The sequence below is a fragment of the Roseateles sp. P5_E1 genome, assembly GCF_054049335.1.
The window spans coordinates 111,472-169,142 of record NZ_JBFUMN010000006.1; the positions used below are offsets into that span (position 1 = coordinate 111,472).

General features: G+C 67.8%; 42 protein-coding genes (2 of these 42 only partly in view). 18 read left to right on the forward strand and 24 right to left on the reverse strand.

The features are described from left to right. From ACXJKJ_RS08850 to ACXJKJ_RS08875, 6 genes are all read right to left on the reverse strand, one after another. On the reverse strand, nucleotides 1-457 hold the beginning of the coding sequence (locus ACXJKJ_RS08850; RefSeq protein WP_457389845.1) for an ABC transporter ATP-binding protein. Its footprint begins 599 nt before the window's first position; 457 of the gene's 1,056 nt are visible here — the first part of the coding sequence; its start codon is at nucleotides 455-457; the stop codon falls past the left edge of the window. Continuing rightward, complete coding sequence (locus ACXJKJ_RS08855; RefSeq protein WP_457389846.1) at nucleotides 454-1,308, reverse strand: carbohydrate ABC transporter permease; 855 nt, start codon at nucleotides 1,306-1,308, stop codon at nucleotides 454-456. The genes ACXJKJ_RS08850 and ACXJKJ_RS08855 overlap by 4 nt, the downstream gene beginning before the upstream one ends. Then, a complete protein-coding gene (locus ACXJKJ_RS08860) occupies nucleotides 1,305-2,183 on the reverse strand; it encodes a carbohydrate ABC transporter permease (RefSeq protein ID WP_457389847.1) in 879 nt (292 codons plus the stop codon). The genes ACXJKJ_RS08855 and ACXJKJ_RS08860 overlap by 4 nt, the downstream gene beginning before the upstream one ends. A gap of 2 nt (nucleotides 2,184-2,185) precedes the next feature. Then, nucleotides 2,186-3,418, reverse strand: coding sequence for an ABC transporter substrate-binding protein (locus ACXJKJ_RS08865; protein WP_457352260.1), 1,233 nt, complete (start codon nucleotides 3,416-3,418; stop codon nucleotides 2,186-2,188). 133 nt (nucleotides 3,419-3,551) lie between these two features. After that, nucleotides 3,552-4,916 (reverse strand): GH1 family beta-glucosidase, encoded by a 1,365-nt coding sequence (locus ACXJKJ_RS08870; protein ID WP_457352258.1) that lies wholly within the window; start codon nucleotides 4,914-4,916, stop codon nucleotides 3,552-3,554. Nucleotides 4,917-4,976: 60 nt separating this feature from the next. Then, nucleotides 4,977-7,724 (reverse strand): TonB-dependent receptor, encoded by a 2,748-nt coding sequence (locus tag ACXJKJ_RS08875; protein WP_157281853.1) that lies wholly within the window; start codon nucleotides 7,722-7,724, stop codon nucleotides 4,977-4,979. Nucleotides 7,725-7,942: 218 nt separating this feature from the next. On the opposite strand from ACXJKJ_RS08875, the gene ACXJKJ_RS08880 reads away from it, so the two are divergent. The 6 genes from ACXJKJ_RS08880 to ACXJKJ_RS08905 all read left to right on the forward strand — a co-directional run bounded on the left by ACXJKJ_RS08880 (nucleotide 7,943) and on the right by ACXJKJ_RS08905 (nucleotide 17,626). Then, nucleotides 7,943-9,871 carry a glycoside hydrolase family 3 protein gene (locus tag ACXJKJ_RS08880; RefSeq protein WP_457389848.1) on the forward strand — a complete coding sequence of 643 codons (1,929 nt, stop codon included), beginning with the start codon at nucleotides 7,943-7,945 and terminating at the stop codon, nucleotides 9,869-9,871. A 31-nt stretch (nucleotides 9,872-9,902) separates the two neighbouring features. Further along, the gene (locus ACXJKJ_RS08885; RefSeq protein ID WP_457389849.1) at nucleotides 9,903-10,922 is read left to right on the forward strand and encodes a LacI family DNA-binding transcriptional regulator; all 1,020 of its coding nucleotides are present in this window, start codon (nucleotides 9,903-9,905) and stop codon (nucleotides 10,920-10,922) included. A 198-nt stretch (nucleotides 10,923-11,120) separates the two neighbouring features. Then, nucleotides 11,121-12,407: a tryptophan--tRNA ligase gene (locus ACXJKJ_RS08890; protein ID WP_457389850.1), complete on the forward strand. Its 1,287-nt coding sequence runs from the start codon at nucleotides 11,121-11,123 to the stop codon at nucleotides 12,405-12,407. A gap of 1 nt (nucleotide 12,408) precedes the next feature. Continuing rightward, on the forward strand, nucleotides 12,409-12,993 hold the full coding sequence (locus ACXJKJ_RS08895; protein ID WP_056200637.1) for an ECF-type sigma factor: 585 nt from the start codon (nucleotides 12,409-12,411) through the stop codon (nucleotides 12,991-12,993). Continuing rightward, nucleotides 12,993-15,803, forward strand: a complete 2,811-nt coding sequence (locus tag ACXJKJ_RS08900) for a serine/threonine-protein kinase (RefSeq protein WP_457389852.1) — start codon at nucleotides 12,993-12,995, stop codon at nucleotides 15,801-15,803. Before ACXJKJ_RS08895 ends, ACXJKJ_RS08900 begins: the two co-directional genes overlap by 1 nt. Nucleotides 15,804-15,925: 122 nt before the next feature. Next, nucleotides 15,926-17,626, forward strand: a complete 1,701-nt coding sequence (locus tag ACXJKJ_RS08905) for an AMP-binding protein (RefSeq protein ID WP_457389853.1) — start codon at nucleotides 15,926-15,928, stop codon at nucleotides 17,624-17,626. Nucleotides 17,627-17,674: 48 nt separating this feature from the next. Here ACXJKJ_RS08905 and ACXJKJ_RS08910 read toward each other — a convergent pair whose 3' ends face one another. Then, on the reverse strand, nucleotides 17,675-19,285 hold the full coding sequence (locus ACXJKJ_RS08910; RefSeq protein ID WP_457389854.1) for an outer membrane protein assembly factor BamB family protein: 1,611 nt from the start codon (nucleotides 19,283-19,285) through the stop codon (nucleotides 17,675-17,677). Between the two features lie 185 nt (nucleotides 19,286-19,470). Beyond that, a complete protein-coding gene (locus tag ACXJKJ_RS08915; RefSeq protein WP_457389855.1) occupies nucleotides 19,471-20,376 on the reverse strand; it encodes a LysR family transcriptional regulator in 906 nt (301 codons plus the stop codon). A gap of 158 nt (nucleotides 20,377-20,534) precedes the next feature. On the opposite strand from ACXJKJ_RS08915, the gene ACXJKJ_RS08920 reads away from it, so the two are divergent. Together ACXJKJ_RS08920 and ACXJKJ_RS08925 are read left to right on the forward strand one after the other, a co-directional pair. Beyond that, nucleotides 20,535-22,715, forward strand: a complete 2,181-nt coding sequence (locus tag ACXJKJ_RS08920) for a malate synthase G (RefSeq protein WP_457389856.1) — start codon at nucleotides 20,535-20,537, stop codon at nucleotides 22,713-22,715. Between the two features lie 55 nt (nucleotides 22,716-22,770). After that, nucleotides 22,771-23,274, forward strand: coding sequence for a hypothetical protein (locus ACXJKJ_RS08925; protein ID WP_457389857.1), 504 nt, complete (start codon nucleotides 22,771-22,773; stop codon nucleotides 23,272-23,274). A gap of 4 nt (nucleotides 23,275-23,278) precedes the next feature. Here ACXJKJ_RS08925 and ACXJKJ_RS08930 read toward each other — a convergent pair whose 3' ends face one another. Further along, entirely contained in the window at nucleotides 23,279-25,105 is a 1,827-nt protein-coding gene (locus ACXJKJ_RS08930) for a putative 2OG-Fe(II) oxygenase (protein WP_457389858.1), read from the reverse strand. Nucleotides 25,106-25,203: 98 nt separating this feature from the next. Then, a complete protein-coding gene (locus tag ACXJKJ_RS08935; protein ID WP_457389859.1) occupies nucleotides 25,204-28,128 on the reverse strand; it encodes a TonB-dependent receptor domain-containing protein in 2,925 nt (974 codons plus the stop codon). A gap of 344 nt (nucleotides 28,129-28,472) precedes the next feature. Between ACXJKJ_RS08935 and ACXJKJ_RS08940 the strand changes: the two genes are divergently transcribed. Further along, nucleotides 28,473-29,705 (forward strand): NAD(P)/FAD-dependent oxidoreductase, encoded by a 1,233-nt coding sequence (locus ACXJKJ_RS08940; protein ID WP_457389860.1) that lies wholly within the window; start codon nucleotides 28,473-28,475, stop codon nucleotides 29,703-29,705. Nucleotides 29,706-29,764: 59 nt separating this feature from the next. Here ACXJKJ_RS08940 and pcaF read toward each other — a convergent pair whose 3' ends face one another. From pcaF to ACXJKJ_RS08955, 3 genes are read right to left on the reverse strand one after another with little or no spacing between them, the layout of a single operon-like run. Beyond that, a complete protein-coding gene (gene pcaF / locus ACXJKJ_RS08945; protein ID WP_457389861.1) occupies nucleotides 29,765-30,967 on the reverse strand; it encodes a 3-oxoadipyl-CoA thiolase in 1,203 nt (400 codons plus the stop codon). Then, nucleotides 30,964-32,376: an FAD-dependent oxidoreductase gene (locus ACXJKJ_RS08950; RefSeq protein ID WP_457389862.1), complete on the reverse strand. Its 1,413-nt coding sequence runs from the start codon at nucleotides 32,374-32,376 to the stop codon at nucleotides 30,964-30,966. The genes pcaF and ACXJKJ_RS08950 overlap by 4 nt, the downstream gene beginning before the upstream one ends. Beyond that, a complete protein-coding gene (locus ACXJKJ_RS08955) occupies nucleotides 32,373-33,170 on the reverse strand; it encodes an enoyl-CoA hydratase-related protein (protein WP_457389863.1) in 798 nt (265 codons plus the stop codon). Before ACXJKJ_RS08955 ends, ACXJKJ_RS08950 begins: the two co-directional genes overlap by 4 nt. A gap of 116 nt (nucleotides 33,171-33,286) precedes the next feature. Between ACXJKJ_RS08955 and ACXJKJ_RS08960 the strand changes: the two genes are divergently transcribed. After that, nucleotides 33,287-34,330: a sensor histidine kinase gene (locus ACXJKJ_RS08960; protein ID WP_457389864.1), complete on the forward strand. Its 1,044-nt coding sequence runs from the start codon at nucleotides 33,287-33,289 to the stop codon at nucleotides 34,328-34,330. Then, nucleotides 34,327-35,085 carry a LytR/AlgR family response regulator transcription factor gene (locus tag ACXJKJ_RS08965; protein WP_457389865.1) on the forward strand — a complete coding sequence of 253 codons (759 nt, stop codon included), beginning with the start codon at nucleotides 34,327-34,329 and terminating at the stop codon, nucleotides 35,083-35,085. Before ACXJKJ_RS08960 ends, ACXJKJ_RS08965 begins: the two co-directional genes overlap by 4 nt. 23 nt (nucleotides 35,086-35,108) lie before the next feature. Here the strand turns inward: ACXJKJ_RS08965 and ACXJKJ_RS08970 are convergent, their stop codons facing one another. The 5 genes from ACXJKJ_RS08970 to ACXJKJ_RS08990 all read right to left on the reverse strand — a co-directional run bounded on the left by ACXJKJ_RS08970 (nucleotide 35,109) and on the right by ACXJKJ_RS08990 (nucleotide 41,527). Continuing rightward, a complete protein-coding gene (locus ACXJKJ_RS08970) occupies nucleotides 35,109-37,805 on the reverse strand; it encodes a hypothetical protein (protein ID WP_457389866.1) in 2,697 nt (898 codons plus the stop codon). 24 nt (nucleotides 37,806-37,829) lie between these two features. After that, nucleotides 37,830-38,714 (reverse strand): HEAT repeat domain-containing protein, encoded by an 885-nt coding sequence (locus tag ACXJKJ_RS08975; protein WP_457389867.1) that lies wholly within the window; start codon nucleotides 38,712-38,714, stop codon nucleotides 37,830-37,832. Nucleotides 38,715-38,724: 10 nt separating this feature from the next. Further along, nucleotides 38,725-39,510: a hypothetical protein gene (locus tag ACXJKJ_RS08980; RefSeq protein WP_457389868.1), complete on the reverse strand. Its 786-nt coding sequence runs from the start codon at nucleotides 39,508-39,510 to the stop codon at nucleotides 38,725-38,727. A 61-nt stretch (nucleotides 39,511-39,571) separates the two neighbouring features. After that, nucleotides 39,572-41,200 (reverse strand): MutS-related protein, encoded by a 1,629-nt coding sequence (locus tag ACXJKJ_RS08985; RefSeq protein ID WP_457389869.1) that lies wholly within the window; start codon nucleotides 41,198-41,200, stop codon nucleotides 39,572-39,574. A 189-nt stretch (nucleotides 41,201-41,389) separates the two neighbouring features. Further along, complete coding sequence (locus ACXJKJ_RS08990) at nucleotides 41,390-41,527, reverse strand: hypothetical protein (RefSeq protein WP_457389870.1); 138 nt, start codon at nucleotides 41,525-41,527, stop codon at nucleotides 41,390-41,392. Between the two features lie 311 nt (nucleotides 41,528-41,838). Here ACXJKJ_RS08990 and ACXJKJ_RS08995 point away from each other — a divergent pair, with 311 nt between their 5' ends. After that, complete coding sequence (locus ACXJKJ_RS08995; RefSeq protein ID WP_457389871.1) at nucleotides 41,839-43,557, forward strand: M14 family metallopeptidase; 1,719 nt, start codon at nucleotides 41,839-41,841, stop codon at nucleotides 43,555-43,557. A 202-nt stretch (nucleotides 43,558-43,759) separates the two neighbouring features. Further along, nucleotides 43,760-44,857, forward strand: a complete 1,098-nt coding sequence (locus tag ACXJKJ_RS09000; protein WP_457389872.1) for a Fic family protein — start codon at nucleotides 43,760-43,762, stop codon at nucleotides 44,855-44,857. Here the strand turns inward: ACXJKJ_RS09000 and ACXJKJ_RS09005 are convergent. Both ACXJKJ_RS09005 and ACXJKJ_RS09010 read right to left on the reverse strand, forming a co-directional pair. Further along, nucleotides 44,854-45,852, reverse strand: a complete 999-nt coding sequence (locus ACXJKJ_RS09005) for a substrate-binding domain-containing protein (RefSeq protein WP_457389873.1) — start codon at nucleotides 45,850-45,852, stop codon at nucleotides 44,854-44,856. The genes ACXJKJ_RS09000 and ACXJKJ_RS09005 overlap by 4 nt on opposite strands. A gap of 73 nt (nucleotides 45,853-45,925) precedes the next feature. Beyond that, nucleotides 45,926-46,792, reverse strand: coding sequence for a 23S rRNA (adenine(2030)-N(6))-methyltransferase RlmJ (locus ACXJKJ_RS09010; protein ID WP_056200679.1), 867 nt, complete (start codon nucleotides 46,790-46,792; stop codon nucleotides 45,926-45,928). A 102-nt stretch (nucleotides 46,793-46,894) separates the two neighbouring features. On the opposite strand from ACXJKJ_RS09010, the gene ACXJKJ_RS09015 reads away from it, so the two are divergent. Further along, complete coding sequence (locus ACXJKJ_RS09015; protein ID WP_457389874.1) at nucleotides 46,895-47,977, forward strand: alkene reductase; 1,083 nt, start codon at nucleotides 46,895-46,897, stop codon at nucleotides 47,975-47,977. Between the two features lie 79 nt (nucleotides 47,978-48,056). Here ACXJKJ_RS09015 and ACXJKJ_RS09020 read toward each other — a convergent pair whose 3' ends face one another. Both ACXJKJ_RS09020 and ACXJKJ_RS09025 read right to left on the reverse strand, forming a co-directional pair. Further along, the gene (locus ACXJKJ_RS09020) at nucleotides 48,057-49,187 is read right to left on the reverse strand and encodes a hypothetical protein (RefSeq protein ID WP_457389875.1); all 1,131 of its coding nucleotides are present in this window, start codon (nucleotides 49,185-49,187) and stop codon (nucleotides 48,057-48,059) included. Continuing rightward, the gene (locus ACXJKJ_RS09025) at nucleotides 49,187-49,753 is read right to left on the reverse strand and encodes an MOSC domain-containing protein (RefSeq protein WP_457389876.1); all 567 of its coding nucleotides are present in this window, start codon (nucleotides 49,751-49,753) and stop codon (nucleotides 49,187-49,189) included. The genes ACXJKJ_RS09020 and ACXJKJ_RS09025 overlap by 1 nt, the downstream gene beginning before the upstream one ends. A 94-nt stretch (nucleotides 49,754-49,847) precedes the next feature. Here ACXJKJ_RS09025 and ACXJKJ_RS09030 point away from each other — a divergent pair, with 94 nt between their 5' ends. From ACXJKJ_RS09030 to ACXJKJ_RS09045, 4 genes are all read left to right on the forward strand, one after another. Continuing rightward, entirely contained in the window at nucleotides 49,848-51,098 is a 1,251-nt protein-coding gene (locus ACXJKJ_RS09030; RefSeq protein ID WP_082532833.1) for a cation:proton antiporter, read from the forward strand. Continuing rightward, nucleotides 51,095-52,210: a YbdK family carboxylate-amine ligase gene (locus tag ACXJKJ_RS09035; protein WP_457352220.1), complete on the forward strand. Its 1,116-nt coding sequence runs from the start codon at nucleotides 51,095-51,097 to the stop codon at nucleotides 52,208-52,210. The genes ACXJKJ_RS09030 and ACXJKJ_RS09035 overlap by 4 nt, the downstream gene beginning before the upstream one ends. 174 nt (nucleotides 52,211-52,384) lie before the next feature. Then, nucleotides 52,385-53,563, forward strand: a complete 1,179-nt coding sequence (locus tag ACXJKJ_RS09040; RefSeq protein WP_457389877.1) for an MFS transporter — start codon at nucleotides 52,385-52,387, stop codon at nucleotides 53,561-53,563. 242 nt (nucleotides 53,564-53,805) lie between these two features. Then, the gene (locus ACXJKJ_RS09045; protein WP_457389878.1) at nucleotides 53,806-55,692 is read left to right on the forward strand and encodes a phosphoenolpyruvate carboxykinase (GTP); all 1,887 of its coding nucleotides are present in this window, start codon (nucleotides 53,806-53,808) and stop codon (nucleotides 55,690-55,692) included. 49 nt (nucleotides 55,693-55,741) lie between these two features. On the opposite strand, the gene ACXJKJ_RS09050 is transcribed toward ACXJKJ_RS09045, so the two are convergent. Both ACXJKJ_RS09050 and ACXJKJ_RS09055 read right to left on the reverse strand, forming a co-directional pair. Beyond that, complete coding sequence (locus ACXJKJ_RS09050) at nucleotides 55,742-55,960, reverse strand: hypothetical protein (protein ID WP_056200702.1); 219 nt, start codon at nucleotides 55,958-55,960, stop codon at nucleotides 55,742-55,744. A 98-nt stretch (nucleotides 55,961-56,058) separates the two neighbouring features. Then, a protein-coding gene (locus ACXJKJ_RS09055) for a hypothetical protein (RefSeq protein ID WP_457389879.1) crosses the window boundary here: on the reverse strand, nucleotides 56,059-57,671 show its 3' portion. It continues 124 nt past the right edge of the window; the window shows 1,613 of its 1,737 coding nt (coding positions 125-1,737); its start codon lies off the right edge, out of view — the gene reads right to left on this strand; it ends in the stop codon at nucleotides 56,059-56,061.

The window sequence follows — 57,671 nt, forward strand, 5'->3', positions numbered from 1 at the left end:
CGGCCTCGCGCACCAGCGCCCGGCCGATGGCGACGCGCTGGCGCTGGCCGCCGGACAGCTGAGCCGGCTTGCGGCTAAGAAGCGGCGTCAGCTGCAGCATGTCGGCCGCCCGCGTCACGCGTCGCTCGATCTCGGCCTTGGGAATGCCGGCCACGCGCGGGCCGAAGGACATGTTGCGCTCCACCGTCATCGTCGGGTACAGCGCATAGCTCTGGAAGACCATGCCGATGCCGCGCTCGGAGGGCTCAGCGTCGGTCATGTCCTGGCCGCCGATGTGGATGCTGCCTGCGCTCACGTCGATGAGGCCGGCGATGCTGTGCAGCAGCGTCGACTTGCCGCAGCCCGAAGGGCCGAGCAGCACGAGGAATTCGCCCTCGACGACCTGGAGGTCCAGGTTCTTGATGACCTCGTTGTGGCCGAACTTGATGCTCAGACCTTGGATGTTCACGCCACTCATTTGACTGCGCCCGCTGCAATGCCGCGCACGAACCAGCGGCCGGAAATCAGATAGACCAACAGGGGCACGGCGGACGTCAGGATCGTCGCGGCCATGTTGAGGTTGTAGAGACGCTCACCCGTCGTCGTGTTGATGACGTTGTTGAGCTGCACCGTCATCGGCTGGTTCTCGCGGCCGGCGAAGGTCAGGCCGAGGATGTAGTCGTTCCACACGCCGGTGATCTGCATGATGGCCGCGACGATCAGCATCGGCGTGGACATCGGCAGCACCAGCTGCACGAAGATGCGCCAGAAGCCGCCGCCGTCAACGCGCGCCGCCTTGAACAGCTCGGTCGGCAGGCTGGCGTAGTAGTTGCGGAACAGCAGCGTCATGATGGGCATGGCGAACACCAGGTGCACGGCGACGATGCCGGGCAGGCTGCTGTAGATGCCGATGGCCGCCTCCAGCTTGACGAGCGGATAGATCATCACCTGGATGGGGATGAAGGCGCCCATCATCAGCACGCCGAACAGCCACTGGCCGCCCTTGGGCTTCCACCAGGAGAGCGCATAGCCGTTGATGGCCCCAAGCAGGATGGGCAGGATGACCGACGGCACCGTGATGGCCACCGAGCTCCAGAAGCCGCCGCGAATGCCTTCGCAGCTGACGCCCGTGCAGGCTTCGCTCCAGGCGGCACGCCAGGCGCCCAGCGAGGGCGCCGACGGCAGCGCGAAGATCTGGCCGAGGCGGATCTCCTCCATGCTTTTGAACGAGGTCGTCAGCATCACGTACAGCGGCAGCAGGAAGAAGGCCGCGGCGAAGAGCAGGAAGGCGTAGACGCCGATGCGGGCCCAATGCTTGGTGCGCTTCATGCGTGGCCTCCCTTCGCGGCCTGGCGGCTGCGGGCATAGGCGAGCGGCGCGACCAAGGCGAGGACCGTGAGCAGCAACACCACAGCGCCCGCCGAAGCCAGCGCCAGGTTGGCGCGGCCAAAGAGATGGTCCATGATGAACTTGGCCGGCACGTCGCTGGCCGTGCCGGGGCCTCCCTGGGTCATCGCGACGACGGTGTCGAAGACCTTGACGACGCCCGTGGCCAGCAGCGTGAAGACGGTCGCCAGCGTCGGGCCCATCATGGGCAACACGATGGACAGGTAGACGCGCCAGGTCGGGATGCCGTCCAGCTTCGAGGCCTTCCAGATCTCCTCGTCGATGCCGCGCAGGCCGGCCAGCATCAGCGCCATCACCAGCCCCGCACCCTGCCAGGTGCCGGCAATGACGACGGTGTAGATGACCATGTCCTGGTCAACGATCCAGTCGAAGCTGAAATCCTTCCAGCCCATCTGCTGCATCGCGTTCTGCAGGCCGCTGTCGGGGTTGAGCACCCATTGCCAGACCAGGCCGGTCGCGACGAAGGACATCGCATACGGGTACAGGAAGGCCGTGCGCAGCACGCCCTCGCCGCGCACCTTCTGGTCGATGAAGACGGCCAGCAGAAAGCCCAGCAGCATGGCCGCGACGATGTAGAGCACGCCGTAGACGGCGAGGTTGTGGATGGCGAGCTGCCAGCGATCGTTGTCGAGCAGGCGTTCAAACTGCTGCAGGCCGACGAAGTCGTCCTTGGGGAAGGTGCGCGAGCTGGACACGGAGGTGCGCAGCGTCCACAGCACCGTGCCGACATAGCCGACGAGAACGATGACGGCCAGGGGCAGCAGCGCGCCCCAGGCCGCGAGGGAACGGCGTTTCATCGTCAGGACTTCAGCGCGTTGACGATGTCCTTCTGGACCTTCTCGACCGGAATGTTGCGGTTCCAGTAGCTCGTCAGCACGTCCTGCAGGGCGCCGTTCTGGTCGGGCGTGATGTAGATCTCGCCGTTGCCGAGCTGGCGCGACTTGTCCTTCATCGCGGCCACGCCCATCTGGGCGCACATGTCCATCTGGCTGACGTCGACGTCGGTGCGGATGGGGATGGAGCCCTTCTTCATGCTGAAGGCGACTTGCGTGGCGGGCTGGGTGATGACGCTGGCCAGCAGCTGCTGGGCCTTGACCTGGTCGGGCTTGTCGGTCTTGGGGAAGACCATCACGTCGCCCTGGATGATGTAGGGCGCCTTGGGGCCGAAGCCTGGGGCGCAGCCGTAGTCCTTGCCGGCCTCCTGCTTGGCCTGGGCGAACTCGCCCTTGGCCCAGTCGCCCATGATCTGCACGCCGCCGCGGCCGCTGATGAGCATGGCGGTGGCGTCGTTCCAGTTGCGGCCGGGCGAGCCCTTGTCGGTGTAGCCCTGCAGCTTCTTGTAGGCCAGCAGCACCTTCTTGAAGTCCTCGCCCAGGATGGCCTTGGGGTCGCGGTCGCGGAAGATCTTGAGATACAGGTCGCGGCCGCCGTAGTGGGCCAGCACGGCCGTGAAGACGATGCCGTCCTGCCAGGGCTGGCCGCCATGGGCCAGCGGCACAAGGCCGGCGGCCTTGAGCTTGTCCAGCGCCCCAAACAGCTCATCGAAGTTCTTGGGCTCTTCCGCGATGCCGGCCTTCTTGAAGGCGGCCTTGGAGAACCAGAACCAGGTCATGTTGTGGATGTTGACCGGCGCGGCGTAGTAGTGGCCGTTGACGCGGATGGCGCTCAGCACGGTCTCGGGCAGGAACTTGTCCCAGCCGTCGCGCTGGGCCACCGCGTCGACGTTGTTCAGCAGGCCCTGGTCGACGATGTCGCGGAACTGCTGGGTGGTGTTGAACTGGGCGGCCGTGGGCGGGTTGCCGCCGGCGATGCGGTTGATGGCGACCGAGCGAGCCTGCTCGCCCAGGGCGACAGCCGTGTCGACCCAGATGCCGCCCTGGGCCTTGTAGGCCTCGGCCAGGGTCTTGGCGGCGGCGGATTCGCCGCCCGAGGTCCACCAATGGATGACCTCGGCTTTCAGGGGTTCAGCGGCGTTGGAAGCGGTTGCAGCCAGCAGCGCAACCGCGGCCAGGGCGTGGCGGGGGAACTTCATCTTGTCTCCGGATCTTTGAGGGCGGCGAGGCGCAGTTTGCCCCGGCGCGGCTTGGCGCGCCTGAGGGAGGACCCTGTAATATTTCATTTAGAAACCGCCTGTACCCTTTAAATAAGGGGCGACATGCCGTTAATTATTCGTTCAGGAACTGGCCGTACCAGAGGCCGCTGTCCTTCAGCGTGCGCTTCTGGGTGGCGTAGTCGACATAGGCGATGCCGAAGCGGCGCAGATAGCCCTCGGCCCATTCGAAGTTGTCCAGCAGGCTCCAGGCGAAGTAGCCCTTGACCGGCACGCCGGCGTCCAGCGCCTGCTTGACCGCACTCAGATGGCGCTGCAGATAGGACAGGCGTTCGGCATCGTGCACATGGCCGTCGGGCGTCAGCACATCTTCGAAAGTGGACCCGTTCTCGGTCAGCTGGATGACGGCCGGGTTGTAGTCGCGCTGGATGCGGGTCAACAGGTCCACCAGCCCCTGTGGCGAGATCTCCCAGCCGAAGCCGGTGCGTTCGACGCCCTCGCGCTCCACCAGGCTGGCACGCATCGGGCCACCGGCCGGATCGGCCTTGACCATCTCGGGGAAGTAGTAGTTGACGCCGAGGAAGTCGGTCGCGGTGGCTATTGCCGCCAGGTCGCCGGCCTCCACCTTGGGCGCGGCATTTCCGGATGACGCGAGCAGCGCCAGCGTGTCTTCGGGATAGCCGCGGCCGAACAGCGGGTCGAGGAACCAGCGGTTGCGCAGGCCATCGTGGCGTTTCAGCGCGGCGGCGTCCTCGGCGCTATCGGATGCGGCGGTGATGGGGTGCAGGCTGAGCGTGATGCCGACTTGGGCGCCGGCCGAGTTCTTGCGGATCAGCGGGATGGCCTGGCCATGCGACAACAGCACGTGGTGGCAGGCCTGCATCGCATCGGCCAGGCTCTTGCCGCCGGGCGCATGCACGCCCTCCCAGTAGCCCATCATGCAGGAGCACCAGGGTTCGTTGTGCGTGATCCAGTGCTTGACACGGTCGCCCAGGCGGCGCGTGACGATGTCGGTGTATTCGAGGAAGGCGCCGACCGTGTCGCGCGAGAGCCAGCCGCCTTGCTCCTGCAGCGGCTGCGGCAGGTCCCAGTGGTAGAGCGTGGCCCAGGGGTCCAGGCCGCGCTCCAGCATGCCGTCCACCAGCCGGTCGTAGAAGGCCAGGCCCGCTTCGTTCACGGCGCCCCGCCCTGCAGTTCCGTTTGGAAGAATGCGCGGCCAGGCGATGGAGAAGCGGTAGGCGTTGACGCCCAGAGCCTTCGCCATGTCCAGGTCCTGCGGGAACAGGTGGTAATGGTCGCAGGCCACCAGCGCGTTGGAGCCGTCGCGGATGCGGCCGGGCTCGCTGCAGAAGCGGTCCCAGATGGACTCGCCCTTGCCGTCCTCGCGGCCGGCGCCCTCGATCTGGAAGGATGAGGTGGACACGCCCCAGCGGAAGTCGGCGGGGAAGTCTTGGCGTTTCGGGGCGGTGTGGGAGCTCATGCTTCGAATGGGAGGCGCCGGCAGCGCGGCCGGCGCGGGTTCAGGGAACTGGGAAATCGATCAGAACTTGTACGTGCCGCCGATCAGGAACTGGCGGCCATAGGACGTGTATCGCTCAGGCAAGGTAGCGTTGGGATCGACGGAACCGGTGGAGACACCGACGCGGGTGCGATAGGGCTCGTCACGCAGATTGTTGACCTGCAGCGTCAGCGACAGACCCTTGAAGAGGCCCGATTCGAACGCGTAGCCGATCTGCGCGTCGATGATGGTTTCACTGGAGATCATGCTCGGCACGTTCTCGCCAAAGGTGCCGCGCACCGTCGTCACGAAGGGCGAGCGATGGCGGCTGCCGATGCGCGCCGAGATACCGTCGCGTTCGTAATAGACGGTGAAGTTGGTCGCCTTGCCCGACAGACCATCCAAAGGTTTGCTGACGTCATTGCCCTCGTGCAGCGAGCTGCGCGTGTCCGAGTAGCTCAGGCTCACACCGATGCCATCCAGCGCGGGGCTGATCAGGCCGCCGTCCAGCGAGCCACTCAGCTCGGTGCCGGCGATCATCCCGCCGCCGCCGTTGGACTGGGTAGTCAACGTGCCGATGTTGCTGTAGGGCGTGAAGGCCGTCGGGTTGGGAAAGCCGGTGAAGTCGAAGTCGATGGACTGCGAGTAGACGAAGTTCTTGATGTTCTTGTGGAAGACCGCGGCCGCCACATAGCTGCGCTTGCTGAAGTAGTGCTCCACGGACAGGTCCACCGCGTCGGCGCGCCAGGGCTCCAGCTTGGGGTTGCCGCCATTGGCCGACCACAGATGCGGCTCGGTCGTGCTGACGCTGATGCCCGCGAAGCCGGCGCGCATGTCCTCCATGTTCGGCCGCGCCAGCACCTTGGCYAGGCCGAAGCGCACGATGGTGTTGGCAGTCACGTCGGCAGCGATGTTGAGGCTGGGCAGCGTGTCGGTGTAGCTGGTGCCGCCGGTGGCAGGTTCGGTCGCGTTGGTCTTGCCGTTCCAGAACAGGCCGTCGCTCCACTGCTTGGCATGCACGACGCGCAGGCCCAAGCTGCCGTGGATGGGCACGCCCCAGTCGAACTCGAAGCCGAGCTTGGCGTGGGCGGCCGTGACCTTCTCGTGCACCTGCCAGATACGGCCCGGTGCCTGGTCGGCCGAGGTGGGCACCACGTCGTACAAGCTCAGCGCGCTCGGCAGGTCGAAATTGACCATGCGGATATTGCTGCCCGCGAAGCCCAGGTCGGTCGGCGAGCGCAGCAGCGCGGACGGAATCAGCATCGGCGCGCGGCCGTTCTTGAGGTTGTAGTTCACCTCGGTGCGGTTCATGTCCTTGTCGCGCTCGGAGTAGTCCAGCCCGCCCTCGATGTTGCTGAGCCAGCTGTCGAAGTTGCGGCCCGCCGTCAGCTTGAGCGCCTTGATCTGGTCGCGCACCTTGGGGAACTGGCTGCGGCCGTCGCGGCCCCAGTTGGCGGGGTCGGTCAGGTAGACGCTCTTGCCGTCGCCGAAGTCGAAGGTCGGCGCGAAGGTGGAGCGACCGTCGCCGGTGACGATGTTGGCCTGCCCCAGGCTGACACGGCTCAGCGAGCCCGCCTGCACTTCCGCGTTCTGCTCGTCGCGCTTGGCCTTGGACCAGCTCAGGTCCCCCACCAGCTTCCAGTCAGCCAGCTTCAGCTCGTTGTTCCAGCCGATGGCGCGGATGTCGTCCTGGCGCTTGTTGAAAGTCGTCAGCGCCACCGGCGTGGTGTTGTTGACGATGCCGCTGGTGACGATCTTGTCGCCGTTGACCACCGTCGTCTGCGCATTGCTCCAGGTCGCACCCGACCAGGTCGACATGTCGGACATCACCGTGCGGCGCGCCTCGGTCTGGTCGAACTTGGAGTAGTAGAGGTCCAGCGTGCTGTGGAAATCGGCGTTGGGCTTGTACTCGAGCACGCCCATCAGGCCGTCACGCTTCTGGCGCGACGAGGCGGCACCCAGCTCGAAGCCCTGCAGTGCGACGGCATCCGTGGGCACGCCGGGCAGTGGTGCGCCCCAGTTGTTGGTGTTGGCCCACCACCAGCTCTTGTAGTGCTTTTCCTGGTTGGGCGAGTCCAGGTGCGCGAAGCCGACGGCCGCGCCCCAGGTGCGGTCGGCCGACTGCGTCACATACGAGGCGCTCAGGCGGTTGCCGGTGCCGGAGATCTCGGGGTTCAGCGAGCCGTTGGAGTTGCGTTCCACGCGCGCGCCGACGACGCCGCGCGAGGTCGCGAAGTCCAGCGGGCGCAGCGTCTTCATGTTGACGGTGCCCGACAAGCCTTGCGCCGACAGGCTGGCGTCCGGCGTCTTGTAGACGGTGGCGGCGTTGATCAGCTCCGACGGGAACTGGTCGTACTCCACCGAGCGGTTGTCACCGGTGGAGACGATCTCGCGGCCGTTCAGCAGCGTCACGCCATAGCGCGGCGCCATGCCGCGGATGCTGATGACGGACGAGCGCCCGGCCACGCGCTGAGCCGTCAGGCCGGGCAGGCGCGAGATCGCGTCGGCGATGGACACGTCGGGCAGCTTGCCAATGTCCTCGGCCGAGACGGATTCGACGATGGCATCGGCGTTGCGCTTGGTGCTGATCGAGGATTCCAGGCTGGCGCGAAAGCCGGTGACCGTCACGGTGTCGAGCTTCTGCTCGCCCGCCGGCGCGGTCTGGGCCAGTGCCAGCGCCGATGCGCCCAGCAGGCCGACGCAGACGGCAATGGGCGTGAGGCGGTTGCGCCGCTGGGGCGAAGTTGGGGCGATGGTGCGCACTGCCGCACGCTGAGCTTGCTTGAGCATTTCTTTCGTCTCCTGGTTCGTCTTGTTCGCTGCTCGGCCGGCTTTTTGGGTGGCGATGCCTCCGCGCTCTTTGGCGTTGTCGGCATCAAAATTGGAACCGGTTCCAAACACGGCGCAAATCTAATGCGCCACAGTCGGGGCTGTCAATCTCGTCGGCCCGGGGGTTGACGTTTTTTTGCTTCACCCACTACCGTCGCGCTCCCAACGGACACCCCACGATGAATCGCTCAAGCCCACTTCTCGCTGCCCTGCTTGCCCTGGCGACCATGGCCGGCGCGGCCGAAACCGATGCCGTCGTGCAGGCCTGGCCGGCCCGCAAGCCCGTGCGGGATGCGGCACTCGAGGCCAAGGTCGAGGCCGCGCTGAAGAACTTGACCCTGCGCCAGAAGATCGGCCAGATGACCCAGCCCGAGATCCGCGCGATCACGCCGGAGCAGGTGCGCGAGTACGCCATCGGCACCATCCTGAACGGCGGTGGGGGCTGGCCGGGCCAGGACCGCGCGGCCACGCCGGCGCAGTGGCGCGAGCTGTCCGAAAAGTTCCAGGCCGCGGCCCTGCAGGCCACGCCGGGCATCCCGCTGATCTGGGGCACCGACGCCGTGCACGGCCACAACAACGTGCGCGGCGCGACGCTCTTCCCACACAACATCGCGCTCGGCGCGACGCGTGACGCCGACCTGGTGCGCGACATCGGCCGCGCCACGGCGCGCGCCATCCGCGCCTCGGGCCTGCACTGGGCCTTCTCGCCTACGCTGGCTGTCGTGCAGGACGTGCGCTGGGGCCGCACCTATGAGAGCTTCGGCGCCGACCCGGCCCTGGTGAAGCGCCTGGGTCAGGCCTCCGTCGAAGGCCTTCAAGACGGCATGAAGGAGGGCCGCGGCGTGCTGGCGACTGCCAAGCACTACGTCGGCGATGGCGGCACGCGCCGCGGCATCGACCAGGGCGTGACGCAGGCTTCGCCGGCCGATCTCGCCAATGTGCACGGCGCGGGCTACCTGGGTGCGCTGGACGCCGGCGTGCTGACCGTCATGACCTCCTTCAGCAGCTGGACCGACAGCGCTGGCTACGTCGAGCACGGCAAGATGCATGGCAACGCCGTGCTGATGACCGGCGTGCTGAAAGACCGCCTGGCCTTCGACGGCCTCATCGTCAGCGACTGGGACGGCGTCGGCCAGGTGCCAGGCTGCACCCCCGAAGATTGCCCTGCCGCCATCAACGCCGGCATCGACGTCGTCATGGTGCCCTTCCGCTGGAAGGCCTTCTTCGACAACACCCTGCGGGCTGCCGAGCAGGGCAGGATCCCGATGGCCCGCATCGACGACGCAGTGCGCCGCATCCTGCGCGTGAAGTTCAGCATCGGCATGCAGCCGGCCGTGCCCGCCACGGTCGAGGCGATGCAGGCGCCCGAGCTGGCGCGCCGCGCGGTGCGCGAGTCGCTGGTGCTGCTGAAGAACAAGCCCGGCCTGCTGCCGCTCAAGGGCACGGCCCGCGTGCTCGTTGTCGGTACCGCGGCCGACAGTCTGGCCCACCAGAGCGGCGGCTGGAGCGTGACCTGGCAGGGCCGCGACACGAGCAATGTCGACTACCCGCAAGGCACGTCGCTGCTGGCGGCATTGCGGCAGCGCCTGGGTGCCGCGCAGGTCACCTTCGACGCTGACGGCAGCAAGAGCGATCCGAAGAACTTCGACGCCGTCGTCGCCGTGCTCGCCGAGACACCCTATGCCGAGGGCGAGGGCGATGTGCGCATCACCGAAAACCTGCGCTTCAGCCGTCGCCATCCCAAGGACGCGGAAGTGCTGCAGCGGGTCGCCGGCCGCGGCAAACCCGTCGTCACGCTGCTGTACTCGGGCCGGCCGCTCTATGTGAATGACCTGGCCAACAAGAGCGATGCCTTCATTGCCGCCTGGCAGCCCGGCACCGAGGGCGCCGGCTTGGTCGACGTGCTGGTGGAACCGACCGCCGGCAAGGCCTGGCCGGGCTTCACCGGCCGCCTGTCCTTCCCCTGGCCGGCAGGCCCCTGCCAATTCAGCAGCCACGAAGCCAGGTCCTGGTGGCCGGTCGGGGGCGGCCTGAGTGGCAAGGAAACCCAGGCAAATACCAAGCCCCTGCCCGAGCCGGCAGACCCCGCCCCGATCTGCCCCCTGTGATTCAATCCGCCCCAACAAAAGCAGAGGGCGAATGGCAACGATCAAGGACGTAGCGCGGCTGGCCGGTGTGGGCGTGGGCACCGCCTCGCGCGTCATTAGCGGAAACGGTTCCGTCGCGCCAGCCACGGCCGAGCGCGTGCGCAAGGTCATTGCCCAGCTGAAGTTCCGGCCCTCGCACACCGCTCGTTCGCTGGGCGCGGGCACGTCCAAGCTGATCGGCGTCTACATCCCCTTCCTGCGCGGCACCTACTACACGCCCATCCTGCGCGCCATCGACCTGGTGTTGCGCGCGCAAGGACTGCACATGGTGGTGGCCTTCGGCGAGGGCATCGAGGACGAACGCGTCGAGACCAACGACGGCATGCGCTTTTTGCTGGACCGCGACTGCGACGGCCTCATCGTGCTGTCCAACGCGCTGCAGGACGAAGACCTCAAGGCCCTGGGCCCGGCGGCGCGCCAGGTCGTCGTGCTGAACCGCCATTTCGACCGCATCAAGGACCAATGCTTCACGGCCGACCACGTGCAGGGCGGCGTGCAGGCGGCCCGCGCGCTGCTGCAGCACAAGCACAAGGACATCGCCGTCGTCTCCGGCCCGACCACCTCGCCCGACAACGTGGCGCGCCTGAATGGCTTCATGGGCGAGCTGGCGCTGCGCGGGCTGGACACGTCCAAGATCCTGACCGTACCCGGCGACTTTTCCAATCAGGCCGGCTGGGATGCGGCAGAGGTGCTGCTCAAGCAAAAGCGCCTGCCCTCTGCCGTGTTCTGCGCCAATGATGAGATGGCCATCGGCCTGCTGGCGCATTTCCAGGAACGCGGCGTGTCGGTGCCACACGAGGTTTCGGTGCTGGGCTATGACGACTCTCCCAGCGCCGAATTCGCGGCGCCGCGCCTCACATCGGTGCACATCCCGAGCCACGAGGTCACGCTGGCCGGCCTGCACTGGCTGCTGAACCGCTGCTACGGGCAGGAGCTGCCCATCTCGCGGCAGTTCGACATCACCGTCACCTGGCGCGCCTCCGTGGCGGCCCCACCCTCCCGCAAGCGCTGAGCGACTGCGAACGAACCCTCCGCGCCCGCTCATCCCGCCGCAACGCCGCCACTCGGCGTTGCAAATGCTCGCCGTAGCAGCGGCTACGGCTGTGCTTTGCGCCTGGATTGGCAACGCTGTGGCGGTCTGCTCGAACGCGCAGGATTCATTCGCAGCCGCTGAGGCCACAATCCGGTTTGGTTACTTTTCACCAAACCCATGCTCGCCCAACGCGTCCTGACCGGCATCACCACCACCGGCACCCTGCATCTCGGCAATTACGTCGGCGCCATCCGCCCGGCCATTGAGGCCAGCCGCGCGCCCGGCGTGGAGAGCTTCTTCTTCATGGCCGACTTCCACGCGCTGATCAAGTGCGACGAGCCGGACCGCCTGGCCCATTCCAGCCGCGCCATTGCCGCGACCTGGCTGGCCGCCGGCCTCGACCCCGAACGCGTCACCTTCTACCGCCAGAGCGACGTGCCCGAGATCCCCGAGCTCACCTGGCTGCTGACCTGCGTGACGGCCAAGGGCCAGATGAACCGGGCCCATGCCTACAAGGCTGCCGTGGACGCGGCCGTGGCTGCCGGCGAGGAGCCCGATGCCAACGTCAGCATGGGCTTGTTCAGCTACCCGGTGCTGATGGCGGCCGACATCCTGATGTTCAACGCGCACAAAGTGCCTGTGGGCAAGGACCAGGTCCAGCACATCGAGATGGCGCGCGACGTGGCCCAGCGCTTCAATCACCTGTTTGGCCGGGGCAAGGAGCTGTTCACTGCCCCAGAGGCCGTGACCGATGCCGAGATGGAGCTGCTGCCGGGGCTGGACGGCCGCAAGATGAGCAAGAGCTATGACAACGTCATCCCTCTCTTCGAAGGCGGCAGCGCGGCGCTGAAGGAGGCCGTTGCGCGCATCGTCACCGACTCCAAGCTGCCCGGCGAGCCCAAGGACCCGCAGGGCCAGGCCCTGGTCACCATCTACGATGCCTTCGCGACGACCGAGCAGCGCGCCGCCTTCCGCGCGGCCCTGCGCGGCGGCCTGGGCTGGGGCGAGGCCAAGCAGCAGCTCGTGAACCTGATCGAAGGCCAGATCGGCCCGATGCGCGAGCGCTATGCCCACCTGATGGCCCACCCCGAGCAGCTCGAAGCCACGCTGCAGGCGGGCGCCGCCAAGGCCCGCGCCATCGCGGTTCCCTTCCTGAAGCAATTGCGCGAGGCCTGCGGCCTGCGGCCCTACACGTCCACCGCGACGACAGCAGCTGCCAAGATAGAGAAGGCTGCGCTGCCGGTCTTCAAGCAATACCGCGAGGCGGACGGCAAGTTCTACTTCAAGCTGCTGTCGGCGGGTGGCGAGCTGCTGCTGCAGAGCAGTGGCTTCGAGCAGGGCCGCGATGCCGGCCAATGGGTCGCCCGGCTGAAGCGCGAAGGTCTTGTGGCCGATGCGCCGGTGCAGCGCGAAGCCAGCGACGCCGCCATCACGGCCGCCCTCGCCGCCTTCCAGGAAGACTGACGTGGCCGACATCACCGAACTGCTGATCGGCACTTCGCGTGGTGACGCGGCGTCCCTGCAGCAGCTATACGCCCTGCTCTACCCCGAGATCAAGCGCGTCGCCCGCATCCGCCTGGCGCAGAGCGGCCCCAGCGGCAGGTCGGCCGGCCTGAACACCACCGCCCTGGTGCACGAGGGCTTTCTGCGCATGGCCGACCAGCAGGGCCTGCAGGGCGAGACGCGCGGCCAGTTCTTCGCCTACGTCGGCCGCGTGCTGCGCTCCGTCGTCATCGACCACCTGCGCACCGAAGGCCGCGACAAGCGCGGCGGCGACGCCGTCATGGTCACGCTGTCCGCGGCCGACGACGTGGCCGCCGTGCAGAGCACGGCCGTCGACATGCTGGGCCTGGACCAGGCCCTGGAGCGCATGAAGGCCCTGGACAACGGCCTGTACGAGCTGATCGAGATGGTCGGCTTCGCCGGTCTGTCCATCGCCGAGGTGGCGGCGGTGCGGGGCCTGTCCACGCGCAGCATCAACCGCGAATTGCTGAAGGCGCGCGCCCTGCTGCAGGAGCTGCTCGGCGACCCGCCCAACTCCGTCTACTGATGAACTCGGGCTTGCAGTCCTCGGACTGGCAGCAGCTGTCGGCGCTGTTCGACGAGCTCGCCGAGCTGCCCGCCGCGACACGGGCCGAGCGCCTGGCTGCGTTGCAGCCGCCCGAACTGGCCGCGCGGCTGTCGCGCATGCTGGCGTCCCTGCCCGAGGACGAAGACACGGACGCCACCGTCCTCGTCGACATGCCGGGCTACAACACCCGCCTGGTCGCCGCGCTGAGCGAGCCGACGCTCTCCACCACCACACCTGCCCGCCCCGGCGACCGCCTGGGCTCCTGGTGCCTGGCCGAACCCCTCGGCGAGGGCGGCATGGGCCAGGTCTGGCGGGCCGAGCGGGCCGATGGCCTCTACCAGGGCGAGGCCGCCATCAAGCTGCTGCGCGGCGACCGCGCCGGCCCCGGCCTGACGGCCCGTTTCGCCCGCGAGCGCGCCCTGCTCGGCCGGCTGACCCACCCGGGCATCGCCCGCATGCTGGACGCCGGCGAGCAGGACGGCCGCGCCTACCTCGTGCTGGAGTACGTGGTGGGCCGCACGCTGTCCGAGCACGTGCGCACACACAACCTTGGCCTGGTGGCGCGCGTGAAGCTGCTGCTGGAGGTGGCGCGCGCCGTCGAACATGCCCATGCCCAGCTCATCCTGCACCGCGACCTCAAGCCCGGCAACGTCATGGTGGACGAGCAGGGCAACGCCAAGCTGCTGGACTTCGGCATCGCCGGCCTGCTCGACGACTCCGGCCGTCAGTCCGACCATCAGCTGACACAGATCACCGGCCGGCGCCTGACGCCGGCCTACGCGGCGCCCGAGCAGATCACCGGCGAGGCCGTGGGCGTGGCCAGCGACATCTATTCGCTGGGCGTGATGCTCTACGAACTGGCCAGCGGCGACCTGCCTTTCGGTAAACGCGGCCTGGGCCGCACGGCCCTGGAGCATGCCGTGCTGCACGGCCAGGCCCAGCGCATCACCCGTTCCACACGCACGACCGGCTCGGCCGACAGCGCCGGCGACGAGGCAGGCCCCGGCCGCCCCCTCGATGCCGACCGGGCGGCGGGCGACCTGGAGGCCGTCGCCGCCAAGGCCTTGCGCAAGAACCCGGCCGAACGCTATACCAGCGTCGGCAACTTCATCGACGACCTCGAGCACTGGCTGGCCCAGCGCCCGGTCAGCGTGCGTGCCGAGGACTGGCAGCATCGCGCGTGCCTCTGGCTGCGCCGCAATGCCGCGCTGGCGGTCGGTGCCACGCTGGTGTTCGCGGCCCTCAGCCTGGGCCTGGCCGTCAGCCTCTGGCAGCGGCACGAGGCCCAGGCCGCAGCGCGCGAGTCCGAGCAGGTCACGGGCTATCTGGCAGAGCTGCTCGGCGCGGCCAGCCCCGACCAGAACGGCGGCCGCCAGCCCACCGTGGTGGAACTGCTGGACCGCAAGCGCCAGGAGCTGGCCACGCGCTTCAACGACCAGCCCGAGGTCAAGGACCGTGTCTTCGACACGCTGGTCAAGACCTATTTCGCGCTGCAGCGCTTCGACGTCGCGGCGCCGTTGGCTGAAGCGCGCCTGGCCCACGCCCGCCAGGCCTTCGGTGAGAACGACCCGCGCACCGAGGACGCCGCCGTCTCTCTGGCCGGCCTGCACACCGCCGTCGCCGGCGGCCAGCCTGTCATCGACTTGCTGGAACCGCTGCTGCCTCGCTGGGACAGCCGCTACGGGCCGCTGAGCGAGAAATCCCACAGCCTGCGCCTGCACCTGCTGACGGCCTACGGTCGCCTGGGCCGCTTCGCCGATGCCGAGCGCGAACTGGCGCTGGCCAAGCGCTCCAACGACGCGATCTATGCCAAGAACCCCTTCGAGCATGCGCGCTTCGCGACCTACGAGAACGTGCTCTATGTCTACGAGGGCCGGCTGCGCGAGGCCGAGCGCTCGCTCGAGGCGGCCAAGCCGTTCTGGAACCCGCAGGAGGCCGAGCGCATCCGCCCGGCCCTGGTGCTGGAGCGCAACCTGGCCTTCGTGCGCTGGCGGATGGCGCGCGAGAGCGCAACCGACGCCACGGCGCGCAGCGATGACCTGATCCGCCGCTGGGACGCCATCGCGCGCCCCGGCAACCACGCCAGCACGCTGATGCGCCAGTTGCTGGCCGTCTACCTGCAGCAGCTCGGCGAGTTCGGCCCGGCCCTGGCCCAGCTGGAGAAGGCCCAGGCCGAGACCGAGGCCGCCGGCGCCGACGACGCCGTGACCGGCCTGCTGCGCCGCACCCAGTTGCTGGAGGCCCGCGTGCTGGCCGCTGGCCGCGCCGACGCAGCCAGCCTGCGCGCCGCCGCCCAGGCCCTCGCGGGGCTGGATGCCGCGCCGCTGATCGGTGACGTGCGCCGCGCCGATGGCCTGCTGACGCTCTCGCGCATTGCCATCGCGCCCGGCGCCGGCGAGGCTGGCCAGGCGCTGGCGCGCGATGTCGAGCACCGCCTGAACACGCTGCGTCCGCTGCTCGCCGAGTCCCGCAATCTGGCCAGCCGCATCGATCTCTTCAAGAGCCGCCTGGCCGGCACGCCGGCGGCCTCGCTGGCGGGCACGCGCATCCGCGTGGCCTACTTCGACGGCCTGCCCGAACCTCAGGGCCTGCCCGAGTGGGCTGCCCGCCTGCAGCTGGCCTGCGCGCTGCGCGCGGCCGGCGAGCCCTGGCAGGAAGCGCTGACGCGCGCCGAGGCGGCACGCCCGCCCAATCTCGCCGAGCTGACGCCTGCGCCACATCCACTGACCGAGGTGGCCGCACAACTCGCGGCGGGCACGGCAGCCGCCGATTGCGACTGGCGTTTCTAGAGCCATGCCTCTAGGCACTGTGGGTAGCGCGTCACGCCGCAGGGTGTTTACCCGGGGGAAGGGCCGCTTTACAGGCGGTTAACTTTGCGGCTCCCGAAAAAGAAGTCTGAGGAGACACGCCCATGGCCACCATCGCCGCCGACCAGCTCGCCCTGCAACGCCTGTATCACTGGGAGCGCACCGCCGGCAGCACCGTCACGCTGACGCAGCCTATGGGTGGCCCAGAGGTCAAGGACTTCACCTGGGCCCAGGTCAGCGACCAGGTGCGCCGCATGGCCGCTTTCCTCAAGGCCAAGGGCGCCGCAGAGGGCTGGCCGGCCGATGCCAAGGTGGCGATGCTGTCCAAGAACTGCGCCTGGTGGTTGATGACCGACCTCGCCATCTGGATGGCCGGTTATGTCTCCGTGCCGCTGTACCCGACGCTGGCGGCCGACACCATCACGCAGATCCTCACGCACAGCGAGGCGCGCTTCATCTTCATCGGCAAGCTCGACGGCTGGGAAGGCATGAAGCCGGGCGTGCTGCCCAGCCTGCCCGGCGCCAGCTACGCGCTGTCGCCCGACGACGTGAAGAAGAACTATGAGGGCTGGGACGCCATCTGCGCCCGCACCGAGCCGCTCAAGGGTGAAGTCATGCGCGGCGCCGACGAGCTCTGCACCTTGATCTACACCTCGGGCACGACCGGCAACCCCAAGGGCGTCATGCACAACTTCGGCGCCTTCGCCTGGGCCATCGGCGCGGGCCTGGACCGCTTCCCGATGAGCGCCAGCGACCGCATGATGTCCTACCTGCCGCTGGCCCACGTGGCCGAGCGCGTGCTCGTCGAGCACAGCTGGCTGAAGGTCGGGCTCAAGGTGTTCTTCGCCGAATCGCTGGACACCTTCACCGCCGACCTGCAGCGCGCGCGGCCCACCATCTTCTTCAGCGTGCCGCGCCTTTGGGTCAAGTTCCAGCAGGGCGTGCAGGCCAAGATGCCGCCGCAGAAGATGAACAAGCTGCTGCGCCTGCCCATCATCGGCGGCCTGGTGCGCAAGAAGGTCCTCAAGGCCCTGGGCCTGGACCAATGCCGCATCGCCGTCGGCGGCGCCGCACCCATGCCGGTGGCGCTGCTGGAGTGGTATGGCACGCTGGGCCTGCACATCAACGAGGGCTATGGCATGACCGAGAACCTGGCGCTGTCGCACATGACGATGCCGGGCAAGAACCAGCGTGGCACCGTGGGCCCGGCCTATGGCGGCGTGCAGACCCGCATCGATCCCGCCAACGGCGAGCTGCAGATGCGCAGCCCGGCGCTGATGATGGGCTACTTCAAGGAGCCGGGCCTGACCGCCGACGCGCTGACCGCCGATGGCTGGCTGCACACCGGCGACAAGGTGACCCAGGACGGCGACGGCTGCGTGCGCATCACCGGCCGCGTGAAGGACCTGTTCAAGACCAGCAAGGGCAAGTACGTCGCCCCGGCGCCCATCGAGGACAGGCTGGGCATGAACCCCAACATCGAGGCCTGCTGCGTCGCGGGGGCCAACATGGGCCAGCCGCTGGGCATCGCGATGCTGTCGCCGCAGGGCCTGCAACGCGCCAGCTCCGAGGCCGAACGCACGGCGCTGATGGCCGAGCTGAGCAAGCACCTGGACGACGTCAACGCCCGTCTGGACCCGCACGAACAGCTCGACACCCTGGTGCTGATCAAGACGCCCTGGACGGTGGACAACGGCTTCATCACGCCGACCTTCAAGGTCAAGCGCAACCGCATCGAGGAGGCCTATGCGGGCAAGTTCGATGCGTGGGTGGGCAAGCGCGCCAAGGTGTCGTTCGGGGACTGAGCGCGCAGGCCCGCCGCTGAGGCAGCTGGCCTGCGCGAGTGCCGCGCCTCAATCCGGCAACGAGAACGCGTACAGCTTGCTGTTCGGCGTGCCGAAGCCGAAGTTGCTGTAGCCCGAGCCCCAGTAGAGCGTGCCGTCGGCGATGGCCGCGCCCGAAAGGCAGGAACCGCCGCTCGGGTAGCTCCACAGGATGGTGCCGTTCGCACCGTTGAGCGCGTACATGCGGCCGCTGGCGTCCAGCGAGCAGGCGTAGACAACGCCATTGGCCGTCGTCACCGGGCCCGAGGGGCCGCCGCCGATACCGCCCGGCGGCAGCGGGTCCAGCGTCTGCCATAGCGTCGCACCGGTGGCCGCGTCGAGGCCGAACCAGGCGCCTCGCGTCGTCGGCGCGCCGGCGCCCATCGGCATCCACGGCACCCCGTTGCTGTTGGCGTTGGCCGTGTAGATGCGCGTGCCGTCCGTCGCCGAACCCCACTGCAGGCCGCCCGCCGTGCCCCCTGGGCCGGCCTGGGTGACCCAGGCCACGGCGCCGGTGTCCGGGTTGAGCGCCCAGTACTGGCCGCTCTTCTGCCCGAGGCCCAGCAGCTCCATCGGCTTGCCCTTGCCGGCCTTGGACTTGAACAGCGCCGGCGCCTGGCCAAAGTCGTAGTCCGGGCCTGCCGGCGACGGGCAGTTGTCGCCGTCGCCGAAGAAGGGGATGCAATCCACCGTCCAGGCGTCATAGGGGATGGCACGGGTCGCCCAGCGCACGGCCCCCGTCTTCATGTCGAGGGCGAGGACGCTGTCGAAATAATCGTTCGCCGGCAGGCAGGCGGCCTTGGCCACCGGATCGGCACCTGCGGCCGACACGCAGGCCAGCACGGGCGGCGGCACCGAGTAGTTGTTGCCGGTGGCGATGTAGACCGCGCCGCGCGAGGTATCGACGGCAGGCGAGCTGCCCCAGACGGCGTTGCCGGTGTAGCCGGCCGGCGCGAGCGTCGTCCGCCAGCGGATGGCGCCGGTTTTCAGGTCCAGGGCCAGCATGCTGCCGCGAAAGGACAGCTGGTAGCCCGGCACGAAGGCGGCAAGGGCCTCCTCCTGCGACGCGACGCCAACGAAGACCTGGTCGCCATGGATGGTGGCCGACTGCGTGATGATGGCCGCGAAATGCGGATCGGCCTGGGTGCTCCAGGCCAGCGCCCCGGTGTCCTTGTCGAAGGCCAACACCCGGCCACCAGGGCCGCCGCCCGCCAGGATGGAACCCTGGGTGCCGATGACCACCTTGCCGCCGCCCAGGGCCGGCGTGGCGCGGGCCTTGTCGCGCGGGATGCCCGTTACCGAAGGCAGGTAGACGGCCCAGCGCACGCTGCCATTGCTGCGGTTGACCGCATAGAGATAGCCAGCCCAGTCGGGTACATAGACCGTATCGCCATCGACGGCCGGCGTGGCCGAAACGTCGCCCGCCGTCGTCAGCGCCCATTTGACGGCCAGCTGGTTGACATTGCCGACGCCCAGCTTGTGCTCCGACGCCTGGCTGCGTGTGTTCTCGCGGTCGCCCCCCGCACTGCTCCATTCACTGCCCTGCGCCGCTGCTGCCACCAGCGGCAGGGCCAGCGCCACTGCCGCAAGGAGGGTGCGCGTCGGCGCGGTCGGCTCTCGAAAACAGGTCGTCTTCTTCATGGAAGTTCTCCGTTCCTTGTTTGCGATGCCCGATGAACGGGCCGTGGAACGGGTGGGCATCGCGCAACCCGCCACAGCAGACGCTTGGCGCCACGCGGCGACAAGGCGAAAGGGCATCAGAGGACGCTGCAGCGGGGCAGGCATCAGGGCATACCCGTCGCCGTCCTCTGGGTTGAGGACGATCGCTAGCTGCGCCAGTAATCGGCCCGCCCGTAATGCGCGCGCAGATGCTCCACCCACAGCCTTGTCCTCAGCGGCAGGTGGCGTGACTGCGGGAACACGGCGTAGATGCCGTTGGGCGGCGCCGCAAAGGTATCCAGCACGCTGGCAAGGCGCCCTGCCGCGAGGTCGGCCTCGACCTCCCAGGTGCTGCGCCAGGCCAGGCCCATGCCGTCCACGCACCAGTCGTGCAACACCTGGCCATCGCTGCAATCGAGCCGGCCAACCGGCCGTAGGTGCTGAACGGCGCCGTCGATCTGGAAGGCCCAGCCGCGCACCTGGCTGGCCTCGGAGCTCAACGTCAGGCAGGCATGGCGGCCGAGTTCATCGGGGTGCTTCGGCGTGCCGGCGCGCTTCAGATAGCCGGGGGCGGCCACACACAGCCGCCGGTTGTCGGCCAGCCGCGTGCTGACCAGGCTGGAGTCCGGCAGGTCACCCACACGTACGGCACAGTCGAAGCCCTCGTGGACGATGTCGATGACGCGGTCGCTGAGGTTGAGCGACAGGCTGAGGTCGCCATGCTCGGCGAGAAAGCCCGGCACCAGCGGCGCAACATGCCTGCGGCCGAAGCCGGCAGGCGCCGTCACGCGCAGATGGCCACTGGCCTTGAGGCCGCCGGCACTGACGGTAGCTTCCGCATCGGCCAGCGAGGCGATCAGGCGCTGGCAGTCCTCCAGGAAGGCCTGGCCCTCGGACGTCAGCGTCAGCCGCCGCGTCGTACGCAGCATCAGCTTGACGCCCAGGCGCGCCTCCAGCGCGTCCAGCCGCCGGCCCATGACGGCAGGCGCGACGCCCTCGGCCTGGGCCGCCGCCGTCAAGCTGCCCTTGCCCGCGACGAGGACGAAGGACTCCATCTGCTTGAGCTTGTCCATGCCCCGGATTGTGCTGGGCGACAGACGCAAAGGCAGCGGTTTCATGAAGGATCTTTGCGTTTTTGTCACAGATGAATGGCGTGCTCCGCAGCGAATCCCGACACGCGACGCAGCTAGATTGGCGACATTCGTTGTTGCCTTCTCGCAGGAGTCCCGCCATGCCTCGCACCACCCTCCACCGCCTGCAGGTCGATGCCGACCTGGCCCGCTTCATCGACACCGAGGTGCTGCCCGGCACCGGCGTTTCGGCTGACGCCTTCTGGGCCGGCTTCAGCCGGATCGCCCATGAGCTGGCACCGATGAACCGCGCGCTGCTGGCCGAGCGCGACCGACTCCAGGCCGAACTGGATGCCTGGCACGAGGCCCATCCCGGCCCCATCACCGACATGCCGGCCTACCGCGGCTTCCTGCAGCGCATCGGCTACCTCGTCGAGCCGCCCGCCCAGGTGCAGGCGACCACCGCCAACGTCGATGCCGAGCTGGCCCTGCAAGCCGGCCCCCAGCTCGTCGTGCCCATCCTGAACGCCCGCTATGCGCTGAACGCGGCCAACGCGCGCTGGGGCTCGCTGTACGACGCGCTCTACGGCACCGACGCCATCTCCGAGGCCGACGGGGCCACGCGCGACGGTGGCTACAACCCGGTGCGCGGCGCCAGGGTCATTGCCTTCGCCCGCCAGGTGCTGGACCAGGCCGCACCGTTGGCCGAAGGCTCGCACAGCCAGGCGGTGGCCTACCGCATCGAGGGCGACCAGCTCTCCGTCACGCTGGCCTCGGGCGACGTGACCGGCCTGGCCAACGCGGCCACCTTCGCCGGCTACCAGGGCGCCCCTGATGCGCCCAGCAGCGTGCTGCTGGTGCACCATGGCCTGCACCTGGATGTGCGCATCGACCGCAGCACGCCCATCGGCAAGACCGACCCGGCCGGCATCGCCGACGTGGTGCTGGAGTCCGCGCTGTCCACCATCCTCGACCTGGAAGACTCGGTCGCCGCCGTCGACGCCGAGGACAAGCTGCTGGCCTATCGCAACTGGCTGGGCATCCAGCTGGGCACGCTGACCGAGGAAGTGGCCAAGGGCGGCAAGAGCTTCACGCGCCGCCTGAACGCCGACCGCGTCTACACGGCACCCGGCGGCGGCACGCTGACGCTGCATGGCCGCTCGCTGATGTTCGTGCGCAATGTCGGCCACCTGATGACCAACCCGGCCATCCTGCTGGGAGGTGACCAAGAGGGCAACGAGATCCCCGAGGGCATCATGGACGCTGTCGTCACGACGACCATCGCGATGCACGATCTGCGCCGCCGCGGCAACAGCCGCACGGGCAGCGTCTACATCGTCAAGCCCAAGATGCACGGCCCGGCCGAGGTGGCCTTCGCCGCCGAGCTGTTCAGCCGCGTCGAGCAGCTGCTCGGCCTGCCCGACAGCACCGTCAAGCTGGGCATCATGGACGAGGAGCGCCGCACCTCCGTCAACCTCAAGGCCTGCATCGCCGCAGCGGCCAGCCGCGTCGCCTTCATCAACACCGGCTTCCTGGACCGCACGGGCGACGAGATGCACACCGCCATGCGCGCCGGCCCGATGCTGCGCAAGGGCGACATGAAGACGTCCAGCTGGATCCAGGCCTATGAACGCAGCAATGTGTTGACCGGCCTGGCCTGCGGCTTGCGCGGCCGCGCCCAGATCGGCAAGGGCATGTGGGCCATGCCCGATCTGATGGCCGCCATGCTGGAGCAGAAGGTCGGCCACCCCAAGGCCGGCGCCAACACCGCCTGGGTGCCGTCCCCCACCGCCGCGACGCTACATGCGCTGCACTACCACCAGGTCAGCGTTAGCGCCGTGCAGCAGGAGCTGGAAAAGGTCGACTTGGCCGCCGAACGCGAGGGCATCCTGAACGCGCTGCTGACCATCCCCGTCGCCGCCAAGGCCGACTGGACGCCCGAGCAGCGACAGCAGGAGCTGGACAACAACGTGCAGGGCATCCTCGGCTATGTGGTGCGCTGGGTCGACCAGGGCGTGGGCTGCTCCAAGGTGCCCGACATCAACGGCATCGGCCTGATGGAAGACCGCGCGACGCTGCGCATCTCCAGCCAGCACATCGCCAACTGGCTGCGCCACGGCGTCGTGTCGGCCGAACAGGTGCGCGAGACCTTCGCCCGCATGGCCAAGGTGGTGGACGGCCAGAACGCCGGCGACCCGGCCTACCGGCCTCTGGCCGCCAACTCGCAGGGCGCGGCCATGCAGGCGGCGCAGGATCTGGTCTTCAAGGGCGAGGCCCAGCCCAGCGGCTACACCGAGCCGCTGCTGCATGCCTGGCGCTTGAAGGTGAAGGCGGCGCACTGAGCGCAACGGCAGTTGCCCGGTCCTGTTCCGCACGGGCAACTGCTAGGCTTGCCCCATGCGCACCATCACCTTGATTGCCCTTTCCCTCGCTGCCCTGCCGGCCCTGGCGCAGGACGGCCTGCAGCGCTGCCGCGCGATGACGGATAGCGCCGCCCGGCTGGCTTGCTATGACACGCTGGCCGACGCAGCCCGCGTGCCGGCACCACCGGCCAGGCCCGCCGCGCCGGCCGCGGTGGCGCAGACCGCAGCGCCGGTCACAGCCATGGCTACCACGGCGGCACCGGCCCGCACGGGCGAGACCACCTTCGGCCTGCCTGAATCCAAGCGCCCCGAGGCGGTGGAGTCGGTCGAGAGTTCGGTCGGCCCGCGCTTCGACGGCTGGGGCCCCAACTCGCGCATCCGCCTCGCCAACGGCCAGGTCTGGCAAGTCGTCGACGGCAGCTCCGTCGCGCTGCCGGAAGGCCCGCGCAAGGTCAGCGTGAAGCGCGGTGCGCTGTCGTCCTTCTACCTCGACATCGAAGGCCTGAAGACTTCGCCGCGCGTTCGTCGCGTCGAATGAGGCCCTAATCGGGCAGCACGTCGAAGGCCACCGTCAGCCGGTAGGCCTCGTCCTGGAAGGGCGTCGTGCCGTGCCACAGATAGGACGGAAAAAGCGCGAGACGCCCAGGTTGCGGCGCCTCCATGCGGCTCGCGGGCAGGCTTGAGCGCAGCGGCTCGGGCAGGTCGGGCTCACCGAACTTGATCCAGCCGTCGCGGCTGCCTTCGCGCAGGGCGCTCGGCGGCGTGGCCACGTAGTAGCAACTGCTCAGCCAGCCATGGCTGTGGATGTGGTTGGTGTGGAAACCGCTGCGACGCAGCCGCGAACTCCAGCTGTCGGTGAAATGCCAGGCTCCGGGTGAGGTGGGCCGGCGGCCGAGGAAGGGGTGTCCAGACTCGGCTGGCAGGTTCGCCAGCCAGGCGCTGATGGCCGTGGTGATCTGGCGTTTCAGCGCCTGCACCAACGGCAGGTCGAGGTCGAAGAGGTCGCCGCGCGTTTGCGTGCCGTAGCGCAGTGTCTGGTCGATGGGCGCCTGGGCATCGGTGTGCAGCCGCGTCAGCTCCTCGGCCAGCGCGGCATTGAAGCTGGCGATGTCGGCCCACCCGGCAGGCGGCTCGATGTCGATGACGGCCACGCAGCGATTCAGGTCGTTCAGCCAGTCGGCACGCGGGTCGCCCGTCAGCCGCCAGCCCGTGCCGACGAGGGCCAGTGCATGCTGGTTCTCCGGCGCCAGCGCGAAGGCGCGTTCGGCCAGCGCCAGGCCCTCGGCGGATTGGCCGGCGGCGTAGAGGCTGCGCGCTGCGTTGCTCAGCACCGTCACGCTGTCCGGCGCCAGCGAAACCGCCCGGCGGTGGGCGATGCAGGACTCCTCGTGCTGGCCGAGCAGGCACAGGGCCTGGCCGAGGCCGTCGGCGTACGCCGCCGTGGCAGGGGACAGCGCCGCAGCGCGGCGATAGGCGTCGGCCGCAGCTTCGCCACGTTCCGCGCGCAGCTGCAGCAGGCCCAGCAGGCCGGGCGGCACGTCGGACTCCGGCGCGGCGCGTTCGGCAGCGTCGAGCTCGGCGGTGAAATCGGCATGCCCGAGGGCCCAGCGCAGCTTGGCGAGGTCGTAGAGGCTGAGCGCATGCAGCGGCTGCAGCGCCAGCGCACGGCGGTAGGCGGCCAGCGCCGCATCCGAGCGGCCCAGCGCCTGCAGCGTGTTGCCGAAGTTGTAGTGTGCTTCGGCGACGTCCAGGCCCAGCCCCTGCGCGCGTTCGTGCGCGACGAGCGACTCGGCATGGCGGCCCAGGCGGTGCAGCAGTACGCCGCGGTTGTGGTGCAGCGCGGCGCGGTCGGGCGCGAGCCGCAGCGCGGCGTCCAGCGTCGGCAGCGCGGCGGCCAGCTCGCCGCTTTCCTCCTGAAGCATCGCCAGCAGCTGCAGCGCGTTCGCGTCCTGCGGGGCGAGCCGGGCCGCATCGCGGGCGGCCTGCAATGCGCGCTCGCGTTCGCCGAGATCGCGCCTGAGCCGGGCATGCTCGTAGTGGGCGACAGCCAGGTCGGGTTGATGCAGGACGGCCTGGGCAAAGGCTTCGGCCGCCGCCGCGGGACGTTGCAACATCTCCAGCATCTGGCCGCGCGCCAGCCACACGCGCGGCTGCCGCGCCTGCAATTGCAGCGAGCGCGAGAACCAAGCCTCGGCGTCGGCCCATTGCTGGCGCCGGGCGGCGAGCTGGCCCAGCGCGGCGGGTGCCTCGGGAGCGGCAGGCATCTCGCGCAGCGCGCGCTGCAGCAGGGCATCGGCGGCGTCGAGCTGGCCTGCGGCGAGTGCGCGCACGCCCTGGCCCAGCGAGGAAGCGGGGTGGATGGCTGCCATGGGACGGTGTGTGGATGAGCGCGAATTGTCCGCGCCAATAAAAACAGGCCCCGAAGGGCCCATTTGCAAAACACCCCGAGGGGCGAAACCAGACTTGCTTAGAAGTTGGCTTGGACGGTCGCGGTATAGCGGCGGCCAATGATGTCGTAGACGCTCGGGAACGTGTTGCCATAGTTGCTCGAACCCGGGCCGATGCCGGTGCCGATCAGCGGCGGCTGCTTGTCGAACAGGTTGTTGACCGTCATCGACAGCTTGATGTTCTTGCTGACTTGCCACGAACCATTCAGGTCGAAGTATTCGAAGGCCTTGATGGACTCGTTCGAAGGCAGGAACTTGCCCTTGTTGTTGGCCGCCGCACCGGTGGTCTGCACGTTGGCAGCGCCGATATGACGCCAGTTCAGGCCCAGCCCGTAGTCACCCAGCGTCCAGGACGCCCGCGCGTTGAACCGCGTCTTGGAGTAGGGCGTACCCACATCGACGCCGTAGTAGCCAGCTTGCTCCAGTGTCTGCACGTTCGGCAGCGACTTGAAATCAGCGCGCTTCAGATAGGCCAGCTGCATGCTCAGATCAAGGCGACCCCAGTTGGCCAGGCCCAGCTTCTTCAACGGCAGACGGTAGTTCGCGCCCAGGTCGATACCCGAGAAGTTGTAGAAGCCGAGGTTGGACGACTGGGTGCTCACGCCCTTGCTGCCGGTACCGTTCAGGCCGCCATTCAGCGGATCACGCTGGATCAGCTGGCAGAAGGAGTTGTACGTGAAGCCCGGATTTCCGACGTAGCAGCCATCGATGACCTGGGAAGCCGTCGCGCTCGACACGGCGCCGTTGATCTTGATCTTCCAGAAGTCCAGGGTGATCGACAGGTTGTCGATGAAGTCCGGCTCCCACACCACGCCCAGGGTGGTCGTGTCGGCCTTCTCAGGGCCGAGGTTGGGGTTGCCGCCGCCGGTGTTGTTGATCTGGTTGGACGAGGGGGACGCGACGTTGCCGATCTGGGCCGCCGGCACACCGGTCTGCTGGCACAGGTTGGTCAGCGTGCCGGCCTTGCCTGCGTCAGCAGCATTGATCAGGGCCAATTGGCAGGGGTCCACGCTCTGCGACGACAGGCCAGTCGTCACCGGAGCGTACAGCTCGTTCACGTTCGGCGCGCGGGTGGCGCGCTGGCTTTCGCCGCGCAGACGCAGGCCCTTCATGGGCGCGTAGTCAAATGACTTCTTCCAGCTGCCGTAGCTCTTGGTGCCGCCGATCGAGTCGAACTCGGTGTCACGATAGCCGTAGCCGACGTTCAGCGAGTAGACGAACGGCTTGTTCTGCACCAGCGGCAGGGTGGCTTCGCCATAGACCTCGCGGAACTTCAGCGTACCGCTGCGGTCAGGCGTCGGGGAGCCCGAACCCAGCAGTTCGCCCTGGGTCTGCACGACCGCGTCGGACGCATTACCGCCGAACACCGTGCGGTCTTCGTAGCCAATAGCAACGCCCAGCGGGTTCTTCGCCCACGGGCTCTTGGCGAAGGCGACTTCACCGTTGGCGGACCCGGCCACGACCTTCTGCTCGACGCGGGTGGTCTGGAAGGTCGGCGTGGCGATGAAGGCCAGCATCTCCGGGGTGATGCTGCCGGCAGCGCCGAACAAGTTGATCGGCACGCAACCACCGCTGGTCACGGTACAGGCCGTCGTGCTGAGGGCCTTCGTGGCCTGCTGCAGCTTGGTGGCCGAGAAGCCGTTGCCCGTGCGCTGGGTCTGGTCCGAGCGGCCGGTCTGGAAGTAGGCGTCATAGCTCCAGCCTTCGAACATCGGGATGTCGCCACGCACACCGGCGGTGTACTGGGTCGTTGCGTTGTCGTAGCTGTAGATGCGCGGACCGGCTTCGACGAAGCGGCGGGCAACGTTGGCGCGGAAGGTGGTGGCGCCGCCAGCCACGCACTTCGGATCGTTGGCACCGAGCGCGAACACGGTCGTGTACGCATTGCAGAGCTGCGACCGAACCGCCGGCGTGATGTAGGGGTTGCCGATTGGAATGTCGAGCCCCGCGCCGAAGGTACCCGACGGAGCCAGATTCAGCGTCACGTTGGACTTCGTGTGGAAGATTTCCGCGTAGACCTCGGCGTTGTCGTTGATCTGGTAGCGGCCCATGGCCGTGACCTGCGTGCGGGTCAGCGGTGTTTCGAAGTAGTTCGGCGGGTTGGTGTTGTAGCCATCCGGCGGGCCGGAGGTCACGGCAGAACGCAGCAGGCCGGTGGTGCCGTCGATGACGCGGTTGCCGGCGATGGGTACGGGCATGCCCGAGAACACGGCGGGCACGGCGGTTCCGGAGAAGCCGCCAGGGTTGCCGCTCGCCGAGGAGATCACGGTGCCGGCGTAGTCCCGCTCACCCAACTTCAGCGGGTTGGTGCGCGTGTTGCCGATGTGCAGCACGACGTTGCCCTTGCCGTCGGCCAGGTTGGCGCCCATCGTCAGGTCGTTCTTGTAGCGGTTCGCGTCACCCTTTTCGGAGGCGCTGTACAGCGTAGTGGCTTCGACGCCGGAGAAACTGCGCTTGGTGATGAAGTTCACCACGCCGGACACAGCGTCGGCACCGTAAACGGCGGAAGCGCCGCCAGTCACGAGGTCAACACGCTCGAGCAGCGAGACGGGGATAGTGTTGGTATCGACCACGCCGCCAAGGGTGGCGGGAACGATACGGCGGCCGTTGATCAGCACCAGCGTGCGGTTGGAGCCGATGCCGCGCAAGTCGATCGACGCGATACCCGTCGAACCGTTGTTCATGTTCGGGCCAATGGCCGGATAGGACGAAGGCAGGCCACGCACCAGCTCTTCAACCGCGACAGGCTGCTTGATGCTGATATCTTCCTTGCCAACCGAGGTGATCGGGCTGCTGGACTCGGCGCCCACGGACTTGATGCGCGAACCGGTGACTTCAATGCGTTCGAGCTTTTCGGTCGAGGCCTCTTGGGCCATTGCCGAGCCGGCGCTCAGCGCGCCGATCATCGCCAGCGCGGCTGCGCTTCGGGCGTTTCGTTTAAACATGACTACTCCTTCGTGAGGACGTTCTCAACGCTGTGTTGCAGGTGATTTGGAAATGCGAGTCCCTCGCGGAGAAACGCCTTTTCGCGGCGCGAGTCTGGCGACTGGCAGCATCCGGGCCGATCCGGGTAGCCCCCAATAGACTCTGCAAGCTGCTGTTCCTCGTGCTTTACACAACAGAAACCTAGGGGTTACACCGCCCCAAGCAGGGGGTGTAGGAGGGCATGGGCGTTGTCACATCGCTACACAAATTCCCTGCTCAGCTCACAGTCAGGACGGGAGTCGCAGTGATATGGAGGTCACGGCCGACTTCTAGAATCGCCGACCCCATCGAATTGCCAATCCAATTGACTGCTATTACGGAAGGCACCGGCCCTGCCGCCAGGCTGGCCTGCGACGTCCTCATCATCGGCGCCGGCCCCGCCGGCAGCGCCTGCGCCCGGGTGCTGGCTCGGTCGGGCGTGGATGTCCTGCTGGTCGACCAGCACCCGCCCGGCCGCGACAAGATCTGCGGCGACGGCCTGATCCCGGACGCCCACAAGGCCCTGGCCCGCCTGGGCCTGCTGGACGACGTCATGCGACGCGCCCAGGCCGTGGCCCATGTGGGCTGCATCGGCCCGCGGGGCGGCCGCATTGACGTGCCAGGCTCACTGGCGGTGCTGCCGCGCAAGGAGCTGGACGCGTTGCTGCTGAGCGCCGCCCGGGAGGCGGGCGCACGCTTCGAACAAGCACGCTTCGAGGCACCGTTGGAGACCGATGGCCGCGTCGTCGGCGCGCGGCTCAAGCGGGGCGATGAGATCGTCGAGGTCGCTGCGCGATGGGTCGTGCTCGCGACCGGCGCCGTGCCCAGGGCGTTGACCGCGGCCGGCATGTGCGAGCGCCACACGCCCAGCGGCGTGGCCCTGCGCGGTTATGTGAAGGCGCCGCAGATGGTCGGCAGGATCAAGGCGCTGGAAGTCGTCTGGGACAAGTCGGTGCGGCCCGGCTATGGCTGGATCTTCCCGGCGCCGGATGGCCACTTCAACATCGGCGTCGGCGTGACGGACAGCCACAAGGATCTCGGTGGCGGCAAGGGCCAGAAGAAGGACGTCAATCTGCGCGCCATCTTTGATGCCTTTGTCGCCAAGTACGCGCCGGCGGCCGAGCTGATGCGGGTCGGTGAGCTGGTCGGTGAGCTCAAGGGCGCACCGCTGCGTTGCACGCTGACCGGCGCCACATGGACGCGGCCGGGCCTGCTCGTCACCGGCGAGGCTGCCGGAAGCACCTATTCCTTCACCGGCGAGGGCATTGGCAAGGCCATGGAGACCGGCATGCTGGCGGCCGACGCCATCCTGGCGCACGCCGACGATGCCGCAGCCCGCGCCGCCTACGTGGCCGCGCTGACGGCCCTCAAGCCCAAGTTCGAGCTCTACGAGCGTGCCAACCGCGTCAACGCCCACCCCTGGCTGGCCGACCTGCTGATCTGGCGCGCCAAGAAGAGCCCGCGCCTGCTCAGGCGCATGAGCGGCGTGCTCAACGAGACCAGCAACCCGGGCAATCTCGTCAGCTTCAAGGGCATCAGCCGACTCTTTTTCGAGTAGTCCTGATCAGTTGGGGACAGAGCGTGGCGCTGCGCGCCAAGGTCCGTCCCGCAAGGTCATCAGACGCGCTCGACGATGAGCGCGATGCCCTGCCCGACGCCAATGCACATCGTGCACAGCGCATAGCGGCCGCCCGTCGCCTCGAGCTGGTTGATTGCCGTCGTCACGAGGCGTGCGCCACTGGCACCGAGCGGATGGCCCAGCGCGATGGCGCCGCCGTTGGGGTTCACGCGGGCATCGTCGTCCGCCAGGCCCAGGTCACGCAGCACGGCCAGGCCTTGCGCGGCAAACGCCTCGTTCAGCTCGATGACGTCCATCTGCGCCAGCGTCAGGCCCGTCAGCGCCATGACCTTGCGCGTCGCCGGTGCCGGGCCGATGCCCATGATGCGCGGCGCGACGCCGGCCGTGGCCATGCCGACGACGCGGGCGCGAGGCTTGAGGCCGTGGCGCGCAGCCTCTGCTTCACTCGCCAGCAACAGCGCGCAGGCACCGTCGTTGACGCCGCTCGCATTCCCAGCCGTCACCGATCCGTCGGGCTTGACCACGCCCTTGAGCTTGGCCAGCGCTTCGATGCTGGTCTCGCGCGGGTGCTCGTCCAGCACCACGCGCAGCGGGTCGCCCTTCTTCTGCGGCACCTCCACCGGCACGATCTCGCGCTCGAAGAAGCCGCGCTTCTGCGCCGCGATGGCTTTCATCTGCGAGGCCAGCGCCATGCGGTCCTGGGCCTCGCGCTCGATGCCGAAATCGGCGGCCACGTTCTCCGCCGTCTCGGGCATGGCGTCGACGCCGTACTGCGCCTTCATCTGCTTGTTGATGAAGCGCCAGCCGATCGTCGTGTCGTAGACGGCGTTGGCGCGGCTGAAGGCCGACTCGGCCTTGGGCATCACGAAGGGCGCGCGGCTCATGCTCTCGACGCCGCCGGCGATCATCAGCCCGGCCTCGCCGGCGCGGATGGCGCGCGCGGCGGTGCCGATGGCGTCCAGGCCCGAGCCGCACAGGCGGTTGACCGTGCTGCCAGGCACATCCACCGGCAAGCCGGCCAGCAGCGCGGCCATGCGGGCGACGTTGCGGTTGTCCTCGCCAGCCTGGTTGGCACAGCCGTAGATGACATCGGCCACTTGAGCCCAGTCGACATTCGCATTGCGCGCCATCAGCGCCTTGATCGGCAGCGCCCCGAGGTCATCGGTGCGAATGGAGGACAGCGCGCCGCCATAGCGGCCGAAGGGCGTGCGAATCGCGTCGCAGATGAAGGCTTGATTCATTTGAGATAGGGGCTCACGCGATAACGCTCGCCGCGATAGTGGTGATCGAGTCTGTTCAGCAGCGCGGCGACCGGTGCCGAGCCCCAGAAGGCCAGCCATTCGAAGGGCCCGGCCGGATAGTTGACGCCCAGCTTCATGGCCGCATCGGCGCCGGCCTCGTCGCAGACGCCCTGGGCGACGGCATCCGCCGCCTCGTTGATCAGCATGGCGATGGTGCGCGCGACGACGAGGCCTGGCAGGTCAGCCACGGCGCGCGGCACCAGGCCCAGGCGGGTCAGCCATTCGGCGGTCTGAGCGTCGCCGGCATAAGCGATGTCGCCGGTCGGCGCCAGTGGCAGATCGAAGATGGCCGTGCCCGGGCCGAAGTCGCGGGCGCGCCGGCCGTCGGTCAGGCGCAATTGGCGGCCGTCGACGGCCAGGCCGACCCAGTCGCTGTCCAATTCACGCACAGCCTCGGGCAGGTTGGCCACGAAGCGCTCGGCCAGGGCGCCACGGCCATGCACAACGAGACGGGCCGCCCGCGGCGGCGCAATGCTGACGGCCGGCAGAGCCGGCGCGCCCTCGGGGTAGCGGTAAAAGCCCCGCCCGCTCTTGCGGCCGAAGAAGCCGGCGTCGACCAACTCCTGCTGCACCAGCGACGGCGTGAAGCGGCGATCAAAGAAGTTGGCCGCGAAGACCGAGTTGGTCACGGCGAAGTTGGTGTCGTGGCCGATCAGGTCCATCAGCTCGCAGGGCCCCATGCGGAAGCCCGCGGCTCGGAGGACCGCGTCGATGAGCTCGGGCGCCGCAGCGCGATCCTGCAGCAGCATCAGTGTCTCGGCGTAATACGGCCGGGCGATGCGGTTGACGATGAAGCCCGGCGTGGAGCGCGTGTGCACCGCCGTCTTGCCCCAGCGGCCGGCGAGGTCGAAGACGGCCTGCGCGACCTCGGGCGACGTGCCCAGGCCCGACACGACCTCGACCAGCTTCATCAACGGCACCGGGTTGAAGAAGTGCATGCCGACGAGGCGCTCGGGCTTTTGCATGCCGCGCGCCAGCGCCGTCACCGAGATGGACGAGGTGTTGGTGGCGATGACGGCCTCGGGCGGCAGCAGCGCTTCCAGTTCAGCAAACAGCGCGCGCTTGACGTCGAGGTTCTCGACGATGGCCTCGATGACGAGATCGGCCGGTGCCAAGGCCTCGACCGGTGTGATGCGCGCCAGCGCCGCCTGCGCGGCATCGGCCGTCAGCCTGCCCTTGGTGACCAGGCCGTCCAGCATGGCCGAGAGCTTGCTCTTGGCGGCCTCGGCGGCACCGGGGCGGGCGTCGAAGAGCGCCACTTCATGGCCGGCCTGGGCGGCCACCTGGGCAATGCCGGCGCCCATCAGGCCAGCGCCGACGACGAGGATGCGCGAGTTGTTCAAGGTCATTCGGGGGCAGTCCAGTTGGGCTTGCGTTTGCCGAGGAAGGCTGCAAAGCCTTCACGGGCCTCGGCTGTCGTGCGCACACGGGCAATGGTTTGAGCGGTCAGCTCGCGCACCTCGGCCGTGACCGGGCCGGGCGCCAGGCGTGCATAGAGCTGCTTGATCTCGGCCTGCGCCTGCGGGCCGCAGGCGAGCAGGTCGGCCACGAGGGCATCGACGGCGGTGTCCAGGCCTTCTGCCGGCACGACGCGCTGCACAAGGCCAACGCGCAGCGCCTCGTCGGCGCCGATGCGGCAGGCCATCAGCGCCAGCCGCCGCGCCTCGCGCAGGCCGACGGCATTGACAAGATGCGGGCCGATGACCGCGGGCAGGATGCCCATGCGGGCCTCGCTGACCGCGAAGCTCGCGGCGTCGGACGCGACCGCCATGTCACAGGCACAGACGAGGCCGACGCCGCCGCCGAGTGCCGCACCCTGCACTCGGGCGATGGTCGGCTTCGGGGTCTCGGCAATACGCGCCAGCATGGCGGAGAAGCGGCGGGCATCGGCGAGGTTGTCGTCCTGCGACGCCGCGGCCGCGCGCTGCATCCACTGCAGGTCCGCGCCGGCGCTGAAATGCTTGCCGGCGCCGGCCAGCACGATGGCACGGACGCCAGCGTCGCCGCCCAGAAGCGCGAAGGCGGCATCCAGCTCGGCAATCAGCGTCTCGTCGAAGGCATTGAACACGGCTGAACGGTTCATCGTCAGCACGGCCACGCCGTCATCGCGGCGCTGCAGATCGAGGGAGGTCCAAGAAAGCATGGGCGGCATTCTGCTCTTTTCCCGACCGATCGGTCGACTGTGCAGTTCAAGCGCCTCGGCCTGCCGTTCGCCGCAAACCAGCGCACTGGTTCCCGCCCCCCCTAGACTCACCCACCATGCCTTCCCTGCTCAACGCCCGGCACCGTCACCAGTGGTTCGCCCTCAAGCCGAGGCGCGTCTTCACGCCCGAGGAAATGGCGCGCGCAGGCATGCAGCCTTGGCCAGCGGGCATCGACCAGTACGTCATCGTCAACGTCGTGCTGCTGCTGGCCGCGTTCACACACCAGATGTCCCAGGGCGCGCAGCCTCTGACCTGGTTCCTGTCTCTGGCGTCCGCAGCCATGGCGCTCTCCGTGGCGCGTTCACTCTGGCATGACCCGAGCCGCCGCCGGCTCAACATCGCCTGCTACGTCACGGCCACCGTGGTGTCGGTGGCCTTCGTCGGCCTGGCAAAGGCGGGCTATCACGATTTCTTCGTCCTGTATGCGCTGCTGGCCTTGGTGCTAATGACGGCCATCCTGTCGGCCTGGTGGGTGCTGACGGTCTACCGTGTCGATCAGATCGAGGCGCGGCTGCGTGAGCTGGCCGAACAGGACACCGCGCTGCGCTTACAGACCCGTCTGGCCGCCGCCCAGATCCAACCGCACTTCCTGTTCAATACGCTGGCTTCCCTGCAGCATTGGGTCGACACGGGCGACGCACGCGCCGCGCCGCTGTTGCGCGATTTCACGGCCTATCTGCGCTCGACGCTGCCGATGTTCGAGCGCGAGTTGCAGCCGCTGGCCGAAGAGATGGAGATGGTGCGCCGCTATCTGGCCGTCATGCAGGCCAGACTGGGCGCGCGCCTGAGCTTCAACATCGATGTGCAGACCGGTCTGGACACCGCCCTGCCGCCAGGCGTCTTGCTGACCCTGGTGGAGAACGCCATTGCGCACGGCATCGAACCGCAGCTGCGCGGCGGCCACCTCGAGGTCACCGCCCGCCAGGAGGCCGGTCGCCTCGTGCTGACGATCAGCGACGACGGCCCCGGCCTCGCGTCCGGCTGGACCGAGGGTGTCGGCCTGTCCAACACGCGCCGCCGCTTGGCCGACGCATTTCCCGACGCCTCGCTGACCCTGTCCGATGCGCATCCCGGCTGCACGACCACCCTGACCCTGTGACTCCCATCACCGCCCTGATCTCCGACGACGAGGAGGCCCCGCGCGAGCAACTGCGTGCCGCCCTGGCCCGCCTCTGGCCCGAATTGAAAATCGTCGCCGCCAGCACCAATGGCACCGAGGCCTGGGACGACTGCCTGGCCCATGAACCCGCCATCGGCTTCCTCGACATCCGCATGCCCGGCCTCACGGGCCTTGAAGTGGCGCGACGTCTGTCGGCACTCGCCGCGCCGCCGCTGATCGTCTTCGTGACGGCCTATGACGATCAGGCGCTGGCGGCCTTCGATGCCGGTGCTGTCGACTATGTGCTCAAGCCCGTCGACGACGAACGCCTGGCTCAGACCCTGACACGGTTGCGCGCGCGGCTGACCCAGCCCGCCTCCGACACGACGGCTTTGCAGCGCCTCTTGGCCAGCCTGCCCCAGGCCCGACCGGCCATGCGCCCCATCCAGGCCAGCGTCGGCCGCGAAGTGTTGCTGATCCCCCCGGACGAGATCATCTATTTCGAGGCCGACCAGCGCTATACCCGCGTTGTCCATCAGAGCGGCGACGCCCTCATCCGGACGCCGCTGCGCGAGCTGCTGGCGCAGTTCGACCCGGACCAGTTCTGGCAGATCCACCGCTCGGTGCTCGTCAACAGCCGCTGCATCGCACGCGCCATCCGCGTAGACGAAGGCAGCATGGTCCTGACCCTGCGCGGCCGCGACGAAAAGCTGCCGGTATCGCGTCAGTTCCAGGCCCTCTTCAAAGGCCAGTAGACGGCTGCCGACCCGTCACGGGGTCAGGATGGCATCAGTGCCAATGCGTTCACTGACCTGCCCGCCAGTGTGGAGGGCACTTTGTCCGGCGAATCGCAGGCCAATGAGATCACGGGCGTCGCCGAAGCGAAGAACACTGCGGCAATGGCTTGGGCGCGCTCCAGCGGCATCAGCCGGATTTGCGCGGCAATTGCCAGTTCGCGTTCGCTGCGTCCCAGGCACAGGTCGTAAGCCTCCAGCACCAGCCTGTTGAGGGCAGATTCGCCCAGGCCGAATCGCATCAGCGCCTTGATGCGCAATGTCTGATGGTCCAGCAGCGACAGGTCGAGACCCGCTGCGGCCTCGCCAAACCGAGACAGCTGCTCAACACATCGGTCGATGGATGGCGCCTGGTAGACGCCGAAGAAAAGCTGGTTGACGGTTGCGTCGCGCCCGAAGAAGCTGCCATAGGCGCCCAGATCGTCCCGGAAGACTGGTGTCATGCACGTGGCATCCAGGGCCTCGGCCATCAGACAGAGGGCCGCCAGTTCCTCACTGCCGAGCGCATCGGTGGGGTACTTCACGATGACCGATGGCATGCCGGGCGCGCCTGCGACGGCCGCCGCTTCGTTGCACTGCCGGACGGGCGCTTTCGTCAGCGTGCGGCGGACACGCCAGCGGGGCTGCGCGGTTTCCACGCGCAGCCTGTGCAAGGTCTCGGGACCGTCCGTGCCATCGCCGAGCAGAAAGGACACGCTGGGCGACGCAAGTATCTGGGCGAGCAACCGGGACACGCCGCTGGACAGGCCTGCAATGTCGGTGTGCGTGGCATGGCTCGAGAGGAGCTCCACCTGCGGGAAACCGCTCCACAGCGCCGTGATGCGAGCCGCTTCGGACAGGTGAGATCCCGCCTGCGCCAGCAGGACGCCCAGCGCGTTTTCGCAAATGGCAGCTCTCAGCCGAAGCACATGCGTCTGGGTCAGGGCCACATGCCTGGCGATCTTCTCCAGGGTATCCGTCAGCAAGGCCTCGGGATCAAGTTCCCAAGGCTCGGGGACGGGGCTGCGAAGCCACTTCATGCGGATCGACAGAAAGAGACCGGTAGCGTCTGGGCCGCTCCATTGCGAGAAAGGGGAACACTGTAAGGACACCTGCGGCGGCGTCTGTGCAGCGTTCTCGATGACCTGAAATGCCAGCAGCAACAGCGGCAGCAACTCCACATCGGCGGTCGAAATGTTGAACACGCGATGGAGGTAGGCGACACCATGGGTGGTGAGCTTGGCATGCGCGCGTTCGGGCGGGGCGGACCGGGACTGCGCGGCCCTGCGCGGGGTTGGCGCCCGCGTGTCGGGGCGGCTCGACGGGCCTCGATTCCACGCCGTCGCACGGCGGCTCAACCGCTCGACGACGCGGCGCTCCCGCGCCGCGACGTCAGCAAACGGGCGCCTGGCGGGCGCGACCACCACATTGCCGATCTCACAGGCTAGCGCTGCGGACGCCTCTGCCGCCAGCGCCACGGGGTCGCTCAACGCCTGACGCGCAAGCGCAAGCTCGTCGAGCAGGCGGTTGAACTTCGGCAGATCGGCGTAGAGCAGGTAGTCGCACAACATCAGCAGGCCGGCAGGCGTGCTGCGCTCGAAGGCGAGATAGTGCTCCCGGACATTGAGTTCTCCGGCCGCCAACTCTGATCGCATGGGCGTGGTGGCGAGGTAGTCGACCAGGTATTTCTGCATCACAGGCCGCAGCAGCGGCCGATGGTCGACGCCGACGCAGGTCGACTTGAAAGTCAACCACAGCGTCTGATCCGCACCCACGCGGGCGACCCCGCTCAGGTCCGGCAAGTACTCGCCGCCAAGCCGCTCCGCGACTTGCGCGAAAACAGGGGCAAACGCTTTCAGTGCGCCATCCACAGCCCAGGCCAGGCATGCAGCCTTGGCGTCGAGCGCGTTGCCGAGCTGCCAGCTGTAGCGGTGATAGTGAAGGCCCTCATTGCCAGGAAACAGATGGGTGCCGGGATCACGCCGCGTGCGGCGCGCCGCTGCTGGCGGGCGTGGCCCAAGGGGCCGCTTGGGCAGCGCGGCAATCAAGCGGTCGACCCCCGCCAGGGCCGCGTCGTCAGCCTGGATCAACAGGCAGGCATTGTCGTGGGTGACGAATTCGGCTGCGAATGCGCGGACGTGCTCCACCGTGACATGCCGCAGGAGTTCCGGGTCGCCTCCTGGCTCATGGCCGTGGGATCCATTGGCGACCTGTTCGGAAGTCGCCAGTCCGATCTGCCGCCGCTCCGTGTAGAAGGTCGACTTCATCTCGTTGTAGACCACGCCCGAGGCCATCGGTCCATCCGATCGTTCCCGCGCGACGAGGCGGAAGCATTCCTGCTCGACGAACTCCTGCGTGATCGGGACCTGAGGCAGGCTCACCAGCCAATCGACCGCAGCATGCAACGAAGCCTCCGTCACGCAGGTGGCGTAGAAGACGAGCCGATCGCACTCGGTGAGCGCGTTGAGGCTCAGATCCGGGAAGTCACTACCCAGGGCCCGCATCGACCGCCCCCGGGAATCCGGCGAGACCGAGAGCACATGTTCCAGCACATGCGCCACGCCGGAGTCGCAGCGCGTCTCGATCGGAAAGAGCATGACGGCCGAGTACTGGTGGGCTTCGCCAACGGCCTTGACCAGGCGGATCGGCCCGGAGGACTCGACCGCCACTGCGCGGCTGCCTGGCTTGCGAGAAGTGATCATCTGCGAGGCTCCCGCGCCGGCCGGTCAGATGTACTGTTGGACGTGATGCTTCACGATGGGCGCCGTGTCGTCGCGCAGCGCGAGCAGAACGTCGCGATGCGCCGTGGGCGAGGTTTCGGCGAGGACACGCGCGGCCTCGTACCGGGTGCGCGGGTCCAGATGGGTCTTGGCGATGTCGACGAAGATGCCCATCATCTCATCGTTGGCCAGATGCTTGGCCATGTCGAAAAGGCGGCGGCGCTGCTCCACGATGTTGGGTGCTCGGGAGCGGATGATGCCCCGCGTTCCCAGCTTCTGCGGGATCTCGAAGAAGTACTGGTCGCGCAAGCCATTCTGGTTCACCGTGGGGATCACATTCAACGTGATAGAGGGCGTCGCGGGGAAGTTCTGGACGTGAATGTCCTTGTTGCACAGATACATGAGAACGTCGCCTACCTCGTGCTTGTGCGTGCCAAGCGGCGTCAGCTCGACCTCTTCACCGATGTAGCCCACCGCCTTCTCATAGTCGTACTGGTAATCGTCGGAAAGGTAGCCATCACCGCAGTAGGCGAGCGACAGCAGGTCGAAGTTGTGATCGTGCGGCTGGTCGTAGGCGAACAGCTTGGCCTCCTCAGCGGTGCATTGGTCTTCCGGCAGCCAGAAGTTGGCGCGCACGTAGAAGGTGTCGCAGCGGTACATGACGATCGCCTGCGAGATGACGATGGCGTAGATGTCCTTGCGGGCGTTGCCCTTGATGTAGTCGATGTAGAAGTTCGACAGGAAGTCGCGATCATTGCCCAGCATCGCGAAGCAGTCGCTCAGCTCCCACAGGCCGTCCTGGGTGGTGACGTCGACGCCGTTCTTGGCGAACTCGATGAAGTCCTTGAACGTGATGGATTCGGTCGTGGAAGATTTCTTGACGATGGGCATGATCGGCTCCTCAGGCGCTTTGCATCAGGGTTTGGCGGGCTGCGTTGGACAGCGGCTTGTTCGCCGAACCGGCGAGTACCTTCATCGCGTCGATGCCGGCCTGGCGGTCAAGGCATGACAGCGCCACGGCAGCCTCCCACTTGATGTTGTCCAGCTGATGGCCGAGCAGCGACCTCAAGGGATCGATGCAGTTGGCATCGCCGTAGTAGCCGAGGAACTTGGCCACCAGTTGCATTGACGTCGACGGCGGGTAGGTGAAGAAGCTGGTGAAGGGCTTGCCCGTCTGCAGGTCGAACTTGTAGTGCACGCCTTCGAAAGTGAACTCAGCCAGCGAGACGAAGATGATGGGCTCGGGCGACTTCAGCGCGTACAGGTCGGCCCGACCGTCGATGGCCATGACATCCCCTGCGCCGAAATGCCCTTCCTCGTTGAGCGTCGCGCGCGCCTCGGGGTTGAACGCGTCCGGCTGGAAGCCCTGCAGGCGGTAGTGCCGAAAATCGCAGCCGGAATAGAAGTACTGCAGCACGTCCTGATGTGTGCAGACCACGGCTGGGTAGTCCTTCGCCTGGGTGATGGTCAGGTCGAGTGCCAGCGAATCCCACACCTGCAAGCGCAGCGTCGAGTCGGCCACGGTGGGCGGCGGGCGGCGGTAGTCGGCCAGCGCGGCCTTCAGCTCACGGGTCAGCAAGGCACGGATGTCGAGCTGGCTGACGAAGCGCTCGAAACTCTCCCGGTGGTCGATGACACGGCGCCGCGGTTCAGCGTTGAGAAGGGCGGAAAATTCTTCGGTATTCATGTGTGCTCCCTTTGAATTCGTGGCCCGCACGGCGGCGGTGCTCAGTTGCCGGAGATTGACGTCAGTCGATCTGCGGAAAAGTCGTGGGTTGGATCGTGTAGGCGGAAAACCAGCTAAAAACCCTCAGCGCCTCGTCGATGGCCGATTGCGGCAGGCCATACTGGCGCATCATGTCGATGCCATTGGTTTCCGTCATCACGCCGAGGCGTATTTCCAAACTGTTTTTTTCTGGCGCCGTGAACTGTAGATTCATGGGTATAAGTAGCCGACTCAGCAACGGCGCCAACACGAGATTGTGGGATGTGACAAATACGAGATGCCGGCGACCGAGTTCGGCGATGACGGCGGCGCCGGCCGACACGGATTCAATATTGTTCGTGCCACGGAATAACTCGTCGATCAGAAAGATCGTCGATGGATTGGTGCGTGAGTGGTCCAGCAGTTCCCGGGCGCGCCGCATTTCCGCCATGTACAGGCTTTCGGATGCGCTGATCGAATCGTCGTGACCGATGCTGGTGCGCACGACCGCAAAGGGCACGCACGCCGCCGCGGCGTAACAGCAACCGAAAGCGCGTGCGGTGAGTAAGCTGAGGCCCACGGCGCGCAGCAGCGTGCTTTTGCCGGCGCCGTTCTGCCCCGAGATGAATGCGCCCCGGCCATCCGGGATCGACAGCGTGAGCGGCAGGGGATGCTTCACGAGCGGGTGCACCAAGCGTTCGAGGGTGATCGCGCGGCCATCGGCAAATTCCGCGCCGCAATGCGTGCCGCCGGACTCGAGATGCGCCAGCAGCGCCAGCCCGCCTTCGAACCGCGCCACCGCCTCATAGACGCGCTGCAGGTCGGGAATCAGCGACTCCAGCGTGCCCACCGCCTTGCCAAAGCGGGCGTATTCATACAGGAACAGCAGGTTGGCGTATTCGGCAACCCCCGCCATGCGCTCGTACCAGGTGAGCTGGATCCTGCCCTGCAGCGCCTTGGCAATGGCGTCAACTTCAGCCAGCTCATGGAGCAGCCGATGGCCGTGCTGGCGCTGCAGGGCGGCGACGCCACGGCTGGCGTCGAGGATGCCCCACAGCGCCTGGCGCAGCGTCTGCCAGGCCTTGAGTGGCCGGTACAGGCGGATCTGGACGAACGCGACGACGCAAAGGTACAGCACCAGCAGCACGGCCAGATAGCCGCCGGGCGCCGTCCAGAGCAGCGCCAGCAGGGCGGTGAATGCCCATGGCATCAGCCACAGACGGGCAGACCAGGCGGGCAGCACGGGGCGCTGGCCGCGGTACAGGAAGGGCGTCAGGTCCTGGGATATGAGGCGCAGGTTCTGGATCCACGGGTCTGCCGCGGCCTTCAAAGAGGCCGTCTCGCCGGCGACGACGCCGCGGTCGTCGTAGATGGACTTGTCGCCTGCGGCAACGCGCCCCTGCCGCAGTTGCCGGTACAGGTATTGCCTGGCCAGGATGCTGTGTTCGCGGCAGGTGGCACGGATGAAGTCATCGACGTGCAGGTCGCTCCAGGTCTGGTCGTCAACGCGCTGCGCTGGCGTCGCAGGCCGCCCGGCGTCGTAGCCGGCAACCTCGTCCGGCGTGAACCAGTCGTAGTGGACAGGACTCGGGCGGGCATTACTGAACGACCAGCCAATCAGTGCAAGGAGACGACGAATCACGGTCAGCGCAGCCGACAAGAAAGCTTTCATACCTGGCGGGAAAGTCAAAACTGCGCGGATTATCGGCCTGCGGTATTGCACGCTGGAGTCCTGAAACGGGAATTTTGAAAAACGACCGGGGCGGGGCAATCGGGCCCCGGTCGCAGATGGGATATTGGCAGGCGGATCAATTGTCAAGAGCGAACTATTGACTATTGATTCTCATCTGCCAAAGCGCGTTCAGGACAGCGCAATAATCCACATGATGCCGACCAGCGCCGGCACCAGTTGCTGACCCTTTTCGGAACCGGCGGCTTCGGTCTTGGCCTCGAGCGGCACGACGTTGACCAGTGGCTTGTTCGATTCATTGCGCTTCATTGGAAGTTCCTTTGCTTAGGTTTTGAAATCCCCTCGCACATCTGTGCAGAAGGTCTTTTTATTATTTGGAGCGCGCCAGATACTTCAATGGCACTATTTACAGGCGCTCGCCAAATCCCCGTTTCGGATAACTACCTATGCGAATGTCGCATTCGATGTGTTCGCCTCGCCGACGCAGTCCGCAACAGCACCTGAGCCGGCGCGGGCAACCCCGCGGGCAAACCCTTGGGCGCCTGCACGGGTCGGCTTCAGACAATCCGCCGCATTCCAGAGCCCCTAGTTCTTGGGGTCACATAAAGACAGACGCCGCCATGCCCACTCCACTGCCCAACCCGCGCTTCGACCACTTCTACCGCTACGACGAGCTGACGGCCCTGCTGTTCGCCTACGCCGAAGCCCGCCCCAACCTGGTGTCGGTGCGCTCGATCGGCAAGAGCTACGAGGGCCGCGACATCTGGGTCATCGTCGTCACGAATCTCGCCAGCGGCATGGACATCGACAAGCCGGCGATGTGGATCGACGGCAATATCCACGCGGCCGAACTGACCGCGTCGACGACCTGCCTCTACTACGTGCACCACCTGCTGAAGGAGCACGGCGGCACGTCGGCCGAGGCCCAGCAGATCAACCGCCTGCTGGACACGCGCACCCTCTACATCGTGCCGCGCCTGAACCCCGACGGTGCCGAGCTGGCCCTGGCCGACCGGCCGCGCCATATTCGCAGCTCGACGCGGCCCTACCCCTACACCGAGGAAGCCGTCGACGGCCTGACCATCGAGGACGTCGATGGCGACGGCCGCATCCTGACCATGCGCGTGCCGGACCCCCATGGCGGCTACAAGAAGCACGCGGGCGACCCGCGGCTGATGGTGGCGCGCGAGCCCGGCGAGCAGGGCGGTGAGTACTACCGCCTCATCCCCGAGGGCTTCATCAAGAACCACGACGGGCTGACGGTCAAGGTCAACGCCGACCGCGAAGGCCTGGACCTGAACCGCAACTTCCCCGGCGAATGGCGCCAGGAGTTCCAACAGCTCGGTGCCGGCCCCTACCCGACCAGCGAGCCCGAGGTGCGGGCCATGGTGGACTTCATCACCCAGCATCCCAACATCGGCGCGGCCATCAGCTATCACACCCACAGCGGCGTCATCCTGCGCCCCTGCGGCACCCGCAGCGACAACGACATGACGCCCGAGGACCTGTGGTTGTTCCAGAACTTCTCGGCCCTGGGCGAGAAGCACACGGGCTACCCCGCCGTCAGCATCTACGAGGATTTCCGCTACCACCCCAAGGACGTCATCACCGGCACCCAGGACTGGGTCTACGAGCACCTGGGCGCGCTGTTCTGGGTCGTCGAGCTGTGGTCGCCAAGCAAGGAGGCCGGCCTCGAGGTCAAGAAGTTCATCGACTGGTACCGACAGCATCCGGTGGAGGACGACGTCAAGCTGCTGAAGTGGAGCGACGAGCAATGCGGCGGCAAGGCCCATGTCGAATGGACGCCCTTCCAGCATCCGCAGCTGGGTTCCGTGGAGATCGGCGGCTGGGACAAGATGAACTATTGGCGCAACCCGCCGCCGGCCCTGCGCGAGCGCGAGGCGGCGCGCTTTCCGGCCTGGATGACGCAGATCGCCATGAGCCTGCCCAAGCTGGAGCTGATCCGCACCGAGGTGCGAGCACTCGGTCCCGACATGTGGCGGGTGCGCATGGCCGTGGCCAACGCCGGCTATCTGCCGGCCTATGTGACGCAGCGGGCCCTGGAGCGCAAGGCGGTGCGCGGCGTCATGTTCGAGATCCACATGCCCAGCGGCGACCCGGCCATCAGCCTCGTCAACGGCAAGGAGCGCATGGAAGGCCCGCAGCTCGAAGGCCACGCGCCCAAGCAGAGCCAGTTGGCCTTCCTGTTCAACAAGCAGCCCACGGGCGACCGCGCAGTGGCGGAGTGGGTGGTGCGCGCGCCGGTGGGGACGCGGCTGGCRCTTTCGGCGAGTGCGGAGCGGGCAGGGGTGGTGAGGACGGAGGTGGTGCTGGATTGACTGGCAGTCAAGCTCGCAATAAACTGCGCGCAAGATATTAAATAGTGATGTAATTCAATGAATTACGTCGCCATTGAAGTGCGCAATTTTGCCCGCCACCCTCTACAGCTCCCCGCATCAGTTTGAGCCGCTGCTTCCCCGCCAGGCGCAGCTGGAACCTCTCCTTGCCCAGGCACATGACCTGAGCAGCGCAGCTCTTGCCATGGCCGGCCAGCCGGCGCCCGACGAACTTCGCGGCCTGCTGCGGGCCATGAATTCCTACTACTCGAACCGCATCGAGGGCCAGCACACCCGGCCGCTGGAGCTGGAGCAGGCACTCAAGCACGACTTCTCGGCCGACGCCAAGCTGGCCGCCCGGCAGCGTCTGGCACTTGCCCATATCGACGCCGAAGCCGCGCTGGAGCCGCGCTTCAAAGGTGATGACGGCTTGCGCTCGCTCTATGCGCCGGCCACGCTATGCGAGCTGCACCGCGAGCTGTTTGCCCGCCTGCCCGAGTCCGACCTGCACACCGACGAAGGCGAGGCCATCATCCCCGGCCAGTTGCGCAGCCGCGAGGTGCAGGTGGGCCGCCATGTGGCGCCGGCAGCCGCCAGCTTGACCGGCCTGATCGAGCGCTGGGGCGAGGTCTATGCCGGCGTGCGCCGCGGCGAAGCCACGCTGGTGGCGTTGGCGGCAGCGCATCAGAGGCTCGGCTGGATCCACCCTTTCATCGACGGCAATGGCCGTGTCATGCGTCTGCACACCCACCTGGCGCTGGGCGCCCTGGGCTACACGCGGGGCCTGTGGTCCCCGTTGCGGGGCTTCGCGCGCAGCGTGGACCGCTACTACGGCCTGATTGCCGCCGCTGACGAGCCGCGCCGGGGCGACCTGGATGGCCGAGGCAACCTCAGCGAGTCAGCCCTGGTGGACTGGATTGCCTATGTGCTGGACACCTGCCTGGATCAGGTGCGCTTCATGTCCGGGCTGCTGCAACTGTCGGCCATGGAGGGCCGCATGGCCGCCTGCCTCAACTTCGAGCAGACCTCGCTGAAGAGCGGCGTCCGCATCGAAGCGCTGCGGCCGCTGCACTATCTTTTCCTGAGCGGCACCGCGCTGGAGCGTGGCGAATTCAAGCGCATGACCGGCCTGGGCGACCGCACCGCCGTGAGCCTTCTCACCGCGCTGCTCAGGCGCGGTCTGCTGGCCAGCGACAGCCCGCAAGGCCGCGTGCGCTTCGGCCTGCCGCTGCACGCGCTGCGTTTTTATTTCCCGGCACTGTGGCCTGAGGCCGAGGCGGACGTGGCCCAGGCGGGCGGTTAGGTCGCTCTAACGACCAGTTCGGTCGGCATGATCTCGCTGGCGGCGGCCTGGCCGCCGATCAGGTCCAGCACCTTGCGCGCCAGCAGCACGCCGCCGTGATGCCAGTCCTGGCGCACGCTGGTCAGCGGCGGCGCAAAGCTCTGGGCGGCGGGCGAGTCGTCATAGCCGATCACCGAGACCGCATCAGGCACAGCCAGGCCGGCGTCGGTGAAGGCGCGCACAGCGCCCATGGCGAGCAGGTCGCTGGCGGCGAACAGACCGTCGGGCGCCTTGCCGCCTCGACCCAGGTTGGCGAGATGGGCCTGCACGGCCGTGAAGCCGGCGCCGAAGGTGAAGGCCGCCGGCGTCAACGTCTGGGTCTTGAGGCCGGCCTTCTTCAGCGCCTTGGCGAAGCCCTGCTGGCGGTCGCGGATCTCGGCATGGCGCACGTCACCGAGGAAGAGCAGCTCGCGCCGCTGCAGTGTGATGAGGCGCTCGGCCGCACAAGCGCCGCCATGGGCGTTGTCGCCGCCGACCACGACCGAGTCGCCGCGGCCATGCTCGGCGCCCCACACCACCATCGGCAGGCCCATCGCCGCAGCCGACTTCACCGCCGAGCCGTTGGCGCCCTGGCCCAGCAGGATGAGGCCGTCGGCGGACGCCGCCATGCCCTGGCCGGGGCTTTGCAGGGCCGACAGCAGCACGCTGTAGCCGCGCGAGGTCAGCTCCTGGGTGATGCCGCCGAGCAGCTGCAGCGGGTAGGCATCGGTCATCGGGCGGTCGGTGTCGGGCTGCATCTCCAGCATGACGGCGACCATGTGGCTGCGGCGCAGCCGCAGGTTGCGCGCATGGTGGTTGAAGCGGTAGCCGGCGGCTTCCGCCAGCGTCTTGATGCGCTCGCGCGTGGCCGGCGTGACCGAGGGGCTGTCGCGCAGCGCGCGCGAAACCGTGATCGTGGAGACGCCGGCCAGAGCGGCGATCTGCTCCATCGTGACGGGTTTTGACTCCGTCGTCATTGGTGCACCCTTCGGCCTACGGCCTGTCCCGCCAGGCGGGAGCGAGCTTGCTTGGGGCGGCCCGGCGCGGCGCTCATGCCACTTTCTGTTCCAGCACGTAGTTCGCGCCGTCGTACTGGCCCAGTCGCTCGACGAGCACCGGCAGGCATTCGGCCAGTTCGTCGTGCAGCGTGAACGGCGGGTTGGCGATGAACATGCCGCTGCCCAGCATGCCCAGGCCTTTGCCGTCCGGGCGGTCGGCGGGTTCGGCCACGGTCAGCCGCACATGCAGCCAACCCTTCTTGGCGGCGGCGTCGGCGCTGCCCTTCAGGCGCGCCGCGAGCTGGCTCGATTCGAGCAGCTGCAGCTGCGGGTACCAGATCATGATGACCGTGTCGGCGGCCCGCTCCAGCGCCTCGCGCAACGCCGAAAGCACCTTGCCGTAGTCGCTCTTGATCTCGTAGGACGGGTCCATCAGCAACGCGGCGCGGCGGGTGGGCGAGGGCAGCTCGGCCTTGATGGCGGCAAAGCCGTCGGTGTCGCGCACCTGCGTCTGCGCGCGGCCGTCGAGGTAGCTGGCCAGGATGCGGTGGTCGGTCGAGTGCAGCTCGTAGACGCGCAGCCGGTCGGTCTCGCGCATCAGCATGTTGGCGATGGCCGGCGAGCCCGGGTACTGGCGCAGCTGGCCGCCGGGGTTGAAGGCGCGCACCAGGTCGAGGTAGTCGGCCAGCGGTGCGGGCAGGTCCTTGCGGTCGTAGAGCTTGACGACGCCTTCGGCGTACTCACCCTTCTTCTGCGCATAGCGGCCTTCGACCGAGTAGCCACCGGCGCCTGCATGGGTGTCGATCAGCGTGTAGGGCTTGTCTTTCTCAGCCATGTAGCGCAGCACGCGCGTCAGCACGAGGTGCTTGAGGACGTCGGCATGGTTGCCGGCATGGAAGGCGTGGCGGTAGGCGAGCATGGCGCGATTGTCGCTAACACATCCGCCATCAACCCCACCGGGACGGGGAAAGTCGGCCCCGGCCAGACTTGCAACCATCCTTACCGGCCCTATTTCACCGCCATGCCTACCCTTTTCGACCCCATCCGCTTCGGCGACATCCAGCTTGCAAACCGCGTCGTCATGGCGCCGCTGACGCGCAACCGCGCCACCCGCCAGACCCCGCACGACCTGCATGTCGAGTACTACCGCCAGCGCGCCGGCGCCGGCCTGCTGATCACCGAGGCGACCCAGATCCGCCCCGATGGCCAGGGCTATTTCGACACGCCGGGCATCCACACGCCCGAGCAGATCGCCGCCTGGAAGCAGGTGACGGACGCGGTGCATGCCGAAGGCGGCAAGATCGTCGTGCAGCTCTGGCATGTGGGCCGCATCTCGGTGAACAGCCTGCAGCCTGGCGGCCAGCAGCCGGTGTCGTCCACCAACCGCGCCGCCAAGACCAAGACCTATGCGGCCTATGGCGAACTGGTGCCCACCGACGCGCCGCGAGCCCTGGCCACGCATGAGATCCCGCAGCTGATCGCTGACTATGTGCAGGCCGCCAAGAACGCCATCGCCGCCGGCTTTGACGGCGTCGAGGTCCACGGCGCCAACGGCTATCTGCTCGACCAGTTCCTGCGTGACAGCGCCAACGACCGCAACGATGAATACGGCGGCTCCATCGAGAACCGCGCCCGCCTGCTGATCGAGGTCATGACGGCGGTGGCCGGCACCATCGGCGCCGGCCGCACGGCGCTGCGCCTGAGCCCGGTCACGCCGAGCAACGACATCGGCCAGGACAGCAATCCGCAGGCTCTCTTCAACTACGTGGCCAACCAGCTCGCGCCGCTGAAGCTGGCCTTCCTGGAGGTGGTGGAAGGCGCCACCGGCGGCGCACGCGACGTCGCACCTTTCGATTACGCCGAGCTGCGCCGCCGCTTCAACGGCCCCTATATCGCCAACAACGGCTACGACCGCACCATGGCCCTGGACGCCGTCGCCAGCGGCAAGGCGGACGCGGTGGCCATTGGCCGGCCCTTCATCGCCAACCCCGACCTCGTCGAGCGCATCCGCGGCGACCTGCCCTGGGCCGCGCCGCAGAAGGAGACTTTCTACGGCGGCGGTGCCGAGGGCTACACGGACTACCCGGTGCTGAAGCGCGCCTGACCCATACGCCGCCGATATGGCGGCGCGCCGGTGCCGAGCTGCGACGACGCCAATGACCTGACGGCCGGCTTCAACGCCCTCAGGACTGGAAAGCGCCGGGGTGGCGCGCCGGCCCGTTGAGGGCCTGGCTGGTGTGAGGATGGCGGTACTCGCGCGAAGGCGCGAGCTTCATGCCGCCCCCCTCGCCCGCGTCGGCAGCCTTGCCGCGCAGTGACGAATCGGGCTTGAGCCGGTAGTCGTCGCGCGCCGCGCGCACGAACTCATCCCAGTCGGCGTGGAAGTTGGCGCGCCGCGTCCAATGCCCCTCGGCCGCGAGCTGGGGGCCGCCGACGAGCAGGTTGTTGGCCAGCACGACCTCGGCCTGCGGCGGCGTCACGCGCAACCAGATGCCGCCGCTGGGCAGTTGGTCCACCAGCGTGTTGTTGACGAGGTAGAGGGCCTGCTTCTCCCATTTCGCACCCTCGACGCCGAAGGAAATGACGTGCGGGTTCTCCGTCATCGAGCTCTGCATGATGAGGTTGCCCATGACGACGGCAACGCCGCCATTGGGGAACTCCAGCTCATAGCTCGCGCGGCCACCGATCTCGTCGGACAGGCGGTTGTAGAGGATGTGGTTGAGGGCCGCGCGGCTCTTCAGCAGATGGCCGTGCAGGCCGTGGTGGAAGTAGCTGCCGGTCACGGCCAGGCGCTTGATGGCGCCGACGTAGAGGTTGTGCGTCTTGCCCTCGCGCGGCAGGATGGGGCCGAAGTCGCAGTCGGCGATGTCGAGCTCGATGGCCTCATCGTTGGCGGTCAGCACGCCGTTCTCGTTGTCGCTGAAGGTGCAGTCCACCAGCGTCAGTGAACCGGCCTCGACGCGGATGCCGGCGCCGTTGCGATCGGGCACCGCGGCGCCGGTGAAATCGAAGCCTTCGATGCGCTGGCGCCGGCCGGTCGTCACGAACAGGCCCTTGCCCTGCGCGTGGGCGCCGGCCGCGACCAGCTTCACGCGGCCGCCGACGGCACGCAGCGTCAGCCCGTGCTGGGGCCAAGTGGCSACATCGGCCACGTACTCGCCCGCATCGACCTCGACGAGTATGCCGTCACGCGCTTGGCGGGCCGCGGCGGCCAGCGACTTGACGGCGCGCCTGGGTCCGACCTGCAGCACCGGGCCGGCATAGGCGGCAACGGGCGCCAACCCTGCCACGGCCAACAGCAGCCGGCGCCGCATTAGCCCTTCTTCTTCATTTTTGCCTTGAAGAGTTCGACGATGCCGACCTCGCGTGGCCCTGCTATCAACTCGAAGGCCTGGCCGGCCGCAATCGATCCCTCGCGCTTCACGGCAAGATAGAAGCCGCAGTAGCCGCTCTGCGCCATCAGCTTGGCGGCCTGGTTGAAGCCCATGTGCGCGTTGAACTTGAAGCAGGGGTAGCGCGGCTCGGACACGACGAGCTCGCAGTCCGGGAAGCGCAGCACATCGCCGATCCAGACCCTGCTTTCCAGCAGGCCCGTCAACGTCAGGTTCTCGCCGCAATCCCCCGGCTGCAGCGCGCCTTCCACCTTGGCCTGGCCGCGCACCGTCTGCCAGAAAGCGTAGTGCTCCTGGGGGTAGGCATAGACGGCCTTGCTCAAGCCGCCGTGCACGCTCAGGTCGGCCTGCTCGTCGCCGTCCAGGCCCAGGGGCCGGACATCGACGGGCCCCTGGCAGTGGCGCTTGCGAATGGCCGAATCCAGTACCTGGCCCGAGGTCGCAACAAAGTGTTCGACGCGGGCGGTGTTCACGCTGACGACTTGCATGGCGGCCATTGTCCAGGAGGCTTTCGGCATGTCGGCCTACAAGGGCGCGCCGACCGTGCGTCTAGGCTTCGGCCAAAACTTTTAGGGAGAGCCTATGAATGCACTAGACACCGGCGCGCGGGTCTGGGCCGGCTTGGCCGTTCCTCCGTCCAGCGCGCTGATGTTCGTCGTTGGCGTGCTGCTGGCCGGCGCTCTGGCCGGCGAATTCATCGCCGCGACGACGCGGCTGCCGCGCGTGGTCGGCTACACATTGGCAGGCTGCGTGGCCGCTGCCTTCGGCCACGGCGTTGCGATGCCGCTGGCCGGCGCGGCCCAGACTGTGACCGACCTGGCCCTGGGCCTGCTGTTGTTCGAGATCGGCAGCCGCGTGCACCTGCGCTGGCTGGTCCGCAACCCTGGCCTGGCGCTGACCAGCCTGGCCGAAGCCCTGCTCAGTGCACTGGCGGTGGCTTTCGTACTGCGCCTGTTTGATCTCAGTTGGCAGACGGCCATCGCCTGCGCCATCCTGGCCATGCCGGCACCCGCCGCCGTGTCCGGCCGCGTCGCGATGGAATTGGGGGCTGCGGGTCAAGTCACGCAGCGGGCTTCGTTGCTGACGGCCTTGAACACGCTGTACGCCGTTGTCGCGCTGATCCTGATGCGCACCTGGTGGGCGGCCGACGACGGCGGCAGCCTGTCGCAGGCGCTCGCTGGCCTGGCGATCTCGCTGCTGACGACACTGGGGCTGGCCGCGCTGCTGGCGGGCGCCGTCTACCTCGTCGCGCGGCGACTGGACCTGCGCAACGAGAGCGCCGTGCTGCTGCTGTTCGGCCTGGTCGCCTTCGCCATCGTCGCCGCGCGCGCCATCGGCGTGTCGACGCTGCTGATGCCGCTGCTGGCGGGCCTGCTGCTGCGCAACACCAGCGACCGGCCCTGGGTCTGGCCGCGTCACTTCGGCACCTCGGGCGGGGCGCTGGTGCTGATGCTCTTCGTCATCGTCGGCTCGGCCTGGTCGCCCAAGATCCTCGTCGCCGGCGGCTTCGCCGCGCTGGCGCTGCTGGCAGCCCGCTTCATCGCCAAGACCGTGGCCATCGTGGCGCTGGCGCCCATGGCCAAGGCCAGTTGGCGCCAGGGCCTGGCGCTATCGATCACGATGACGCCGCTGTCCGCGACCGCCCTGGTCATGCTCAGCGAGCTGATGCGCGCCGAGCCTGAACTGGCCGCTGGCGCCGTGCCCATCATCCTGGCCAGCATCGCCGTGCTGGAGCTGATCGGCCCCATCGCCGTGCAGTTCGCGCTGCGCCTGGCCGGGGAACTGCCGCCCGCGCCCAAGCGCGTCCCACGCAACAAGGAGGCCGTTGAATGAGCCTGGGTGATTTCTCCAAATCGCAGCCGCTCACCCTCGGTGTCGAGCTCGAACTGCAGATCGTCAACAGCGACGACTACGACCTCGCGCCTGTCTCGGGTGACCTGATGCGGCTGATGGAAAAGCGCAGCATCCCGGGCGACGTGAAGCCCGAGATCACCAGCAGCATGATCGAGCTGGCCACCGGCGTCTGCACGGGCTTCGGCCAGGTGCTGTCGGAGCTGGGCCAGATCCGCGACGCGCTGGTGGACTGTGCCGAAAAGCTGGACGTGAGTCTGTGCGGCGGCGGCACCCACCCCTTCCAGCACTGGAAGCGCCAGCGCATCTTCGAGACGCCGCGCTTTCACGAGCTGTCGTCGCTGTACGGCTACCTGTCCAAGCAGTTCACCATCTTCGGCCAGCACGTGCATATCGGCTGCCCGAGCGCCGACGAAGCCCTGGTGCTGCTGCACGGCATGAGCCGCTTCATCCCCCACCTGATCGCGCTGGCGGCATCGTCTCCGTTTGTGCAGGGCGAGGACACCGGCTTCGATTCGGCACGCCTGAACTCGGTCTTCGCCTTCCCGCTGTCGGGCCGTGCGCCGTTCGTGCAAACCTGGACCGACTTCGAGGCCTACTTCGCCAAGATGACCCGCACCGGCGTTGTCTCGGGCATGAAGGACTTCTACTGGGACATCCGCCCCAAGCCCGAGTTCGGCACCATCGAAGTCCGCGTGCTTGACACGCCGCTGACCATCGAGAAGGCGGCGGCCCTGGCCGGCTTCATCCAGTGCCTGGCGCGCTGGATCACGGTGGAGAAACCGTTCAAGCTCAGCGAAGACGATTACCTGCCCTACACCTTCAACCGCTTCCAGGCCTGCCGCTTCGGCCTGGACGGCACCTTCGTCGATCCCGAGACCGGTGACCACCGCGTGCTGCGCGACGACCTGATCCATGTGCTGACCAAACTGGACACCCACGCCGGTGACCTGCACGCGGAAGCCGCGCTGCAATACATGCGCCGCGAGATCAACGGCATTGGCAACGACGCATCCTGGCTGCGGCGCGTCGAGGCCGAGAACCACCTGTTGCCCGAAGTGGTGAGGCGGGCGGCCAAACGCTGGCACGGCTGAGCGCCGGCGCTCGCAGCGAGCGGCGGCTCGCCATTGCAGACCGAACAGCGGACGCGCGGTGCCGTAGCGGATCTGCGCTGGCCGGGCGAACGCTGCCGCTCAATTGGTGCGGCCGGCCAAGGTGCTTCTCATGACAGCTGGCAACATCGCAGCTGCTCTTCGCAACCACCCCTCATGACCGACACCCCCGCCCGCACCCGCTGGGCCATCGTGCTGCTGCTGTGCACCTGCGGCGTGCTGGCCGGCGGCCAGTTCGCCAAGATTTCCATCGAGTTCACGCGGCTGCAGGCGGTCTACAACGCCTCGCCCGCCGGCATGGGCTTGCTGCTGTCGACCGTCGGCGTGGTGGGCCTGCTGTGCGGCGTCATGGCGGGTTGGCTCGCGCCGCGGGTGGGCTATCGCCGCCTGCTGCTGATCGGCCTGGGCGGCGGCGCCTTGCTGTCGGCTCTGCAAGCGTTGCTGCCGCCTTTCGGCCTGTTCTGGGCCAGCCGTGTGCCCGAGGGCGCGGCCCATCTGGCCATCATGGTAGCCACGCCGACGCTGCTGATCCACGCCTGTGCGCCTGCCCACCGTACGGCCGTGATGGGCCTGTGGGCCACGGTGGTGGGCCTGGCCTTCGCCGTGCTGGCCGGGCTGGATCGCCTGCTGCCCCAGGGCCTGGCGCCGCGCGAGACCCTCGCCGGGCATGCAATGTTGCTGGCCCTGGCGGCGCTGGCGGTGCGGCTGTGGGTGGCCGACGTCCGTGCGGCGCCCGCGCCGGTCATGGCGGGCGCGCGCGCCGGTGTGCTGGCCCTGCACCGCGAGGTCTATGCCGACCTGCGCACCGCGCTGCCCGGCCTGGCGTTCTTCTTCTATGCCTTCCCGACGATCGCGCTGATCACCTTCGTGCCGCGCTTCAGCGGCCAGGGTCAGGGCGGTTTTCACACGGTGCTGCCGCTGATGGCCACGGCGGGCACGCTGGCGGCAGGATGGGCCGCGCGGCGCTTCGAGGGCGGCTTGAAGCTGGTGCGCCTGGCGTACCTGGCTTTTGGCGCTGCGGCACTGGCGCTGGCCGGAGCGGCGCTCATGGGCGCACCCACCGAGGCGCTGGCACTGCTGGCACTGACCTGCGCCGGCCTGGGCGGCGGCGCGGCGTCCACATTGATCCCGCAGCTCAACCCCACCCCGGCCCACCAGGCTCGCGCTTCCGGCGTGCTGGTGCAACTGGGCAACCTGGGCTCGGTCAGTGGCCCGCCGCTGTTCGCGGCGCTGGCGGATCGCTTCGGCCTGGTCGGCTTGGCCGGTCTTGCTGCTTTGACGGCCACCGTGGCGTTGCTGGTGCTGAGGCGGCTGGGTACGCGACTCGAGGGCTGACGACCCAGGAAGTTGCGTCAAGTTTCACGCACTCTTCGCGCAAACCCTAGCCCCGCTTCGCCACCGCCGTGAGCTGCGCGGCCGCGTTGGCATGGTGTTATTCCTGTTTTGCATGACCCCCACCGATCCCGGTGGTTACGGCGTGATTACATTGGATTCGACAATCCACCTCCTCAGGTTCGGTGTGCTTGGGCCAGCTCGCCAGCTGCCCCAAACACATTCCCATGATTGGAGCTTTCGCCATGAACCAACCCGCCATGCAGGGGCTGCGGCTGAACCTGCCCGCCTATGTCAAAAACGCCCGGCTGATTGCCTGGGTGGCCGAGATCGCGGCGCTCACGGAGGCCGCCGACGTCTATTGGTGCGACGGCAGCGCCGACGAATACCAGCGGCTGTGCGATCAGCTCGTCGCCGCCGGTACCTTCAAGAAACTCAACCCCGAGCTGCGCCCTGGCAGCTACCTGGCCAACTCCGACCCGAGCGACGTCGCCCGCGTCGAGGACCGCACCTTCATCTGCTCCCCGAAGAAGGAAGACGCCGGCCCGACCAACAACTGGATGGCCCCGGCCGAGATGCGGGAGTTGCTGCAGACCGGCGACAAGGCGCTGTTCAAAGGCTGCATGCGTGGCCGCACCCTTTACGTCGTGCCCTTCAGCATGGGGCCGCTGGGCAGTCCGATCGCCCACATCGGCGTGGAACTGAGCGACAGCCCCTATGTCGCCGTCAACATGCGCACCATGACGCGCATGGGCCGCGCCGTCATCGAGCTGCTGGGCACGGATGGCGACTTCGTGCCTTGCGTGCACACCGTGGGCGCGCCGCTGGCAGAAGGCCAGGCTGACGTGAGCTGGCCCTGCAACAAGACCAAGTACATCGTCCATTTCCCCGCAACGCGCGAGATCTGGAGCTATGGGTCGGGTTACGGCGGCAACGCGCTGCTGGGCAAGAAGTGCTTCGCGCTGCGTATCGCGTCCACGATGGGCCGCGACCAAGGCTGGCTGGCCGAGCACATGCTGGTGCTGGGCGTGGAAAGCCCGCAGGGCAAGAAGTACCACGTCGCCGCCGCCTTCCCGAGCGCCTGCGGCAAGACCAACTTCGCCATGCTGATCCCGCCCGCCGCCTTCGACGGCTGGAAGATCACCACCATCGGCGACGACATCGCCTGGATCAAGCCCCACGCCGACGGCAAGCTCTACGCCATCAACCCCGAGGCCGGCTATTTCGGCGTCGCCCCGGGCACCAACTCGCACACCAACCCCAACTGCATGGACAGCCTGGAGCGCGACGTGATCTTCACGAACGTGGCGCTGACCGACGACGGCGACGTCTGGTGGGAAGGCATGACGGACGCACCGCCCGCCCACGCCATCGACTGGCAGGGCAAGGACTGGACGCCCGCGATCGCCAAGGAAACCGGCGCCAAGGCCGCTCACCCGAACGCCCGCTTCACCGTGGCGGCGACCAACAACCCGGCGCTGGACGCCAACTGGGACAACCCCGCCGGTGTGGCCATCGACGCCTTCATCTTCGGCGGCCGCCGCTCCACCACCGTGCCGCTGGTGACCGAAGCCCGCGACTGGACAGAGGGCGTCTACATGGCCGCGACCATGGGCAGCGAGACGACCGCCGCCGCCGCTGGCCAGCARGGCRTSGTGCGSCGCGACCCGTTCGCGATGCTGCCYTTCRYSGGCTACAACATGRSCGACTACTTCCAGCACTGGCTGGAGCTGGGCGAAAAGCTCGAAGCAACCTGCAAGAAAACCGGTGCCAAGCTGCCCGCCATCTACTGCGTCAACTGGTTCCGCAAGGGTGCCGACGGCAAGTTCGTCTGGCCCGGCTACGGCGAGAACATGCGCGTGCTGAAGTGGATGCTGGACCGCCTGGAAGGCACTGGCGGCGGCCAGGAGCATGTGTTTGGCGTGACGCCCGGCTACACCGACCTGAACTGGGATGGCCTGGACTTCTCGCCGGAGAAGTTCGACACCGTCACCCGCATCGACGCGGCCGAATGGCAGGCCGAGATGAAGCTGCACGACGAACTGTTCGCCCAACTCGCCTTCCACCTGCCCGCCGCGCTGCCGGCCGTCAAGGCGCGCATCGAAGAGCGCCTCGCGAAAGAGGCGGGCTGACCGTTTCTCTTCGGCAGCATCAGCATGGGCGCCTTCGGGCGCCCGTTTTTTATCGCCGGCTGCCGAACACCAGCAGCAAGCCGCCGATGGCGATGGCGCCCACGCCCAGCCATACCGGCACATTGACCGTTTCCTTCTCCTTGGCCGAGACCTCCAGCGAGCCGAGCTTCACGACGGTCTTGTCCTTGGTGTAGCTGAAGCCGCCCATCGCGAGGCTGGCCGCGCCGATGACGAGCAGCAGGATGGCAATGATCTTGGTGGCACCCATGGCGCTCTCCTTGGTTTGAGATGGGCCCAGGCTAAGGTCGGCAGCATGTGACAAACAGTGTCCGACAGCGCGATGCACTGTCGGACGACGCCGACACCTCAGGGATAGTCCTTCAGCGTCGCCGTATTGCTGCCGCCCTGACAGCGCGCCGAGTCACCGGCGTCGTTGATGACGCGCTCGATGCTGCCCTTGTCCACCAGGCAGACGGTGATCATGTGGCGCAAGCGCACGCCGGGCGCTTTTGTTGGATTTGGCACCTCGAAGGCGCGGTCCAGCACAACGTCGGGCTTCAGGAAGACGCTGTAGGCGCCCAGGCCCCAGGCCTCGTGGCGTGTCACCGTGTCGGCCACCTTGTAGGCCGCGAAGCCCCGGCCCGTCGCACTCGACCACTGGGCTTGCGTGGGCGGGTCATAGGGGATCTCAGACTGGTAGAAATAGACGCGGCCGCCATTGCCCTGCCAGACGACCTGCTCCTTCTGGAAGTGCTCGACAAAAAGGCCATAGATGGTCACGTCCTCGCCGTTGACCCACAGGCCGTGGGCGGACGGGTTGCTGGTCCAGCCGACACCCTCGCCATGGTCAGCGCGCCAGATCCACGTGTGGTCGACCAGGGTGTCATGCGCATTGATGCGCAAGGCCGTGTCCACCTGCCCGGCCGCCGCGCCGCCGATGCGGAAGAACAAGTCGTGCAGCACGATGGGGTCGGCTTTGTGACGCTTCTTGGAGCCGGCCGGCGCCACCTCCATCAGCACGCCAGAGTCCTGCTGGCCAGCGTCGAGGAACAGGCCCGAGATCGTCAGTCCGTCCATGTCCGCCGTCTTCACCAGCGGCTGGCCGTTGTCCGAGCGCAGCGTCGGGAAGCCGATGCCCAGCACCACCGTGCCGGAACGCTTCACCTGCAGCGTCTGCGTCAACAGGTACTCGCCCGGCGTGAACAGCAGGTGCTTGCCGGCGGCCAGCTGGGCGTTCAGCGTCGCCGCTGTGTCGCCGGGTTTGGCGATGAAGAACTGGCCGATGGGCAGCGTCTTGCCGGGCGCCACGGCGCCATTCGCCCACGAGATGCCCGCGCTGTCGCGCCGCAAGGCAGGCACTCGCACGGCGTACTGCCCCTTGGCATCGATGAAGAGCCAGGGCTTCTCGCGCACCAGCGGCGTCTTCGCAATCTTGGTGAAGCGCTGGCCTGGCGTCGGAAATTCACCGTCGGGTGCGCCAGCCACGCCGACGAAGACCATGTTCCAGTTCGAACCCGTCCAGCGGCCCCACTGGCTGTTGCGCGAGATCCATTGCTGCTGCGTGGCCGAGTTGACCTGGCCATCCACCAGCACGTCCGAGAACCAGCCACCGCTGGCCCAACCCTTGTTCTGGTTCAGCCGGATGTTGCCGCGCACATGCATGCGGCGGAACGGGATGGCCTGGGACACGGCCCATTGCATGGTGTTGTCGCCGATGCCCAGCGTCGGCGTCACTGAGAAGTTCTCGGCACCGCGCCAGAAGTTCTGCGTCGCGTTGTCGCCATCCAGGAAGGCCGTTGAGCGCAGGTCGCCGATGACGTGGACGTCGTCCGGATGCGCCCCCAGGCCCAGCACATGCGTGTAGAAGCCCACCGGAATGCGCAAGTCCTGGTAGGTGCCCGGCTTGAGCAGGACGGCGTCGCGGCGCGGGCCGAAATGGTTGGGCTGCTGGGCGGCGTAGATGCCGTCGATCAGCGCCT

Bases quoted from the DNA above. Each gene is read 5' to 3' on its own strand.
- ACXJKJ_RS08975 (WP_457389867.1), bottom strand. From the start codon at position 38,714: ATGCCCATCGTCAAGAAATCTTCCACGACCGAATCCATCACGTTCAAG.
- ACXJKJ_RS08860 (WP_457389847.1), bottom strand. From the start codon at position 2,183: ATGAAACGCCGTTCCCTCGCGGCCTGGGGCGCGCTGCTGCCCCTGGCC.
- ACXJKJ_RS08950 (WP_457389862.1), bottom strand. From the start codon at position 32,376: ATGACCTTGAACAACTCGCGCATCCTCGTCGTCGGCGCTGGCCTGATG.
- ACXJKJ_RS08920 (WP_457389856.1), top strand. From the start codon at position 20,535: ATGCCTCGCACCACCCTCCACCGCCTGCAGGTCGATGCCGACCTGGCC.
- ACXJKJ_RS08900 (WP_457389852.1), top strand. From the start codon at position 12,993: ATGAACTCGGGCTTGCAGTCCTCGGACTGGCAGCAGCTGTCGGCGCTG.
- ACXJKJ_RS08880 (WP_457389848.1), top strand. From the start codon at position 7,943: ATGAATCGCTCAAGCCCACTTCTCGCTGCCCTGCTTGCCCTGGCGACC.
- ACXJKJ_RS08915 (WP_457389855.1), bottom strand. From the start codon at position 20,376: ATGGACAAGCTCAAGCAGATGGAGTCCTTCGTCCTCGTCGCGGGCAAG.
- ACXJKJ_RS08870 (WP_457352258.1), bottom strand. From the start codon at position 4,916: ATGAGCTCCCACACCGCCCCGAAACGCCAAGACTTCCCCGCCGACTTC.
- ACXJKJ_RS08905 (WP_457389853.1), top strand. From the start codon at position 15,926: ATGGCCACCATCGCCGCCGACCAGCTCGCCCTGCAACGCCTGTATCAC.
- ACXJKJ_RS09015 (WP_457389874.1), top strand. From the start codon at position 46,895: ATGCCTACCCTTTTCGACCCCATCCGCTTCGGCGACATCCAGCTTGCA.
- ACXJKJ_RS09040 (WP_457389877.1), top strand. From the start codon at position 52,385: ATGACCGACACCCCCGCCCGCACCCGCTGGGCCATCGTGCTGCTGCTG.
- ACXJKJ_RS08865 (WP_457352260.1), bottom strand. From the start codon at position 3,418: ATGAAGTTCCCCCGCCACGCCCTGGCCGCGGTTGCGCTGCTGGCTGCA.
- ACXJKJ_RS09035 (WP_457352220.1), top strand. From the start codon at position 51,095: ATGAGCCTGGGTGATTTCTCCAAATCGCAGCCGCTCACCCTCGGTGTC.
- ACXJKJ_RS09010 (WP_056200679.1), bottom strand. From the start codon at position 46,792: ATGCTCGCCTACCGCCACGCCTTCCATGCCGGCAACCATGCCGACGTC.
- ACXJKJ_RS08925 (WP_457389857.1), top strand. From the start codon at position 22,771: ATGCGCACCATCACCTTGATTGCCCTTTCCCTCGCTGCCCTGCCGGCC.
- ACXJKJ_RS08930 (WP_457389858.1), bottom strand. From the start codon at position 25,105: ATGGCAGCCATCCACCCCGCTTCCTCGCTGGGCCAGGGCGTGCGCGCA.
- pcaF (WP_457389861.1), bottom strand. From the start codon at position 30,967: ATGAATCAAGCCTTCATCTGCGACGCGATTCGCACGCCCTTCGGCCGC.
- ACXJKJ_RS09000 (WP_457389872.1), top strand. From the start codon at position 43,760: ATGGCCGGCCAGCCGGCGCCCGACGAACTTCGCGGCCTGCTGCGGGCC.
- ACXJKJ_RS09005 (WP_457389873.1), bottom strand. From the start codon at position 45,852: ATGACGACGGAGTCAAAACCCGTCACGATGGAGCAGATCGCCGCTCTG.
- ACXJKJ_RS08985 (WP_457389869.1), bottom strand. From the start codon at position 41,200: ATGAAAGCTTTCTTGTCGGCTGCGCTGACCGTGATTCGTCGTCTCCTT.
- ACXJKJ_RS08855 (WP_457389846.1), bottom strand. From the start codon at position 1,308: ATGAAGCGCACCAAGCATTGGGCCCGCATCGGCGTCTACGCCTTCCTG.
- ACXJKJ_RS09050 (WP_056200702.1), bottom strand. From the start codon at position 55,960: ATGGGTGCCACCAAGATCATTGCCATCCTGCTGCTCGTCATCGGCGCG.
- ACXJKJ_RS08990 (WP_457389870.1), bottom strand. From the start codon at position 41,527: ATGAAGCGCAATGAATCGAACAAGCCACTGGTCAACGTCGTGCCGCTC.
- ACXJKJ_RS08935 (WP_457389859.1), bottom strand. From the start codon at position 28,128: ATGTTTAAACGAAACGCCCGAAGCGCAGCCGCGCTGGCGATGATCGGC.
- ACXJKJ_RS08970 (WP_457389866.1), bottom strand. From the start codon at position 37,805: ATGATCACTTCTCGCAAGCCAGGCAGCCGCGCAGTGGCGGTCGAGTCC.
- ACXJKJ_RS08960 (WP_457389864.1), top strand. From the start codon at position 33,287: ATGCCTTCCCTGCTCAACGCCCGGCACCGTCACCAGTGGTTCGCCCTC.
- ACXJKJ_RS08890 (WP_457389850.1), top strand. From the start codon at position 11,121: ATGCTCGCCCAACGCGTCCTGACCGGCATCACCACCACCGGCACCCTG.
- ACXJKJ_RS09030 (WP_082532833.1), top strand. From the start codon at position 49,848: ATGAATGCACTAGACACCGGCGCGCGGGTCTGGGCCGGCTTGGCCGTT.
- ACXJKJ_RS08980 (WP_457389868.1), bottom strand. From the start codon at position 39,510: ATGAATACCGAAGAATTTTCCGCCCTTCTCAACGCTGAACCGCGGCGC.
- ACXJKJ_RS08955 (WP_457389863.1), bottom strand. From the start codon at position 33,170: ATGCTTTCTTGGACCTCCCTCGATCTGCAGCGCCGCGATGACGGCGTG.
- ACXJKJ_RS08910 (WP_457389854.1), bottom strand. From the start codon at position 19,285: ATGAAGAAGACGACCTGTTTTCGAGAGCCGACCGCGCCGACGCGCACC.
- ACXJKJ_RS09025 (WP_457389876.1), bottom strand. From the start codon at position 49,753: ATGCAAGTCGTCAGCGTGAACACCGCCCGCGTCGAACACTTTGTTGCG.
- ACXJKJ_RS08885 (WP_457389849.1), top strand. From the start codon at position 9,903: ATGGCAACGATCAAGGACGTAGCGCGGCTGGCCGGTGTGGGCGTGGGC.